This is a genomic window from Sphingobacterium siyangense (assembly GCF_023277505.1).
Classification (GTDB): Bacteria; Bacteroidota; Bacteroidia; order Sphingobacteriales; family Sphingobacteriaceae; genus Sphingobacterium; species Sphingobacterium siyangense.
In genome coordinates, this window is the sequence record NZ_CP080574.1 from 864,891 (window position 1) to 922,561 (window position 57,671).

The window sequence follows — 57,671 nt, forward strand, 5'->3', positions numbered from 1 at the left end:
GCCTGCTTCAGGGATGGTTACCTCCCAATCGATCTTCGTATCACCCGTCAGGATCGCATGCGTTGGATTTTTGCCGTTATAGCGTACAATTTTGAGTCCTTGGTTGAGGCTATTGGTTGATTTCAACGAAAAGCCACCAAAGGTTGATTCCGGGATTGTATTTTTGTCCAATTCTAGCGGGCTGTTAAAAGTCAATTTAACTTCTGAAACATAATGATCAGGTTGCGCGTCAGGTAATTGGATATGGATTAGACTGAGACTTTGATCAAATTTTAGCGCCGTAGATACACTTCCGTTCATCAGTGAAACCTGTTCTGGGGTCGATTTGATTCCTGTAATCCGAAGTGTATGATCTAAGGGCCAATTAAAGACGTGCGCATATACGACTGTTTTTTGCCCTTCTTTTTTGGTCGTGAGGTAACCCCAATCGAAATGGTTGTTTTTTAGATCAAGGCCGGTGCTGCCATAGATGCCCTCTCCATAACTGTTTAGCCAATCTCCGACTTCGTGCAGACGACTGACACTTTCGTAGGGAACTGTTCCATTGGCACGTGGCCCGATATTTAAGGTGAAGCCCCCGTTGAGACTTACATTGGAGATCAACGATTGGAAAATTTGACTGGTTGATTTCCATTCATTCTCCTGACCGTTGTAACCCCATGAATGGGCAATCGTCCCAGGGGTTTCCCATGGATGGTTAATGTAATTGCTGCCAAATTGGTTATCTCCTAATGTCTCAAAATCCACGTTCTCCGCATCCGTAGGAAGACCTAGACGTGAATTAATCAAGCAATTAGGCTGTAGTTCACGGATCAGTTTGACAACTTGCAGTAATTGTTCTTTTTTTATGATCGACTTTTGATAAGGGATCCACATGTCGAACCATATCAATGCAATGTCGCCATAGTTGGTCATCAGTTCGCGAAGTTGAGGGATAACTTTCTCCTGCCAATATTGATTGTATTGGGCATCGGTAACATGTCCCGACAGCTCCTGTTGATGATTCCAGCCGTATGGATGTTCCCAGTCAATCCAATGGGAATAGTAAAAACCTAATTTCATACCGTGCTTTCTACAGGCCTCTGCGATATCTTTGATGACATCCCGATTGGAACCACTCAATTTTGGGAGGCTATAATCACCAACTTTTGTGTCCCAAAGGGCAACACCATCATGATGTTTGGCGGTGATGATGATATATTTCATCCCAGCCTCTTTTGCTAGAAGAACCCATTGCTCAGGATCTATTTTACTCCAGTCGAAACGTTTTGCCAAAGTACCGTACTCTTCTTTGGAAACGCGGTTGCGATATCTTAACCACTCGGCATAGTTATTCATATAACGTAAAGGTTCACCCTTCCACATGCCTTCAGCCGCACTGTATAGTCCCCAATGAATGAACATGCCAAAGCGGGCATCTTTAAACCAAGAGGCTTTTTCAGAAGTTTGTGCAAATAGTTGGGCCGAAATACTGAATAGCAATAATGACAAAATCAGTAGTCGCTTGATTGATGGTATCATAAAGGTTGTTCTGTTTTTTTGACTTACAAGATAGGCAAAAAATCGAACATCAATCCTGAAATTGGATTTTGGAGTGGTTGTAAACTATGGAATGTAGTCGGTGAAAAAGTGAAAACCCCTCGTATTTAAACTAAGGGGTTTCATGTTGTATGAAAACTTTAAAGCGATTATTTCAAGTTATAGGCTTGGATAATCTTTTTAAAAACGGCTGTATTGTTGTAAATGCCAATAAAATTTTGCGCACCTGGTCCGTAAGCAAAGACAGGTACCATAATATTGGTATGGTCATCGCTACTGAAATTGCCTCTAACAGTTCCCTTTTTATAATTGGCATCCAATAGGGAAAGTCCACCAGTTTCGTGATCTGCAGTGACAATGACTAGTGTTTCACCATCTTGGTCCGCAAATTTTAGGGCTTCCCCGACAAGCTGATCAAAGTCATGTTGCTCGGTAACAACATAGGGAAGATCGTTGGCATGGGCTCCATAGTCGATTTGTGCACCCTCGGCCATGATAAAGAAGCCATTTTTATTTTTAGACAAAAGCTGAATCGTTTTTGAGAGGGAATTTTTTAACATTTCTCCTCGTCCATCGAGGATTCTTCTTGTCGCAGAATCAGCTAGGAGCACCAACTGTTTGCCCGATGTCGCTTTTTCAAAGTCGTCTAAATTTTGCTGAAGCTGATATCCTTTTTCGGTCAGTTGCTTCATCAGCGTGTTATCCTTGTTGTTGAGGAAGCTTTCGCGACGGGATCCAACTAAGATATCCACATGGCTATTTTTGAAATCTGCCGCAATTTCCTGTGACATTGTTCGATCGATCTGATGTGCGTAAAATGCAGCTGGAGTGGCATCTGTAATATCTCCCGCACTGATGATACCACTTTTGATCCCGTGTTGAGCAAGTGTGTCGGGAATAGCGCTCAACAATTTACCGTCAGCATCCATGCCAATGTAACGGTTATTGGTTTTATGTCCAGTAGCCAAAGCTGTCCCGCCCGCAGCGGAGTCGGTAAAATCCGAATTGGATGCCTCGGTGCGTGAAAGACCAATATGTTTCATATTGATGATATTGGACTGACCAAAATTGGCACTTAAACCCGCTTGTATTTGAGCCAAGCCCATTCCATCACCAATAAGTAAAATAACGTTCTTAACCTTGCTCGTTGCACCATCATTTTTATAGGTTGGCTGATAGGGAACGTAGGCCTTTGGATTTGCGTATTCGACTTTAGCGTTGTTTAAATAGAAATTCTTAAGCGCAGTAGGATGGTCTGTATTGATCCAGTCTACCCCCATGTGACCAAGTTCTTTCCAACTATTGGGACTGTCTTTGGTTGCCCAGAAACGAAAAGGTTTACCCAATTTATGCGCTTTGTCTATCACAGATTTCATCTTTTCAAGGTCGGGTGGAGTAGGCGTCCCTTTGCCATTCCAGACAGAATACTGCTTAATATCCTGACTGATCATCCCAATATGTTTGAGCTGTGCCGGCGTATAATCTTTTTCCGGCCGGCCATCAAAATAAATCATCGATGGATAATTGTCGAACTTTTCCGGCGGCGGGATTTCACCGCTGACGACAATTTTAATGGCGGAAGGATTTTTCTGCTGGTCGAATATAGATTCGTTGCCCTTCAAATCGGCCAACAATTTAGACAATACCTGTTCGTAATTTTCTTTGATATCAATCACGAGCTGTAAGGTCTGCTCAGGTTTGGCATAAGGTTTATTGCCGTTCTCCTTAAAGAAAGCAATTAAAGGGTCGATGTAAAGTTTTTTTAACGTCTTCCCTGGTTTGATTTCGCTGCTTTCATGGGCGACGTAAAGCTCTCCATTGCGATAGAAGACGTCCGCTTCGATAGAGCCCATTCCAGCATAGTAAGCCTCCAACAGCGGGATTTGCTGTTTGTAATCATTGTGGCTGTGACCTGCATTGGCAGTCAGTTTCTGTTGTGCAGAAACTGACTGAATGCTTAGGCTGGCAAAGAGCAGCCACATTAATTTATTGTTTTTTACCATCCTGCATTCTGTTTAATGACGCCGGAACTGTTGTCGATCTCGCGTTGTGGAACTGCCCAAACATCATGTACTTGCGGATTGAAATTTCTAGCCGGCCAAATTACAGCACCATCGAAATCGTGTAAAGGTTTGGCATAGGTAGCTTGCGCATCGCCCCATCTGACCAAATCACGGTGACGGTCTGCCCATTCGCCAGCAAGCTCATTGCGGCGCTCGCGTTTTAGGTCTACAAGAGTCATTCCGCTTTTTGCTATTAAACCAGCTCTCTTCCTAATTTTATTTAATTCAGTATCACCGGCTCCAGCCCCATTTAAATTAATGGCGGCCTCAGCTTTAATCAATAATACTTCGGCATAACGCATCAATGGTACATTGAGGTCTGTTGTTCCGTTGTCGCCATTTGGATTAACGTGTGTTGGAATAGGGTTGGCGTATGAAAATGGTTCCATGTACTTTTTGAACTGGTAGTTCGAAGTCGCACCACCGTCTTTTGTAAATGTACGTTCTTCGCCAAAAAACTGGAACTTATCCCCTGGTTTCAAGATTGTTGCTTCACGACGCAAGTCACCTGTTTCAAAAGAATCGTAAAGTTCTTTTGTCGGTAGATAGTAGCCCCAGCCGTTGTAGATTCCCCAAGCTTTATTGGTCAGCATAACACCCGGAAGTTTGCTGCCCCAGCCAGTACCGCCACCATTTGGCGTACAGACCACCGACCAAATATATTCTTTGGACCAGTTGTTAGCCGCCTTAAACACATCCACAAAATTGGTCAATAAATCATGTTTGCCCGAACTGATCACCATATCCGCGTACTTCGCAGCATTGGTATAATCTTTTTTGTACAGATATACTTTTGATAAATAGGCCCACGCAGCTGTTTTGTGCGCTTTACCATAATCGGTATCCTTCATTTCAGAAAAATAAGGAAGGTTGTCGGCCGCTTTTAATAGTAGTGAAATGATGTAATCGTAGTTTTCGTTAACGTTGTTGGCTCTAGCTACAGGAACAGAAGCATCTGTTTCAGGCGTAACAATAGGCACACCCGCCTTGTCGTTACCATAGTTTGCCGCCAATTGAAAATAAACCAAACCTGCATTGAAATAGGCATCGCCAATGATCTGTTTTTTTCGCGCTTCATCCATGCTTATATTGGGAACATTGATAATAATATCGTTGGCCCTTTTTATAATCGCATAACGCATGCTCCATTGAGATTCGGTATAACCACCACCGATGTAATTGCGGTTGAAGTTTTTAATATTGTCGGCTTCGGGCTTGTTACGTCCTGTCACCATGTCGTCACTGGCATTAATAAACCAAAACATCCCACGACCGTAATAATCCTCTTCATTGTACTTTTCGTACATTCCGGCTTCTGCTTTGATCGCATCTTGTTCCGTTTTCCAGAAATTCTGTGCGGAGGGAGAACCCTCTGGTGTTATATCTAACTGTTTATTGCACGATGCAAAAAGTGCGACTGCTGCTATTGCAAGGTATTTTATATTCGTTTTCATCGTTTTATTTTTTTAATGGCTGATGAGTATAAATCATCGGCTTTTTTTAGATTAAAAATTGACATTTAAACCAACAATAAAGCTTCGGGCTTGTGGGTAACGTCCCACGTCGAGACCATTGTTATCCATTCCAATTTCTGGGTCAAAACCTGTATATTTCGTAATGGTAAATAGGTTGTTGGCCGTTGCATAAACACGTACGTTGCCCATCTTAAATTTGTTTGCAATTGATTTTGGTAAGGTATAGCCTAATGTAACATTACGAATGCGGAGGTAGGAACCATTTTCGATGTAAAAATCTGACGCATTGAAATTGCCATTTGCATCTGAAGTGGAGATGATCGGCACTTTACCATTTGGATTTTCTGGAGACCAGGCGTCCAAAATGCCCGTTAACTTATTGTAAGAAGGTCCACTCGCACTATACGTTGTTCTTTTGATAGCGTTGAAAAGCTTGTTGCCTTGAACGCCCTGAGCAAAAATATTAAAATCAAAATCCTTATAATTCGCATTAAAGCTCAATCCATAGGAGAAATCTGGATATGCACTGCCCGCAAAATAACGATCTTCAGGTCCGATTGAACCATTGCCATCGATATCTACAAATTTGAAATCTCCCGCTTTTGCATTAGGCTGAATTTTTTGTCCATTGGCATTTTTGTAATTATCAGCTTCGGCCTGGCTCTGAAAGATACCATCTGTTTTTAGTACATAGTAGCTGTAAAGCGGTTGACCGACGGTAATAGAGAGTGGGGCTAACTCATTTCTGAAATTAGTACCCACAGCAATGGTGTTCAAGCCCGGTGCTAATTCTTCAACCTTGTTATTTAATTTGGTTAAGGTTGCGTTGATGGAATAAGTAAAGTCGGAATTTTTTGAACTATTGTACGTTAATCCCAGCTCAATTCCTCTGTCTTTGACTAAACCCGCGTTGATCGTTTGACTATTTAAACCTGCTGTACCTGGTAGTGATCTGGTCAGGATCATTTTATTTGTTTCCTTAATAAAGTAATCGGCGACTAAGTTAAAATGGTTGAAAATTCCCAAATCTACACCTATATTGGTCTGCTTACTTTCTGCCCAAGTGAGGTTCTTGTTGGCCAAAATCGTTTGTACGTATCCTTTTTGTAAGGTCGGTGTTTGGCCGAAATAACTTTGTGTCGATGCTAGTAGCGGGTTAACAGCTGCAGCTGACAAACTACCGAGATTACCTAAAATACCATAGCTACCGCGTAATTTTAATTGATCTAACCAGGTTGCTGATTTTAAAAACTCTTCTTTACTGATTACCCATCCTGCTGAAGCAGAAGCGTAGTTTTTAAATCTATTTTCTTTTGTCAACATGGATGAACCATCTCGTCTACCAATTAACGATAGTAAATACTTGTCGTTATAACTGTAGTTTGCTCTTAAGAATAGCGATGATATTGCTGTTGAAGCATAGCCACTTTCCGAAGGTTGAATGGTATTCGCATTTGTTAAATAACGGTATTGTTTGGACTCATCGTCAAAACCTGCTCCGGAAGTATATAGATAGGTGTTCTTTGTTTTTTGAAAGGTATAACCACCAGTTAGGTCAAGTTGATGCTTGTCGAAAGAAGTTTTGTAATTTAAAACTTGTTCTGCAAGGATATCATTTGCATCATCAGCTCGTTCAACTAGACTATTGCTCAAAACCGGTTTACCTATTTCAGGACGTCTTGGTGTAAAGCTTTTAAATCGAGCATTCGATTTAGTAATACTTAAATTAGATCTGAATGTTAAGCCTTTTGCCAATTGGATGCTAGCATAAGGATTGACAACAAGGACATTGACCGGATTGTTGATGTCGATGCGCATCAGTTCGGCAACGGGGTTAATGATATCACCGTAATCGCCAGGGAATGGACCCGGTAGACCAGCAAAACTTCCATCTGCATTGTAAGGGGTCCCATTGGTTGGATAATAAATGGCGGAAAGTAAGGCTCCTGTATAGTCACTGCTGGTATTGGCACCATTCCCATTGGTACTGCTATAGGATAAGTTTTCACCAACTTTCAACCAAGGGGTAAGTTGATGTTCTGAATTTATACGGAAATTATAGCGCTGGGTTTTGGTATTCAATACAATACCCTCGGCGTTGCGGTAATTAAAACTCAGGTAAAAGTTAGACTTTTCGCTACCACCATTAATTGCAGCATTGTAATCCTGTAGTGTCGCGTTTCTAAAAACTTCATCCATCCAGTTTGTTTTGGTGACTAAACCTTCAGGGTATTTGGTCGGATCAAAAGCAGGTAGGATAGTTGTTCCACCATTTTGAGCGGCTGTTGCAGCTACTTGTGCACGTTGTTCGGCATTTAAAGGCTGTAATTTTCGCCATGCACTTTGTTGACCTAACTTGGCATCAACGCTAATTTGCATCTGTCCTTTTTTTCCTTTTTTAGTGGTGATCAATACCACACCTCCGGAGGCTCTCGCTCCATAGATCGCTGCCGATGCGTCTTTAAGGACCGAAATGGATTCGATATCGTTTGGATTGAGCTGTGGGGTGCCTAGGAAAATTGAACCGTCAATAACGTAGAGTACACTTTCGCCATTGATACCACCGGCGCCTCTGATATTGATACGTGGCGTTGCAGTTGGGTCACCACCTTCATTCGTAACAATAACACCTGGTGATTTACCGGCCAATACTTCGCCAACACTGTTGACAGATCTAGACGATAATTTGTCAAGTGATACCAAGCTGACAGCACCTGTTAATGTTTCTTTTTTCTGGGTTCCATATCCCACTACAACAACTTCTGATAAGGTCGAACGCTCTTCGCTTAGCGTTACATTTATAACTTCATTTTCACCAACAGAAACATCTTTAGAATGGAATCCGACCATCGAAAAGGAAAGTACGGCTTGCGGTCCTGCTTCGATACGGAATGCACCTTTTATATCTGTTGTGGTCCCAACCTGCGTACCTACTACTTTTACAGAAACACCCGCAATTGCAGCCCCTGTTGTATCTCTTACAAAACCGGTAAGGATTCGGTCTGCCTTGATGTTTGCTTGCGTGTTCAGGATCACATAGTCCTCTTTTTCCACTGCATTGATTCCAAGCTTATTCAAGAGGGAGCGAACGGGTTCAGTTTTAAAGCTGCCGCTTAAGACTGTGTTCCGTTCTTGCAATAGATCGGGATTGTAAACAAAATGAAGGCCCGAAAGACTTTCGATTTTGTGGAGAATCACATCGAGTTTTTCGCCCTTGCTTATTTTGATGTTTACGCTGCTTTTGTCCAAACGTTGGGCCATGCTTGGGGAGGCCATCAATGAACTGCAGAATACTGAAGTAATCGAAAATGCGATGCAGGGATACTTCATGATCCGGTAAAAAGAGAATTCTCTCTTGAATGCAGGTGTTTTCATTTTTTTGTAATAATTAGGTAATGAATTACGCATGGTGACTAAGATGTTTTAGGTAAATTTTTAGACATTATTTGTGGATTTTAAATACTTTATCCTTTTCAATCGTACTGTACTTAAGGTGATGCAGGCTGCAGATAATATCCAGTATTTCTGCTGGATTTTGTGTGCTATTGAATGTGGCTGTTGTTTTTAGAGATCTAAGCGATGTATCCTTTAAGATAATTTCAATGTTGTAGATATATTCCAGTTTTTTTGCGACCTCTTGGAGGTTTGTTCCATCAAATGCTATGGCGACAGCTGTATTTTTTTCTACTACGCTACGCGAAGATTGTGCGGTCTCCTTGCTGTAACGTAGACTTTGGTTTTTGGTTAATATACCCAAGATTTTATCTTGTTGCTGTACCGCAACCTTACCGGTAGCAACGGTGACTTCGACTTGGTCGGAAGCCTGATAGGCTTTTATCCGAAAGGAGGTACCCAATACTTTAACCGCTAGCTTGGATGCAAGCTGTACCTGAAATGGGTGTTGCTCGTCGTGGGCAATATCAAAGAAAGCTTCCCCTTCAGTAAGTGCTATTTCGCGGATATTTCCCCTGAATTTACTTGGATAGCTGATTTTTGAAGATGGTTCCATGATAATTTCCGAACCATCTGCCAATACAATCTTTTTATGTTCACCTGCAAGGGTTGTTGTGACGATCTGCGCAGATGGTGCGATAGGTTGATTATTTACTTTCCAATAAAGAAGTCCTATGGAAGCAATCACTAAAATAGCGGCCGCTATTTTGAATACAGGAGAATACAGCAGGGAAGGTCGTTTACTTTCCTTTTCTGAAATACCGGACTGGATATTGGCCAATAATTGTTCGCGCAAGGCAGCTTTGCGTTCCTGCGGAATTTTTTTTGATGCGTTATCCAGTTGGGCGTACCAATCTTCGACTTGTTTAATCTCGGCGGCGCTGGCCTCTCCATTTAAATATTTTTGCAGTAGCTGCTTTGCTTTTTCTTCCATCATTTGAATACATGTCACTTCAAATGGGAATTGGTACTAGTCGAAAATATTAGGAGTATATTAATTTATTGTTAACACTCAAAAAAATGTAGGAACTGCCTAAGAGAGGCTTTTTTTGAGCAGTTTCATGGCCGAGGTAATTTGATTCTTGACGGTTTGTACCGATACATTCAGCTCGCTCGCAATTTCCTTGATTGATTTTTCTTGCTTGCGGCTCATTGTGACGACCAGTCGCATACGTTCGGGAAGCTGCATCAACGCTTCTTCAACTTTTTGCTGCGCATCTTTTAGGATCAGCAGGTCGTCCGCTGAATCCGCATATTGTTGGTTCATTAAAGTCGCTAGTTCGGCTTTGTGTCCATCTTTAACTGTCGTATTCCGAAAATGGTTGATTACTTTGAATTTTACAGCCCCATGTAGATAGGCTGCAAGGCCACCAGATATGATGACCTGTTCACGGTTTTCCCACAGCGAAATGAAGATTTCCTGGGTAATGTCCTGAGCCACATTTTCGTCACCTATTTTCTTAAAAGCTGCATCAAATATGGCTTCCCAATACAGATTAAAAATCTGTTCCATGGCAAAGTGGTCACCTCGCTTTAATGATGCTATCAATAATTCGCTCACAAGATCAGTTTTAATTGGACAAAGCTAATAACTCAGTATTCCTTTAAAGTTAATAAATCTTAAAGAGTATATTTTGTCTGTTATAAATTAATCTTGGCAATTTGAGCTGAAATTGAGCGGTATATTTTTATTCTTTATACTCCTCGCCCGTAGCAATGTCAATAAAATAGCCCTCGTGCCGATTCTGCTCATTTCTAGGTTGTACCCAACCGTTGGGATTGATGGTCATGTAGCTTTTGTTGCCGATTCGTTGTTTTGTCTTATTGTTGTATAAAGTATAGCGGCCATCTTTATACTCCTGTAATGCGAAGATTTGTCGTTTACCATCTAAGGTTTCAATATGTTCGAAATCGGGGTTTATATCCCAAGTCTTTGCACTTGAATTCCATAGTCCTTTTGTAGGTTCCAGATCACCTCGTTTTACATCAATTAAATAAAGATCTTCTGATGAATCGACGTATTTTATTTTTCCGGTTTTCCAATTCTTTTCCATGGCATTCGAGGTGAGTAACATGTGTTTGTCTGGCCAGACCAAATTACCCACCTGATCCAGGATATAGAAATTCGGGGCTTTGATGGTGTCCAATAAGTTGCCATCTTTATCTATATATAACCAATCATAAGCCCAGATCGCATGATCGTAGTTAAATCTGCCCAGAATAAAATAGGGCGAATTAGTCACCGAATAAACTAAGGATATTTCTTTTAGAAAGGCAATCTGTGTCGCATTGGCTTGTCTAATTTGTTTTGGAAAAGCTTTGTCGTATTGTGGAAAGGCATATATACTCCCTGTATTATTGTCCTTTAGTAGTTTTGGGATTGTTGGGCTGTAGCGCTCCTGATTGATGGAATCGAGCTGTATGGTCTCATTTTTCCAAAGAAGGTCTATTTTGTCAATGCCCGTCAAAGCGGATAAAACCGGTTTTTTGCTTTTGATATCAAGGATAGCAAAACTGTTTGTTGATGCTGGAATATAACGTCCGTTTTCCAAGGGCATTTCAATGTGTTCTTCTATTTGCTTAAGTTTTTGATCTTTTAGCAGATATAGGTTCCCGTTGAGAATCATATGCTTGTTGTCTAAGGGGTAAGTTGCAAGGTTATACTCGTTCTCATCGTAAGGAATATCTTTTTTCAGCAAGACCTGATTACTTTCCAATACCCGTATTTCAAGCTTAACATAAGTAGCTGTTTTCTTGATATAACTGCTTAGGATATTCCAGTCCCATTTCCAGAAGGGCAATTTCTTTTCATATTCCTGACGTTTCATTACGAGAGTCAGCTGTTCGAGGTCTAAGAGCTGTAAATCTACGTCGGAATAATGTTCGATAAATTCACCTTTGCTGTTAATGATCCCCGTTTGATCCTTTTCATTGGCTACCAGTGCGTATCCTGTGGACGTGAAAGGCTGAGCCCAATGGAACTCTTGGGATAGCTTCTTATGGAATGCGCTGTCGACATAGACAAACTGCTTGTTTTTGGTTTGATAGGGAATCCACTTAACCCGGTCATTTTTTGTGATTATGGCGGATTCCTGTGCACATGCTGTGATACATAGCATAGCTGTTATACTTAGCAATAATGATTTGATCATTCTTTTTTTTCTATAAATTGGACCTACTTGTTTGCAGCTCGCATGTTATTGCAATTGCTCTCGTTGATCGAGCCCGAATGCGAATCGTACACGCGCTGAAACGCGTTGGTTTCGAAGCTAAAGTAGTGGAAAACAAGCTTTAGAAAAATAGCCGATTTCAGTGATTATCGTGGCGGCAATCAGGGGTGATTTAGTGTAATGAAAGTGAAATGGAATACCGTATATTGTAAGTTATAGCCTGTTGGCGTGTAATATTGACCGCTGATTGGACAGATGATATCGGGAAGGAGCAGCGCTAATTTTGGGGTTGAGCCGATTAGTGTGATCACTTTTTAGTAACCGGCACCAAAATAACCTCCCCTTTGTTGGTTTGGTACCAGTATTTGTTGCCCCGGTCATCTTCGAAATCATGGTTTACTCGCGACTTGTCAACCTTTCTGAAGCTTTTTACATCAGGGCCATTGAATATTTTATTTCCAATGAAAATGTGGTTCGCGTCTTTTGCTACAGCGAACTTGAGAACCTCGAAGGTTTTCGGATCTGCTTCGGCAAATAATTGTTGCTCGTAATAGACATGATTTTTGTCGCGCGACCAAAGGACTTTTCCATTTGCCCCTTCCAATAGCTCGAAACTTTCGGCATCGACCGCTGCATATTCAAATTGCTTACCCGAGATAATCACCAATTGGTCAATGATTACTGTCTTATCATTAAGGAATTTTATGTTGTTTGATGAAGGAAGTTCGATCTCCAGTATACCGATGTTTTGATAAGGCTCGTAGTAGAGCAGTATTCGGTCATTCAGTAGTAGATAGGCTATATTGAGAGCCTTAACGTTCTCTGTTTTATAGTGGAGCGGAAGAATCGCTTTGTCTGTTACTACGAAAAGCTGATTTTTATCTTTTACAAAATTACTGTTAACTACGTTGAATGAAGCATAGTCGACGTTCAGCGGTTGATACCTATAAAAGTAATGTGCTTTATCTTTAGCTAGTGCTGGAAGTTGATGATATAATGTTGTATAAGTTGCAGGATCTGCTCTTTCGATAATGGTGAGCTGATTTTGGCTACACGTTGAAGTTGCCGAAGCAAAACCTTCAAACTTGAATACATGCTCCTGATCGATTGGAATGTTGTTTTTCAGTTGAAATGTCTTTACATCGACCAGCTCTTGCGGGCATCCCATAAAATAGACGTGATCTTTATCGCGGGCATAGACCTCTTTGATCACAGCAAAACTTGCCAGATCGGCAACCATCTTTCTCGAACCTCGTTCAAAGCCGTTTCCGCCCGGTATAAAATAAATCGCACCGCTCTTTTTGTAGTAATCTTCAGACAAAGGACTCACTTGCTCTTTGCAGGAAAAGAGCAGACCTATCAAAGCACTTATTATTCCCATTTTTAAGATATTTTTCATACTCGCCAACGTTATACTTTATCGCAATTATTGCTTATTCATTGATGTAACGCACCGCAAAATCGATCCAGTCTGTAATAGATTCATCCAGATAGATATCGGGCTGTATACCTATATTGTCAATCGGATATTGCGGTAAACGGGTAGATCGGTAGGTTGGCAAAAGGAGCTGGTAGTTGTCGCAACCAAATTTGAACTCACGTATAGAGCCATAGTCAAGGGCGCCCATACTCGGGGTTCCCATGATTTTTACTTTTTTGCTCTGGCGGGAACTGAATAAAAAATTCTCCGCTGAACTGGCTACATTTCTATTGGCTAGGATAATGACCTGTTGCGGACTTTTTTTATTAAGGACAATCGTATCTATGATCACCTTCTCGTCACCATACAGTACAAATTTTCCGATATTCTCCCTGTATTCCCGCAGATCTTCGTCAATTCTTTTTACTTCATTCAGAGAATCCTGCTTGATATTCTTGATGGCATAATCACGCAACCCATTGACTAAGGTCTGTGTCGCAAAAAACTCAACACTCATAATCCGGATCGGGTTAGTTAAGATATAGGGCAATAGGGGCTGGTATACATCGTCCGTTCCACCGCCGTTGTTTCGTACATCTATAATAAGTCCTTTACTGCTTTCGATCTTTTCTTTGTTTTTTTCGATCAGCTCTTTGAAAGGGGCTATGTTTTCGTACCCGAAGCTTGAGATCTTAATATAAAATATATCGGGACTGATCGATTTTGAACTTATTTCCTCTTCTGGTTCTGCCTTTGGGGTTTCGGTACTTGTCTGTGGAGCATTTTTCTTTTTGGAAAGATCAGCTAAGACAATGTGTTCATCCTGGAAGAAGTCAAGATATTCCTGCAAAAGTCGCATACAGCTCCCATTTGAAACCAGCAAGCTTTTCTTCGTCAATATATTTTTTTTAGCTTGATACAGGTCCTTATTCTGCTTGGTTTTTTCTGGAAAACCAGGGTACTCGCTCTCTATTTTTACAATTAATTGCTTAAGTGCCTGTGAGCAGTTGCAGGTGGTTTGACCATATATTGGTCGAACAAAGAAAACAAGACAAAAGATGAGGAATAATTTGGTATTGGTCATGGATATGGTTGTTAAAATTAATGCAATTTAAGAAATAGCGTATTTTCTGATGCTTAAAAATTGAATAGCCTAAAAATAGTAGAAATATATAATTGATTCGTGAGTTGTTTACAATTCGTAGCATATATTTATAATTTGTAAAAGCCGGAAATAAATGGTCGTGTGTCTATGTACAGGCCCGTATCCTTTATTTAAAACTTTAATGATAAATAATATTTTGATTTGGTTTTGTTTATTTATATATTTGTATATATAAACTATATTTATGTATTCTATTTTGTTTTTCTTTTAATGGGAAAACAAAGTGTTTTCTCTGTCTATATTGCCAGCGACGGGGAAACACTTTTTCGCTAAATGAATGATTTGAATACATGTTGATTTAAATGCTGGTATTTCCTGAAAAGCCAAGGGGCGAACGTCTATATGTAGTAATGTGTTACCCCCTCTTTAGTCTCCTTGGTTGTAATACTGTTTTTTTTACAATAAAGTATTGATTATTTGCAATAATGATCTGTAACAGTCTGATCTGTTGGAGTAATTTATTGTGCCAAATTTTTAATCTTAAATCATTTAGTATGGAAATTAATAGCCAATTAATTATCGATCGGCTTTCTCAGCGTATGGATCTCGATCGTGCCTATCTTTTTAAATATCAGTTTCTCGGTCAGGAGCATTATCATTTGCTTCTCGCACTCAAGCATGTGAGCGGGCTTTCACCGAAGGTATTAAAGCCTATCGTGGAGTTATGTTTAATGGATCAGAAGAATATTTCCTTTGAGCTGGTGCCAATTGCTGAAATGCTCAGTAAAGTCAAAGTGGGCAGCCTGTATTATTCCTATGCCTCCCTACCTGAAAATACCGTTCATCAGGCTGGTAACAAAAAGAACCCACCCCTTCAAGCGAAAGAGCTAAAAAGTGTTCTAGAAATAGCTGATGAATATTACCAGAAGCTCTTGCCTATTTCAGCGGGATTCCTACAGGGGGCTGAAACATTTGGTCAGCAGGGGAACTATCAAAGGGCTGTATTTATGTTACATCAAAGTATGGAAAACCATTTGCGTTTTTTACAGCTAATGATTGACGGAAAAGCCAATAATGTACATCATGTTAGCAACAGAATTAAAAGCCTCAATGAACATTTTTCCATGTTAAGGGAGTCCCTTGTCGGAAAGGATGAGGAAGAAAAGAAACGTTTTAGATTATTGGACAGTGCCTTTGATGCGGTGAAACAAAATAAGGACCTCGAAATTTCCGCCTTTGATGCCTCCTGGCTTTATGAGCATTGCAAGTTTGTTCTTCATACGATTGAACAGCTGTACTTGAGTTTTATGGAAGGCCTTAAAACCGGCTATGAAAAATTGTTGGCAATAGTGGAACAAAAAGTCGCAAATAAAAACGTCGAAGTTGCAGTAGGTAATCTGGCGGCGAAGGAGACTACATTATCGAATGCCGCGGCCTCGCAGTTTCATGCATTTCCTTGGCCGGATCGGTATGAGGCAGATATACTTCATGTGCTGGCTCAGATTCGTCAGGAGAATAATCCCGAACAAATGATGCTGCTCAATTATTACGTCAGCGATGCGCATGGAAAAGGACTTTTTCATTTTCCTGCAGTGGAAAATGAAAAGGCAGAAATCTACCTTGTCGTAATAAAAAAGAAAATAGGTCACTGTCACTTTCGAAAAATCGTTTATGGTCGAGTTACTGCAGTTGTAGCTTTTATGAGCACAGATTTCCTGGCAACAAAACTGGATCTGGGCAGCCGTTTCTCCCATACTATCTGGAATGAATCTGTTGTTGTTTACCGTCGTCCGAGTTATAAACCAACATATCCCGTTTCTCCGATCAATTGGCATGATACATTGTTTAAGACATCCATTTCATGGACACGCAATTCAAAACTCATGCAGGATCTGCTAGGTGTATTTGCTTTTGAAGGACTTGCTAGTTCACAATTGGCTGTATTATTTTTAAATCAATTGACTTCAATTGGACTATACAGTTATCTCTACCTACGAATTGGGTATGCCCCGATGAATGTGACTATAGCCGATCTGGTGGACTGGACCTGTATCTGTGATAAAAAGGTGAAGGAATTTTTTACAGCCAGAGGGGATGTGGAAGAAATATTGAATGCAGAGTTATTAAAACAGATGAAAGGGCGGATCTATGAGCTTCCTTCACAATTAGCTCAGCTTGATATGGATTACTTTAGGTCAAAAGCAAAAGAAATTACAGATTTCTTTGTCGATCTCTGTGATCAGAGCATACGGTATATGGAGCTGAAATCGGAGGCTAAATTAAACGAAGTGATATGATAGGAATTGGCTTTAACTGCATTACGACGGATGCTAAGATCCATTCAGTCGAAAAAATACTTCCAAAAAGAAATTCTAGTGAACCTCTTGTAATTCCTTGGGAAGATGGATTTATAGGGAGAATGACTCCGCGCTACCTGAGCAAATATTATGCTGATGATGAGATTCCATTTATGGAACGAGAGAATATTGTTATTCAGGTCCGACCGTATCCACCGAAATATGAACTTAAGTTAAAAAAGTTCTCGGGTACTACGGTTAAAGTCGAGCTGACTACGGAACACCTCAGCATTAATTGTTCTTGTAGCGACGATGTAGCAGGGCTTTGCGTACACGAAGCAACCCTGTTATCGAATAAATTACTGGATAGTTGCCCAAATTATTTAAAGGGCCTATATCGGGCTGAAATCAACAATTTGCCACCATGGAAGAAAAAGATCGTGCCATTTAAGGTCTGTGAGAACTATTCTTATGCGGAGTTAACTGTAGAAATGAATAATGAATATGGACGATTTTATCGTTTAGCTACTAATGATTATGAGAATGGACTTCGTCTGCCTGCACGTAACTTGGAAGGATATCTCGATTTAAAGCGAAACGATGAAGTATGTTTTTTTGTTACAATAAATTTTTCCGCTTTTGGTCTGCCTGTTTTTTTTCCTTTTCATTATAAATTTAAACGCTCTCGTTCCTTTTCGCACTCTTATCTATTGGACGAAAGTAACTTGAAGATGTCTTTAAATTCTTATGATCAGTATCTGGAATTGTTCAGTCGTCGATTTGCCGCCCTCCTTTATGAAGATAAAATACTTCGGGAAGAGAAGAAGGATCTAATCAGTGAAGATATCAACTACTTCGAGCGGAAACAATGGGAAATTATACAGATATGGCGTGATTTACTGGAGGATCCTCCGTTTCCAATTAAATTACGTTTTGCCCAAACATTTAAACGCTATCGATTTGCACATCAGATTAATTTGAAAAATTCGAGCGTGCTGGGTGCCGCTACATTAACTAAAGCACGGGGGAATTTGCAGCTCAAAGTCGAAATTGATGATCAGGATCAATATCTGAAAATGCGAATTTGTCTCTATTACAGAAACCAGCTAATAGATTGTCCTGAGTTTTTGGGGGATGAAAATTGTTTCTTTCTGAAAATATCTAACGAGGAAATTTTATTTATTGATAATCTGACCCAGGCTGGAGTATTGCAAAAGTTTAGACAATGGAAATATAGATTGACTGTCTTTAAAGAGAATTATCATACCTTCTTGAACGATTATCTGATACCCCTATCAAAAATAGCGGAGCTTGTCATCTTAAATAGGCTAGGGGAAAATATGACAATTCCTCAAGTCTTTAAGCCGTTTAAAAAAATAGCTACTATTTCTGTAATTGACCAATTCCTTTGTATAGCGGCTTTTGTCGAATATGAGAAAGAGGGTAGATTTTTGTTGAACTCCAGTAGCAACTTGATTTTAGAGGAGAGACTGAATCAATTGGCGTATTTTGAAAGGAATAAGCTCGAAGAAAAGGTTTTTCAGGAATTTGTTAAAACACAACATCCGATTCTTAAGGAGACAACATTAGAAAATAACTGGTTGATTCCTTTGAAAGAAATTGAAAATACCACTTGGCTATTTGATTTCATGGACAGCTGCTCTCTCAATGAAATTTCGTTAGAAATTGACCATCTTCAGCAAGGTAGCGCATACTATCCTTTCCCTCTAAATTGTATTGTCCGTAACATCCGTCTGGAAAATAATTTATGTTCAATTCTACTGGGGCCGAAATTTGGAAGACAAACAATTTCAATGGATGAATTCGAGGATTTGATTATGGGAACAGATAAAGTTTTTACTCTTACTGATGGGACTTTTGGCATTATACGCCGCGCTGACCGAGAAATCTTTAGGCCACTGTTTTTAGGAGGAAGAAGAGAAGAAGATTGTTTTGTTTTAAATACAATTCAACTTGTGTCTATGCAGAAGGTTTTGGATAAAATAGATAAAAAAATTATTCAGGACAGTATTCGGGAACGTCGTGAAAAACTCGCAGCTTTGGATGAAATCCCTCTTTTGGAAATCCCTAGAAGCTTAAAAGCGCAATTACGACCTTATCAGCAGGTAGGTTTTAGCTGGCTCACTTTTTTGAATGAATTTCAGTGGGGCGGCCTTTTGGCTGATGATATGGGTTTAGGGAAAACATTGCAGATTATAACAGTGCTGGAATACTTTTATCAACAGCATTCTACAGGAAAATCTGCTTTAGTGGTTGTCCCGAACTCTCTTTTGTTCAATTGGGAAAATGAATATAAAAAGTTCGCCCCCTATCGAAAAATAGAAATCTATCATGGGAAACACCGGGAAGCATTTATTTTTGAAGAGGAAGGCACTGTAGTTCTTACGACATATGGAACGATGTTGACTGATGCGGCGTATTTAACCAGTTTAGACTTTAGCTATCTGATTATGGACGAATCCCAAGCCGTCAAGAACCGTAATTCGAAGCGTTTTGAGGTGCTGTCAATGGTTAAGGCCGATTACCGTGTAGCGATGACAGGAACGCCAGTTGAAAACGGTATACAAGATATTTATGCGCAAATGTCTTTAGTTAATCCTGGTTTCTTTGGAGATTATCGAAATTTTAACAAGGCATATAAGGGTGTCAAAGAGGTAGATATGGTTCAAGAGACGACTTCTAGCCTCCAAAAGATGATCCAACCTTTTATTCTTCGGCGTACAAAAAAACAGGTTGCTTTGGACCTTCCTGAAAAGACCGAAACAATTCTCTATATGGATATGCTTCCAGAGCAAAGGAAAATATACGATAAGGTCAGAAAAATATTCAAGGGAGAGATTGAAAATAATCTGAATAGCGCTGATTCCACGAAATCCAAATTTTTAGCGATCGAGGCGCTGCAAAAACTACGGCAGCTTTGCAACTCCCCCATTCTGATGAAAGATGGCGGCTTCGGTCATGAATCTATTAAATTGGATTTTATTGATGAGATCATGGATGAAGTAGCTCCAAATCATAAGATTCTTCTCTTTTCGGCGTATACTTCCATGCTTAAGCTGGTGGCTCAACGAATCGAAAATAAGGGAATAGCTTATGTCTACCTTGATGGTAAGATGAATCAAGATCAGCGGCAAAATGCGGTCGAAAGATTTCAGAACGAGGACGAATGCCGTGTGTTTCTCATTAGCCTTAAAGCGGGAGGAACCGGCTTAAATCTAACGGCTGCCGACTATGTCTATATTTTGGATCCCTGGTGGAATCCTGCTGCCGAAGCACAGGCGATAGATCGTTGTTATCGAATAGGGCAAGAAAAGCATGTGATGGCTTATAAGATTGTTTGTCGGGATTCCGTTGAGGAGCACATCTTAGCCCTTCAAGAAAGTAAAAAACGAATATCCGAAGGACTGATTTTAGATGAGGCTAATCTAATGAAATCGATCAGTAAAGATGAGCTGCTTAAACTATTTGAATAACCAATTGTACACTATAATGATCAAAAAAGTATCTCCACAAAAAGCATCCTATAGGGGAATGATGTTTTCGCACGATTTTCAACTATGGTACACCTATCTAAAACGGAGAATAGAAAAGGGCTGGAGACCTGAAGAACTGTCGTTCTTGGTTGGTAGACCTGATCATGCATATTTAGACTTTGAAAAAATGTATCAGGTACGAAGTTTTTTGACCCAGGAATCGATCTTGCTGGATCGAATATACATGAGCTCATGCATTGAACCGATGGAATTCCATCGCGAAAGATATGAAGTTACCGAAGAACGTCTCGTCCGTCTTCATATTGAAGAGGACGAGGTCAGGTGGCATTATTCTATCGAAATTCCTTGGCAGTTTGTCTCGCAAAAAAAGTCTTCAATTGCATTGCAATTTGAGGAATGGAAAGCTGAAAAAGATGTCCAGCTTGAATCGGATGCGATGTTACATGTGCGCCAAAAGATTGAAGGGCTATTGGATCTGGAATTCTTTGGGCATGGTGCAGCTCCTTGGCAACTGTTTCGGAAAGTTAAGGAAACGGGACAGGTTCATCTCCAGATTTATCCAAGGCATTTGAAAAATGTGCTGTATGGACTCATTCAGCAAAACAGGTTGGTCGTCAGAAATGTAGAAGGAAGGTATTCTTTTTATCCGGTTGATAGAAAGGAGGAGCATGCAAAATTTAATTAATGATATTGGCAGAGAGAGATTTCGCGCAGAATTTTCCATGTACTATGCGGGTATTATTTATCTCCTGATATTAAATCGGATCAGCTGCGGTTTTACCCGTGAAGAAATGGCTTTCTTAATGGGACAAGAGCAAACCTATGTTAAGGAAATGGAAGAACTTAAAATTCCGGCCGGAAATCTTGAAGTTATGGTGCATCTCAGTTGGGTATTTAATCGTAGGGGTATAGATATCAGTAGATTTGACAATAAATCTAGCTATCAGTTTGAGTTGACGATTTGGGAAGAAAAGGCTATTCGATACTATCAAATGGAATATTTTATCAATTCCGTTGAAACCATGACTTTTTTTCAATTAATGGAGGAAATCAGGGTAGAAGATTCAGCCCAAGCTGAACAGTTCGCATGCGATTGCATGGTAGTGGAAATCGTTTTGGGTAAGCTTATCGAGATGGATTATTTTAAGAAATATAGAACACCGCTTGAACTATGGCGTTATGCGGAAAAGTATCTGGGAGAAAAAATTTGCATAAAAAGCTTGATGCATGAAATTGGCGTGTTCGTAGGAAAGAAAGGGAGTGCACCGCTGCGGAAAACTAAAGCCAAGAGTTTTGGCTTCCGCTATATCGCACATAAATAAAAAATATTAAAAAATATGGAAGATATAATTGGAGTACCTTTAAAGGTACCACGAAATTTTCGGTTAATATGTGAGCTTTTTGGTATCGCTGTACCAGCTTTTATCCAATTGTTTTTGGATCATTACTCTTTTATAGATCAAAATTTTAAAGATAATTCAAGCTATAATATTGTGACTAGGGCTATACGTTTTATCAACGATAAAATTCCTAAAGACCATAATCGTTTGAAGATCGAATTCAAAGATAATGACAGGGATGTTGGGATAAAATTATTGCGACGTCAGGTAAAATTAGCAGTCAATAGAAATTATAGTACCGGCGAACGCAGAAATAGAGGGCGTATTATTACTGCGCAGCTTTATGATCTTTTTGCTAAAAAGGTAATGCTTAAAGATCGAATTTATTTAGATGAAAACATATACTTTAAATTGAGTAAGGATTTTCTGCTGACTTGCATTATGAATTCCGTTCATCCATCGCATTATATCAATACCATGATGCTGCAGGCATCAACACCTGATTTTTTAGCAGCAATGCACCTCGATAAAGCGACTTATAATCCAGTTTTGGGATTTATTCATCGTGTCCTTGACGGTTATGGCGGCCTTATTGATTGGGAATATCGTAATACATCTTTTTTTAAACGATTTATAATGGATTTGCAGGAACTCAATAAACGATATTTTTTCTATCGGGATCTTGATCAAAGAGTTGCACTTTATCACGTCTGGCTAGATAATCTTTTGGAAACTAAGGAGGACTAATTTGAGTTATAAACAACCTTTGGAAAGTTTGGGAAACAACCTGTCTTTTGATGAAGATGGCGTAATCTTACAGCGGTTAAATAGAGGTAACTAGGATAAAAAAAATGATGACTTCTTAAATTAAATAAATAATGGAAACATTCGAAAATATTAAATTGACAACAGCATTTAAACAGTTCTGCGATCTGTTCAATTTCACACCGGAAGAAGTTGTACAGGAATTTATTGATAAAATTGACATTGCAGAGTATATGTGTGATCCAATACAACCCAATCGCTGGGCTAATCTATTTGCGATGGAATATTTGATCCAATATACACAGTCCGAAAACAGTATTGTTGAATATAGGGAATTTGCAGAAGAGTGGGTGAAAATGATGGAGACTGGTGGAGATGATCTGATCGGAAATACAAGACTACTGTTGGATGCCTGGCACAAAAAAGTTTTAGAGGATCGTATTCATAGTATTATGAAAGAAGATGAAGGGGACGATATAGCGTAACTTTATGTTAAGTTTGATCAACCTTGTAAAATACGACGATCAAAATGTTTAAACCTAACTCGTCATTAATTGGCTAACGATAGTGATTATAACATGCAATCAAAATGAATTGCTATATTTAATCATGCATGCAAAACCTGAACAACGAAAAACATCATTAGTACCAGTATTATGTAAAGTTTTTATTGGTACTATTGGTGTTTTTGCTATTTTGACAGCTTGTTTCTATCATAATCAACTTGACGTTGACGGCAACTTGACAATAGGATTTCCCTGGACATTTTATAGGGAAGGAAGCGGCTATAGCCCAGATCTTAATGAGCAGGTTGGATACCATGAATTTGAACCTCTAAAATTGATCGGCAATATTCTTTTTTCTGCTACTTTATATCTTCTGATTTTATTGATTTATAGCTTTGTTAGCAGGAATCTTAGGAAATAAATCTTAGGTATATTGTTATCCTTTTGTTAAGCTTTCATGACATGCTAACTCGGTTTAGTTAAAAACTGTTAATGTTTTATTGACCCTGCCTTCATATAGCATTTGTAATCTTGTAACCATAAATCAAATGCGCTACTTATGAAATTTAAAGCCAACAATGTCTTTTGGTTGTTATGTGCCATTGCAGCGAGCTCACCCGCTGTTCAAGCCAAATCGTTCACACTAACCACGTCCCAATTTACGCATGTACAGGGGATGGTCAAAGGCCGTGTCGTCGACGCCCAAGGAAATGCTGTCGCCGGAGCAACTGTTCAAAATTTGAAAAGTAAAAAATCTGTTCAGTCTGACGAAAAAGGAAATTTTCAGATCGAAGCCGAAATGGGCGATAACCTGAGTATTTCCTTTATTGGGTATAGCAGACTTGTGCAAGCTGTTACCCAATCCAATGGGCAGATATTTTCCCTACAGACTGATGAGAACACACTGGAAGAGGTGACCATCTCTATCGGATATCAGCGGATCAGAAAGTCGGATGTCACTGGAGCTATTGCCAGTGTTAAGGCCGAGGAACTCAATTTGAGCGCACCAAAATTATCCCAGGCGTTGGTTGGTAAAGTAGCAGGTGTACAGGTGATGCAAACAAGTGGTGCTCCATACGATGGGACCAAAATGCGTGTTCGCGGAATGGGATCGATCAATGCTGGTTCGGATCCATTGTACGTTATTGATGGTTATCCAGCAGGGAACAATCTCAATATTAACCCCAATGATATTGAGTCTATCGATGTTTTAAAGGATGCCGCTTCTGCTGCGATCTATGGGTCCCGTGGTGCTGGTGGTGTTGTATTGATTACAACCAAGCGTGGCAAGGAAGGTAAAAGTAATGTGGACTACGAAGTATTGGGGGGCTTTGGTCAGCTTTCCAAGAAAATCGATGTTTTAAATTCGGAACAGTTTATTGATCTCTTGATTGATGGCCGTAACAATTCCTATAAAGACCTTCTGGCTACGAAAGGGATCGCTTGGAGCGATAGTAGACGCTTTGATGATAATACAACGCGTATCGCCAATGTCGGAAATGCCGGTTCAGTAAGTATTCCTGAAGACTACTATGACTTTGCGTCCGGTACAGCAAAAAAAGCGAAATATGATACGGATTGGCAGGATGCCTTATACCGTAATGCTCCTTTCCAACGTCATAATCTCTCTACGTATGGCGGTAACGAAAAAAATCGCTATTTCCTAAGTGGATCTTATCAGAATCAACAAGGGATCATGCTGGGGACGGATCAAAAAGTCTTTAATTTTCGTGCCAATATCGATAGCAAAGTAAGCAAGAGGTTGACCGTTGGCGCAAATGTTTCGTTTACATATAACGACAATAACGAGGTGACGACAGGCCGTTACGACAGAAGTCCGTCTATGGCGGCTTTAATCTATCTGCCGACACTGCCGGTTTATAATGAAGATGGAACCTATGCCAAATACCTGATGGCCGATCTTTCGGCGAATAATTACGGTATCCAGAACCCTGAAAATCCACTGGCTTATGTTACTGAGATTAAAAACAACCGTCGCGGAAAAAGAGGAGTATACAACGCCTTTGCAGATTTTTCCATTATGGATGGCCTAAATCTAAAAGTAAACGGTGGACTGTCTACTTATGACGAAAAGTATGATTATTTCCGTCCGACAAGTATATCCGATGGAAACAACAAACCGTTTTCACCGCAGGCAATTTCTGCTGCCTATGCAGATGCCAAGACAAAAAATGAATTGGACAAATTGCTGGAAACAACGCTAAACTATAACAAGACCTTTGGTGGTAAACATCAGGTATCTGCGTTATTGGGCTATTCGGCTCAACGAACAGATTATGATTATCAAGGTGTGAGAGCCAACGGTTTTAATAATAATGCAATTGGAGAAATTACAGATAAAGGAGCCGATCCTTCTAATTTCCAATTGCTAAAAGACGATACGTTCAAACGTACGACAACGCTCCAGTCTTATTTCAGCCGCGTAAATTACAGCTTCGATTCGAAATATTTCCTTTCGGCATCCATTCGTACTGACGGTTCGTCACGCTTTGGACCGAACAGTAAATGGGGAACTTTCCCATCGGTTTCAGCCGGCTGGACCCTCTCCAAGGAAGAGTTTTATACGGATTGGTTAGGGCAACAATCGACAGTCAAACTAAGAGCGAGCTGGGGACGTAGTGGAAATAATAATATTGGTGATTACAATGCGATATCCGTGATCAACTCACCAGCGGGTGTGATCCTTGGGGATAAAGTAGAGACCTCTTATACAGCAGGCAATCTACTCGATCCAAAATTGAGCTGGGAAACAACTTCGCAATATAACGCTGGTCTTGATCTCGGTTTGTTGAAAGGCCGCCTCAACATTATGACCAACTTTTACCTGAGCCGTTCCTTCAATTTATTATTCAACCAGCCACTCTCCGCTGTATCTGGATCAACAACGATCTTGACCAATCTGCCAAATTCGAAGGTGCAGAATAAAGGTTTTGATCTACAGATTGATGCAACACTGATTCGCAAAAATGAATTTGAATTAGGATTCAGTGGGAATATCAATGTCAACAGAAATAAAGTGCTCGATCTTGGTGGGGCTTCTACCATCCTGACGAATGGTGCTGAACGCTCCTACTTAACGCATATTACACAAGAAGGAAGTCCAATTGGTATGTTCTATGGTTTTAAAGTTCTGGGTGTTGCAACAGAGGAAAACTATAAAACTGTCGCACCTTCAGCGGCTTCAACAACCCCGCTACAACCTGGAGACCTTTATTTTGAAGATGTAGATGGCAATGGTATCGTCAATGATGCCGATAAACGTGTGATCGGCAATCCGCATCCTAATTTCACTTATGGCTTTGCCGTCAACGCACGCTATAAGGCATTTGATCTACGGGCATCATTTAATGGCTCCCAAGGGAATAAAGTGCTGGATGGCTATGATTATTACCTCTACAATATGGAAGGTTCCGGTAACCAATATGCGGATGTCGCACAACGCTACCGTTCGGCTCAAAATCCGGGAAATGGTAAAGTCTACCGTGCATCACGTGGCGGTACGCAAAGTAACAGTACACGTCTTTCCGATTTTTATCTGCAGGACGGTTCATTCTTGCGTATGACAAATATTGCCTTGGGTTATAATCTTCCCAAAAGTCTAGCGGAAAAACTAACACTTTCTGGGGTAAGGGTCTACGCGACCGTGGACAATCCATTTACGATTTCTAAATACAAAGGCTACAATCCGGAACCGGATTATAATCAACGCGGCAACCTGACTCCAGGTGTGGATTATGGGCTTTATCCATTGGTGAGATCATATAACCTTGGTGTGAAAGTAACGTTCTAATAGCAGGATCGAGGAGCTGTTGTGCGTAGGAATATCAAGGAAAGTCCCGTGTTAATAGCTCCAGTATTGTAAAAATAGTCCTACAGACTGCTCTTTGCAGTTCCGTGGGCTGATGAAAAATAAAAAAATAACAGGATGAAAAAAAGATATATATTACCCTTTGTTTTGTTGGCATTGTCTTCATGTACCAAAGATTTTTTAAATCAGAAAAATCCCAACGCCGTTACGATCGATGATTACTTCAAGTCGGAAAATGATGTGCTCTTGGCGGTTAACGGTCTTTACCAGTCCCTTCGTTCGGGAAGTACGATCGGAGAATCCAGTACATTGTATAATGAGGAACGTTCGGATAATAGTGGACGTAATGATAACCAATCCAACGCCGGGGAGCCATTCCAATTCAATGACTTTTCGTTGCTGCCAAGTAATACCTATCTAAAGACGCATTGGTCGGCTATGTATGCGGCAATCAGCCGCTGTAATGTGGTTCTGTCACATGTCGACGATGTAACCTTTACAAGTGCAGAATTAAAAGGACGTTATATTGCGGAAGCGAAATTCGTTCGTGCATTATTATATTTCCATATGGTGCGTAAATTCGGAGATATTCCATTATCTACGGTACAGGTGACCAGTAAAGAGCAAGCAAATGAATTAGCTTTTCGGCAAAAAGAGTCGGTTGTGTACGAACAGATCATTAAGGATTTGACAGAGGCATTGTCCAGCAATCTTCCCAATACGCAGAAAGATTACGTCATTGGCAGAGCATCTAAATCGGCTATTAATGCAATTTTGGGACAAGTATACTTAACGTTGGGAGCAACGCAGACGTCGGGGAGTGCAGAAAATTTTGCGAAGGCAGAACAGTACCTTAATGCGGCCTACCAAATGCGAACTTTTGGTAAACTGAACGAAATCCCCTATGCGGATGTTTTCGATGTGACCAAGAAAAATAGCTGTAAAGAACTTGTTTTTCAGATTCAGTACAAACAAGGTGACCAAAACTATAGCTCGAGTATTGCCCGTAATTACCAGGCGAGAGGGGAGACCATCAACTCACGCTATAACTCTACAGGTGCTGGCGAAGTTGCGAAACTAGATTTGATTAAAGATTACGAGCAAGACGATATCCGAAAAGGCTTCTCGGTAAAGTTTGCCGCCAATACGCAAGTTAACGATTGGTTTGTAACCAAATTTAGAGATAACAGTGACGCTGCCGGTACCAATGGTTGGGGTGGAAATGACTGGATCTTGATCCGTTACGCAGATGTGATGCTGTTGTTGGCAGAAGCAAAATATCACTTGGGTAAAGATGCGGAAGCTATCGCGCTTTTGGATCAGGTACGTGAACGTGCTGGATTGCCTTCGTATGCTACTTCAATGCTAAATACTACCTATCGCAGTAAATATCCAACCTTAAAGGAGGCCATATTGCATGAACGCCGTGTAGAACTGGCATTTGAAAACCAACGTTGGTTTGATTTGATCCGTAATTATAATGCACAAGAACTGGTGACTTATTTCAAAACGAAGAGCCAGGCTGATTATGGAAATGCTAAAATCTCCAATATCTCGACAAAAGATCGATATTATCCAATTCCTTTTGATGAATATAAGCTGGATCCGACACGTATGTATCAAAACCCTGGTTATTAATCTGCAATGGAATAGCTATGATAAAAAATATCAGAAAGATCTTATTACTTGTCTTTGGAATATGCTGCCTGCATATTTCCAAAGGTCAAGTAAACAATATGCCTGTTGGTCCACAGGATTGGCTGATCAAGAAGAATTATTATGCATCCTATTTGCTCTTAAAAGATCCTGTCCTTATACAGGAGCTCGTGGGCTCCAAGCCGATAGTACAGGTATTGGAAAAACGGTTCGAACGTTTTAACAACAGCGTCAGTTGTACCGATCTCATGTGCTATTTGAATGCCTTCAAATGGCAGGATAACGAAATTGACCTGTTGGCAGAGCAATTGGCGGAGCAAATTGGTCATAACAAGAAATTGGACCAGCTTGTTCAGGCTAATCTTATTCCATCAATGACCTATGGTGTGTTGCATCATGAAACGGCAAAGGCCTATTTTACGAAAGCCTTGAAACAGGATTTAAAGGCAATGAATTATGTGGTGGACGTCTATGGGGGAGGTAAAAGTCCCAATTACCCCAAGATAGATTCAATCTCTTTCGATGTAAAACGTGCGGCCTACCTTCATCTTTTGGACGATGTTCGCCAAGACGTCCGCAAAGATATTCCAACACATAAAACAGCATTTTTTTTGACCATGATGACTGCGGTACGCTTGTTGGAAATTAATGAGCGATGGGACGCGGCACAACTAGAACCGCTGATTGAACTCGAAAACAAGAAAGCTTACGAAGCGGTCAAAAATACCGACTTCGCAAGCTATCCCTATAGTCTGTTGCTGACCTTAGGTGCAGGCCCCGAGGTGTATGGACAGCCTATTAGTCCTGGTGGAATGCTACGTGCGCGAATGGCAGCCCGAAGCTACTTTGAAAAATTGGCCCCTTTTATTGTGTTGTCTGGCGGTAAAGTACATCCCTATAAGACTCGCTTTATTGAGGCAATAGAAATGAAAAATTATCTGATCGAGATTATGGGAGTACCTGAAGCTGCAATATTGATTGATCCACATGCGAGACATACGACCACAAATTTGCGTAATACAGCACGTATCCTGTTGAATTATGGTTTTCCGAAAGATAAATACGCCATCGTTAACAGTAGTAAAGTGCACATTGATGCGGTGGAAAAAATGGGCGATCGTTGTATACGTGAATTGGGGTATATTCCTTATACATTGGGTAAACGAATTTCAGATGTGATCATCGAGTTCAAGGCAAAAGAAGAGGCCTATACGATCGATCCTGATGAACCATTAGACCCCTAGCCGACTAAGTAGGCCAATTGCTAATCCATTAACTGAGCGGATCGGCTTTGTCTATGGCTTATGGGAAGGCATGAAAAAGGTCCGTAGCATTGCAAGCTACGGACCTTTTTTATTTTAAAATAATGGACTTTCCTTCTTTAGCCGAGCGTTTTGCCGCTTCCAGGATTTCGACCACAGTGACATTATTATTGATCGATCCGAGATCATTTTCTGGAGCCATAGCATCTTTCAGAACCTGTTCGAGATAGGCAATATGGTTCTCAAAATACGGGATCGCAGTCGATACATGTGTAGGTGGATCATTCTGTTGTTTGTATTTTAGAAGTTCTTTGTCATTTTTGGCGTAGAGCTGAGCTTTTGTGCCAAACACCTGCAGATCTTTAACACTGTATGGCCAAGCCCAGGAAGCTTGAATAATACCCGTGCTGCCATCACGGTAGCTTAGTATGATGGTAGCGTTGTCATCGACTTTTGGATAAACCTCAGGCTTGAGCTGTTGTGTAAAGGCTGTCACTGAAATTGGCCTTTCTCCATTTTTGAGCCAGGTCATCAGATTGGCGCCATAACAGCCAAAATCCATCACTGCACCGCCACCATTTTTTTTCGGATCAGTAAGCCAGTCGAGGAAGTAATTGCTACAGCCAATTTCTTTAGGTCCTTCGTGCCCGTCTTTTACAAGTATACGTGTGATTTTTCCAATTTCACCCTTGTCGACCAGCTGCTTCAACTGTTGATTACTTTTATACCAGGTTGTTTCGTAATTTACCAAAAAGGGTGTTTCGAACTGTTTGGACAAAAATGCAATACGTTTTGCGTCAGAAAGAGTCGTAGCAAGAGGCTTCTCTACCATTACAGGGATCTTAAGCGGGAGACAGGTCTCTGCGACGCGGATATGCTCATCGGTTGGATTGTAGGCCAGCACCGCGTCTGGCTTGACATGTTTCAATAAACTGGGTAAGTCATGGTAGAAGATTGCGTCAGGTAAATTATACTGCGTTCGTATTTTGTTTGATAAGGTTTGATTCGGTTCGGCAATACCGATAATATCGACTTTTTTATCCTTATATAAATTTAAAAGCAAGAATACGTGGTCATGGTTGAGCCCCGCAACAGCAACTTTAAGTCGCTCACTGGCCTGTGCAACTTGTTGGAAGAATAGGAGCAGGAAAACTAGGCGGATAAGATGCTTCATATGTTAAGTTTAGTTATTATAAATATACCGATTTGTGCTGAGGATACCCGTTGTAAATCCAGGTTACTTTGCGGTGCGATTGGATGATATCGGCAACAATGTCAAAATAGGTTTCTCCACGACCAGCTTTTAGCTCATCTAGTTTCTTTTGAAAATGCGTTTGATTGAATGGTGATTCTGCTCCAAGTTTCCCTCTATAATAGGCCAAAGTTGTTTCAACGCCCAATGATGCCCTGCTGTGTGCAATATCCTTCCAAACAATGCAATGTGAAACAGCATCTTTAAAGGTACCAAATCCACCGTAAAGCAAATCGTCAAAGCCATCTAGGCTTCCTATCTTCCAGCTTTCGCTGGACATGTAGACGGCATTGATTTCTTCGTAAAAACTTGCAATATCGTTGATGCTACAGCCATCAATCACAGCCACGCCGAGATCGGGATTGCTCCCCACAAGTTGCTTAAAATCTGTCCAGAGGTCCTCCCCGGGAAATACTGTTCCAGCTGCTTTGTTTTGCCATTTGTTCAACAATTGAACGAGTTCGGTTCTAATGGTACTGGGGTGATAGGTCAATGAATACAAAAATGAGCTTAATGCAGTGCCATCCGAATCACTGACCAAAAAATGAGCAAGTGTACCGACCAATTTTTTTTCATCTGTTTTCATCTCTGACCTTTATTTTTAATCGTCTAAAAATAGCCTAACGAAATCGTTTGCGGTTTTTTAACAAAAAATCCTATACATTTAACGATACATTTAGGGATAAATCTAATGTTATGATCTACCGATTTACTTGCTATAGTATATTAATTCTTGTGAATATACTCTTTAGGTTTGGGATTTCTGTATTCGGACAGCAACATCCTAACGTTATTGTCATCCTGAGCGACGATGGAGGTTATGATGATTTTGGTTGTTACGGTGGTAGTGAGGTCTACACCCCAAATATTGATGCGCTTGCGAAAAATGGCGTGCGTTTTCAGTCGGCCTATGCCTCTGCTTCAGTATGCGCTCCTTCTCGGGCGGGCTTACTTTCTGGCCGCTACCAGCAGCGCTTTGGTTTTGAACATAATATTTCGAAACGTCCCACTGCGGGTGTCGCACCTGAAGATATCGGAATGGATACGCAGGTAGCCACCATTGCTGACTTCATGAAGTATAACGGCTATAAAACTGTAGCGATTGGCAAATGGCATCAGGGGGATGGTCCACAATTTAATCCATTGAAACGTGGGTTTGACCATTTCTATGGTTTTATCGGTGGTGACCGGCCTTACTTCCCAATCCATGGTGCCGTGAAGCCAACGCAGCTGCTTTATGACGATCGACGTATAGTCCCCGAAGACTCAATTCATTATTTGACTGAAACATTGACCAATAAAGCAATTGCGTATATTCAACAGTATCGAAGCCAGCCCTTTTTTATGTATTTAGCTTTCAATGCAGTGCATACACCTGTCGAAGCGCCCCTGAAGACTATTGATAAGTATAAAAATGTAGCTGATCCATTGCGACGTGCTTACTTGGCTATGCTGGATAATATGGATGAAAATATTGGACGTCTGGTTGAACATTTAAAGCAAGAAGGACTTTATGAAAACACCTTAATCATTTTTATGAATGATAATGGAGCGGCAACAAATAATGGCGCAGACAATGGACAATTGCGTGGTTTAAAGGGATCGAAATGGGAAGGTGGAATCCGGGTTCCCCTTATCATGCAATGGCCAGCCAAGCTACCGAAAGGGATAACATCAGATGCCATGGTATCGGGAATGGATATCTTACCCACCAGCATCGAGGCAATAAAAGGGAAGAACATCCAGGGGCAGCAAATCGATGGCATCAGTTTGCTATCTTCCTATAAGGATGTGAAAAATGGACACGACTATTTATTCTGGCGTCGAGGGATTGCACGTGCTGTGCGACACAAAGAATGGAAACTGATTGTGGTTAAAGATGATCCGATATTATTGTTCAATCTTAGGGATGACCTTCGGGAACAGCATAATCTAGCCACGAAGTATCCTGAGCGTGTAAAGGAGATGCTGAATAAACTGAAGGAATGGGAAAAGGGACTGGAGAATCCAAAATGGCTAAGCTCTGTATTGGACAATGATCAAAATCAACTGATGAAACACCGGATGGAAGTCGTCGGACGAGCCGCAGAACGACAATATCCTTAAGTAATGAATACTAAAAACAGATGAAAGGACTAATCCTATTTTTATTGTCCTTTGCCTTGGTTATGGCAAAGGCGCAGAACAGCGATACGTTTGTGCGTATTAAAAAGCATGTATACGATGATGAGTTAAGTGGCCCATTGCCAAATGCAGATAAAACGTTAAGCCTATGTAATCAACTGCGTGCCGACGGTACTTGGGCAGATATCGATTACAGCAGTAAGTCAATATCGCTTTGGCCTCCGGGAGAGCACTTGGATCGGTTAAGGACACTTATTGTTGCCTATGTGTCTCCACAAAGTGCATCTTATCAGGAAAAATCACTTTACGATAAAATCCTGCTTGCCGCACAATATTGGGCAAATAATCGTTTTGAGTCTTCAAATTGGTGGCATAACGAGATCGCTTCGCCAAAAGCCATCGGTGTCTGTCTTATCCTGATGAAATTTGGAAAGGAAAAAATTCCTACTACACTAGAGACTCCACTTGTTGAGCTGATGAAGCGTGGCGATCCTTACACAAAAACAGGGGCGAATAAAAGTGATATTGCCATGCACTATTTTTATCGTGCATTGATCTTGGAAGATGAAAATCTTTTAGCTGCTGCGATGGAGCAGCTGCTTTTTCCGATACAGCTCGTGAATGGCAAGGAAGGACTGCAATATGATTTCTCTTACTTACAACATGGCCCTCAATTATACATTGCAGGCTATGGGGAGGAATTTCTGAAGGGGATCTCAAAAGTTATGGCCTATGTGCGGGAGACACCTTATGCTGTAGACATGAAGAGGCTCGGCCTTTTTGAACAATTTCTTACTGAAACCTACCTGCCAATTATTCGTTCGCGCTATATCGATTTTAATGTACATGGTCGCGGGATCTCACGCCCCAATATCTTGGAAAAAACACAGGAGACCGCCATATTACAACAAATGAAGTTGATTGATCCCGCCAAAAATACCATTTGGAACAAAGCGCTAGCAAAACTAGATAGCGTCCAGCCTTATGACGCTGAGCATATCGAGGTCCACCGCCATTACTGGAAAGGAGACTACACGACTCATCTGCGTAAGCAATTCCACTTTAATGTTCGATTGGCCAGTAGCCGTACCAATAAATCGGAGTCTGGAAATGGAGAAAACGTTCTTGGGCGCAATATGTCAGATGGTGTGACCAATATTCAGGTATTTGGACCCGAATATTATAATATTATGCCCGTATGGGAATGGGATAAAATTCCTGGAACGACAACACGAGATTATCCGGGCGACCTGGAATTGAAAGAACAATGGGGAGCACTTGCTGCAAATAACTTTGCAGGCGGCGTAAGCAACGATAAGACAGGAGCCTCAGCTATGTCGGTCCAGTACGACGGGGTCAAGGCTCAAAAAGCCTGGTTCTTTTTCGATCGGGAAATCGTTTGTTTGGGGGCTGGGATTCACTGTGCTGCGCCAGAAGCTGTGGTAACAACCTTAAACCAAACCTGGCTGAATGGACCCGTTGTCTGGAATGGAAAGGAAATGTCTGCACTCGATTCAGTACAGAGATCTGTCAAAGTAGGCGATTTTATAACCCATAACAATGTTCTGTATTATTTTCCAGCAGCTATGAATGTTGGATTGACAACCAAAGATCAGGTTGGTTCCTGGTACCGGATCAACCGTTCCCGTTCCAAAGATGTTGTACATGGAAAGGTCTTCAAGCTTTGGTTTGATCATGCTGTTGCTCCAAACAATGCGAGCTATGCTTATATTGTTGTGCCTGGTACCAAAACTGTTGATACAAAAGCAATGCAGCAGCTAAAAATTTGGCAGAATACATCGGATATACAGGCGGTGGAGCATAAAGGGAGCCGGATTCTACAAATTGTTTGTTATCAAGCAGGAACGTACCAAGTTGGCAATTGGTCTATAAAGCTCGATCAACCTGCTATCATACAATTGAGTATGCGCGAAACAACTAGCATGCAGCTTGATGTTGCAGATCCACTCCAAAGAGCCAAAACAGTGAAGGTTCAACTCGTCAATAAACAGCTTCGTGTAAATCAATCGCTGGAGGTTTCGCTTCCACAGGGCGAATACGCAGGGAGTACTGTAAGTAACCAAATCGCGATCGGGAAGAAATAATCCAGATTCAATTGGAAAGCTTATAAAAATACAAAGGGGAGATATTAAATATCTCCCCTTTGTATTTTTATTTTTTGAGCTGCTCCAACCGTGTCAAACCTTCCAGATAATAATAATCTGCATAGGTCAGCGGAACATCGATTTCCGAATGATGGGGTAAGCTACCCACACTATGCTGCAATAAGAAACCGCCATTGCTTGCATATTTAGCAAAATAGGTGGCTCCTGATAGTGTTTGCAGGCTTTCCTGAGCAAATGTCAAGTAGGATTTGCTTTCGGTGCCAGTGGTCATTGTTGAGAGTTCAATCAGTGCAGAAGCAACAATGGCTGCAGCTGAGGCATCGCGCGGCACAAAATTTAATTTCAAGGAAGAAAAATCAGCATCCGATTTATAACCCGGCTTTCCGGCATTAAAATCCCAATACGGAATTTTATCTTTTGGAAGATTCGGATGGGTCATGTAAAACTTTGCCGCCGCTTTTGCCGTTTTAAGAAATTCTGGTTTTTTGGTCTCCCGGTACATCATGGTAAATCCATAAATAGCCCATCCTTGACCGCGTGCCCAGGTTGAATTGTCGGCATAGCCTTGGTTTGTTTGTTGGTGGATAGCATGGCCATTACCATCGTAATCGACAACATGGTAAGTACTGTAGTCTTTACGAAAATGGTTTTTCATGGTTTGGGTGGCATGACTGATGGCCACATCCTTATATTTGGTATCTCCAGTCAAGTCGGACACATAACACAGCATTTCCAGGTTCATCATGTTGTCGATAATGACTGGATATTTCCATAGGGTCTTGCCGTCCCAGGACTTCTTCTCGTTCCATGATTTGATGACGCCCACCTGCGGATTATAACGTTTAAGCGCAGTATTGGCCGAGTGGATGAGGATATCCTTGTAAGCGGCAACCTTTTTGGGATCTTTAAGGTATTTAATGGCATTGCCATAGGAACAATACATCACAAAACCAATATCATGATGTTGATCAAGGTCTTTGGCTTTTTCAAGCGCCTCTGTCCATTTGATCGCCGCAGCTTCGGTCTCTTTATTATGGGTATGGTTGTAGATATACCACAGTGACCCTGGAAAGAAACCACCGGTCCAATCCCATTCGTCTGTCCCTACCAGTTTTCCTGCAGGACTCAATGTGCGTGGAAATTTGTGCTGCTTTTCTGCTGCTTGTTCTAAAAATTGATATTGTTTTTCTGCTGCTTTAAAACTTGTGTCAATAAAGCTTGGTTTTTGATCTGTAAAGCTCAGTGCAATCAGACTGGATGTGATCACGAAAAGTGCTTTTAGACCAGGTTTTCTTTTTTTCATAACGGCTTATATTCTTAGTAAATTACATAATAATCTCGATTCTTTTTATTTTATAGCCTCTTGGCGAATCGTAAAGGTGTATTTTCCAGCGGATTTGATGCTTTTAGCGGTGAGCTTGACACGATAGAGTTCCTTACCCCATACCTGACTCAAACGCGGGTCATCCTGAGGAATGACATCGTAGCTCGCCGTGAATTGTCCAGCATCAAAGTGCAAGGTTGCGTGCCCATTATTGAGGCGGACTTCCCCTTTGCCAATTTTTGGTTCCTGAGCAACCAGAAAATGGATGATATTGGCCTGCTTAGGAGCTGTGATTTTAAACTCATCCTGAATGTCCAGCCCATTTTGTACGAGGGTGTAACTTCTATTCCAGTGTTCAACATTCGCCGACTTCGGATATGCTTTTCCAATATCAAGTTGGAATCTATTTTGTGCAGGCAGAAATGCTACATTTTCAGCTTTATATTCCTTTCCAAAAGATTGGTCGGCTCCATTGATCACTGGAACATTATGGTAAGCACTCTGCATCGTCCAGATACTGTATCTGTCATCGCTAAAGGTCTTTTTGGTATAGGTGCCGACACCGGCATCAATGAACAAGGGTTGTTGATCCTCGTATAAGATAAAACTCCCGACATCGTTATGGTTGTGACTTTCATTATTGAAACCACCTTTGGCGGCAAAGAAAAACGGACCCGTTTTTAGATATATAAATTGTGTTTCCGGATACCACTTCACATTATTTTGAGGGAGCGCAGCGGTAACACGCTCTAGTTGTGGGTAGCATCTCAGGTCCTCGAAGGCACGAAAAATATCCCTTGAAGGTTTGAAATGTGCAGTTTTGTCGCCGGTATTTTCCATATATCGGGCAAATTGCATCATCTCGCTACTATTGACATCCTGTCCATAACGGTAGATCAATAGTGGATCGCCGCCACCTTTTGCCGAAGCATCGGCAAAATTAACTACCCATTTATCTCCGCCAATATAGGATTGTGCAATGTACTCACCCATATCGCGAATTACAGGTTTATCAAAAATATTGATCTTGCCCTGAGTGGCCAGCGAAAGTATTTTTAAATAATCGTACAGTTTGCCCGCAGCATGTCCCCAATAGGAGGGTCCCTCTTCGCAGGCACCGTCTGTTTTGACATAGTTGATAAAGCGATCCACAGAAGACATTGTCTTATAAATTCCCGCCAGTTGTATATCGGGATTGTCCTCAACCAAAAGCAAGGCCGTAAGAACATTAAAGTTACACCATGGATTCCAGTTATTGACCAACTGTCCTTCCTTGAGTTCAAATGCCTGCCACCACATGTCGTTACGATCCAGATAGGGCTGTATAATGCGTTGTTGGATCTGTTGTTTTAGACGGGTACTGATTTCGGGGTTTATTGTATTGAATGTATCGCGGAAGAAATAATGAACCCAGGAGAGAAGCGAGCCTACATCACCGGCCATCAGATCGACCACTTGTGTGCGCTCTTGCGGCAATGATCGCTTACTGGACTGAAAGGCCCCAAGGTGTGCCGAGAGAGACCATGTTGCCATTTCCGTCAATTGCCAACTGCCGTTTAGGATTTGGTCAACAAAGCGCCCCTGTCCTTCTGCAAGTTCCGCCAACAGTAGGTTGGTCAGCGCAGTACAATTTTCGTTCATTGGCTTTTCCATTATACTGCGGTTGCCTGAACGCTCATATTCAAGGTAGTCGGTTGCTTTGACGACCTGCCATTGGTAGCTAAGGGCTTCGTTTCCCTTTTTTATAATACGCTCTTTAAAGGGAGCCATCAGCTTATCCCAGGCTAAACGGTCGGAATAAGCCGGGTAGGGAACCCACGATTTGTCATTGCCTAGGCTGGCTTTCAGGTTCTCTTGTTTAAATGCTCCTGTTAGCAGGTTCAGATCTTTCCCTAGCAGTCTTTGGAAAGAAAAACTGCTAAGGAAAAATAGTAGGATTAAGTAAATTCTCATAATTACCAATCTTGATTTTGTGGTAGTAATGCCGGGTTCATTTCAATCTCTTGCCCTGGTATTGGCCAAAGCTTATGACGGCTTTGGTAACCACGCGTAACGAGATTGTCTCCGGTAATACTTTTTTCGATGTAGTCTTTGGAGACGCTTTCTAAGAGGTTCCAGCGCTTAAGATCAAAATAACGCCATCCTTCACCTGCTAGTTCTACGGCCCTTTCGTGCTGGATACGTTTGCTCATATCTGCTTTGCTACCGACAACCAAAAATGAGCTGCCACTATTTAGTGCTGGCATTTTAGAGCGTGTACGTACTTTGTTAAGCTCAGTAATCGCTTTATCCAATTGATTGGACTCGTTGTACGCTTCGGAAAGCATCAAAAGTACATCGCCCAAGCGTATGATAGGGAAATTGATCGGTGTATGTGCACGATCGGTAATGGCACCTTTTAGGTTCCCTTCAGGAACAAATTTCCGCCATAGATAGGTGTACCAACCCCGATTGTTGCGGATCTGACCAAAGTTTTCGTTTACACCGGTTGCCAATATCAGCTGCATATCTCTTTCTTTGTTTGCATTCCATCCTAAGTAATGCGAATATGGGACGATCAAGGTTTGAGTCATCCGAGGATCGCGATTGGCATAGATCTGACGCAGTTTTGCTGTATCTGGTACTTTGGTAAGCGTGCCTCCAGATTGCGTAGACTCCATCGCCTGTTTTTTGACCGCATTATCCGTTGCATAGTTGGGGAAATAATCATTCCAGTTAAAGGGGCTTCCATCGCGGTTTTCGTAACGGTCTGCAAGGCGTGTGCTCGGCATACAGTTGTTCCAGTCGCTACCAAAGGTTGAACGCGTTCCCATATAGAAGGCCATGGGCATACCATAAGGGAAACCCGTACCACCCATATTCTGAATGGCAAAAATCATCTCCGGCGATTGATCACCATCCATGGTGAATAAGGCCGAGTAGCTTGTGTTTAAACTATAGCCATACGTGTTGGTCTTGTTGTAAACAATCTCTTCAAAATCCCGGATTGCTCCAGCCCAATCTTTATTGTAAAGGGCTACTTTCCCTCTCAAAGCATACGCTGCACCTTTAGTGATTCTTCCATAATACTTTGCATCATAGCTTACCGGCAATTTCTCAATTGCATAGTTCAGGTCATTGAGGATAAACTTATTGACATCTTCTACAGAAGAGCGACTATTTTTAAGATCAGCGAAATCTTTGTTCAAGTCGACAGTTTCATCGTATATCGGCAAGGCGCCATATAGATTGGTGAGCTGGAAGTACATCAGCGCACGTAAGAACTTCGCTTCCGCAATAAAGCCCTCCTGTTTGGCCTTGTCTATGGTCATAGGCTGGATATGCGCGATTGCATGATTACAACGTTGGATAAGATCGTAGCCCGCTTGCCATCTATCCACAATAATTGACGAACGGTCCGTAAAAGTACCGCTGATCACTTCGCCCAGACCCGGGGGATCATAGCCTAGACCAATATCGGTAAGACCATCGTAAGAAAATTGCAAACCAAAGGTGGCTTCTTTCTTTAAATCATTATAACAGCCCAGTACGCCAGCTAGGGCTTGGTCTTCATTCTGCCAGAATGTGCTAGCACTTACCTGACTGTAGGGGTTGGTATCAAGCTTATAACAAGATGATAAAGCAATGCATCCGGCTATGAGTAGTGAAATCTTTTTCATGAGGTTTAATTAATTATTCATGATATGTGTTATATTCAAAGGTGTTAAACCACCTCCTCAACTTTTGTCCATAATTTATCTGTTACAGGTAGGGAACATATCCCCTGTCGCACACCTTCCTTCTTAAAAGGATAAGCTAACTCCAAAAACGGCCTGTTTCATTGTTGGATAGTTGGTGCCGCTGATCTCCGGATCGAAACCTTTATATTTGGTAATGGTCCAGAAATTTTCCAGCGATGCAAAGACGCGTAGGTTTTGTACCTGTATCCGCTTGGTGATATCGTTCGGAATTGTATAGCCCAGCTGGATATTTTTTACGCGGATAAATGCCTTGTTCTGTAACCAGAAATCACTGTTTTTGGTGTTTCTTGTATCGGTATAAGGCAACAATCGCGGAAATTTTGCATCTGTTGCACCTTCAGTCCACCGGCCATCAGCAATTTCCTGATTGATTTGATAGCCCCAGCGAACAGTAGGTGTGTAATAACCATCCGTCCACACGACTTTGTTGCCTGCATTACCTTGCAAGAAGACCGAGAAATCAAATCCTTTATAATCGAACCCCATGTTAAAACCATAGGTCATCCGTGGCGCCGTACCATGTCCTACCGGAACCCGGTCATTGTCGTTGATGACGCCGTCGCCATTGGTGTCTTTATACAAGAGATCCCCTTTTTTAGGTGTACCATAGGATGCGAATGGATTTACTTTTTGATTGGTGTTTGGGTCGATTGGCGCATTATCGATCATCTGTTGCACGAGCTGCATATCAGCATCTGTCTGTAATATGCGATCTGTCAACAGGATATATTGGGTATTGATGGCATAACCTTCCTGAAGTAAATTGGAACCGCTGATAGACTTGTCATTGCCTTTAAATTTGACCACTTTATTGTCAATAAAGGTAAAGTTGCCGCCAATGTTGAATTTAAAATTATCGCCAATTTTATCGCGGTAAGTCAAATTCAGCTCGACACCATTATTACGTACTTTGGCCGCATTGGTGCGTGGTATTGTCGCATTTCCAACGACAAGCGGAGCAGGCAGATTGATTAAGATGTTGTCGGTTACTTTGTTGAAAACGTCGATCGAGCCCCCTAGTTTGTAATTGAAAAGGTCAAAATCTAAACCAGCATTCAGGATATAGGTGTTTTCCCAAGTCAAGTATGGATTACTGAGCACTGTCTGTGCAAATCCCACATAGAGCTGGTTATTTAACACATAGTTTGTCGGATTATAAAGCGCCAAATATTCATAATTGTTAATGTCGGCATTTCTGCGGAAAGACTCATCGGTTGTTCCATTGTTACCCAAGGCGCCATACGATGCACGGAATTTCAGGTTAGGCATCCATTTGATGTCATAGAAATCTTCTGAAGAAACTTTCCAGCCAAAAGACGCAGAAGGAAAAGTACCCCATCGACTTTTTCCGCTCATAAAACGTGATGAACCGTCTGTCCGTAGATTGGCTTCCAACAAATATTTGTCATCCCAGGATAGGTTGATCCGGCCAAAAAACGAACGCATAGCCCAATCGGTGATATTGCCAGAAGCGGAGGCATCCATAGTCGCCGCATTCAGAACGGTCAGGGATGGATCTACAAGGTCGAGTTTGGATGCCGCAAACCAGCCATCTTTAAAATACTCCTGACTGGCGCCTACCATGACTTCATAATTCAGTTTCTCAAAGAGCTTGTTTTTATATTTGGCAATTCCATCCATGTAATAGCGGTAGGATTTGATCGATTCGTTGGTTACCGACGAACGGCCTGTACCCGCTGAGGCAATTGTATTTGTCAAAAAGTTCCACCGGTCATTGAACACGGGTTGAGAGTAGACGAAATCATCGTCATAGGTATAGGTGTATGATCCTTCGATGGAAAGTCCCTCGATGGGTTTCAGTTTTCCGTAGAAGCGCGACACGAAACGGTTTTTGTTGATATTACCTTTTTGGGCATAGAGGCGGTGAAGTACGTTGTTGGACTGTGGGTCGTCTTCCGGATTGTTTGGTGAACCAAATCTTCCATCTGGCGCGCGCAGTACCATGCCCGGAGTACTTGCTGCAGCAAAAGTAAATACATCATTGATGATGTTGGTGCCAATATCTGTTTTGGAAACGACACCGTTGATATTGGCTCCCAACGTTAACCAGGGTTTTACATCAGCTTCTAGATTGATACGCCCGGTATGACGTTTATAGGTTGCCTGTTCGATAATTCCAGGGTTGTTGAGGAGGCCATAGGAACCGAAAAACTTGATTTTGTCACTACCTCCGGTAAAGGAAAGGTTGTGGTTTTGGCTAATTTTGTTCTGAAAAAGCTCCGAAACCCAGTCCGTGTTGGGATATTTCAATGGATCCTGTCCAGCGTCCTGGCGCCAAAGGTCGATTTTTTCCTGCGAAAATATGGGCTTAGCATTTGGATCGCCATTGCGATAGCCTTCATTGATCAGCTCCATATAGTTGGCATAGTTGGAAACCATTCCAATGGTATTGGATGGTTTTTGACTCGAGAAATAATTGTTGTAAATAACTTTAAATTGCTCCGATTTACCTTTTTTAGTTGTAATGAGGATAACGCCATTTGCCGCTCTTGAACCATAAATTGATGCCGAAGCAGCATCTTTTAAAACCGATATGCTTTCAACATCTTGCGGGTTGATCAGGTTCATGTCGCCAATAACACCGTCGATCACGACAAGTGGATTGGCATTATTGAGTGTTCCCTGTCCACGAACACGTAGTGTTCCCCCATCACTACCCGGTCTACCTGAGCCCTGATTAACATATAATCCCGGCGCCTGTCCAGCTAGACCAGCTGACAAGGAGGTTACAGGTCTGCTTTCCACAACCTCGGACATCTGGATGGAAGAGACCGAACCGGTTACATTTTCTTTTTTCTGTGTACCAAAACCGACAACAACAACCTCGTCGAGTCCCTTGGACTCATTCTCCAAGGTGATCGTAAGCGGGCTGCCAGCTTGCGCCTTCGTTTCGATACTTTTATAACCGATGCTGGTGAAAACCAATGTTGCGTCGTTCTGTTGACTCTTGATTTCGAATGAACCACTTGCATTGGTCGATGTTGCTAGATTCGTTCCTTTAATCTGAACGGTGACATTGGCGATGCCTTTGCCCTCTTTGTCTACAACCTTACCCCGAATGGTTGTCTGCAGCATGGCCAGTGAAAGCTTGCTGTTTGTTTTAACAGGTGCAAATGGAGTTGCTTGTGTTGTCAGGCTAGATACGACCAACAAGCAGGATAATGGTATTGCCGGATACATCCAACGATTCGTCGAAACGGATGTGTTCTTGATCTTGATCATAGGCTTTTAGATTTAATTGGTCTGAAAAATGAATTTTCTGTGAAGTGAATTTACAGTATTGAAAGAGAACAATAACGGCGTTTTTTCGCAATCGTTTTCGTAACAGCCTGCCTAAAAACCGACAGATTTTTGGTTAATATCTGTTTAGAAAGGTATGCCTGCTGGGAGGATTTGGATCAATAATTCAAAGGTCAGTGTAGCATCTGTAAGCGATTGTCGTTTAATAAGAAAATTATGTAAACCTATTTCTTTTCGTATGATGAATATCAAAAAAAACGCGTTATTGTTGTGTCTGTCATTTGGAGCATATGCTGGCTATGCACAGACAAAATGGAATGTAAAAGCCGGAGTCGCCTTTTCAAATGTGGATGCTAAAAATAAAGCGGGCGATAAGGCCAACACGGCCGCGGTTGGAGGCCTGTATTTGGGACTCGGTCCCATATTACGCCTCAGTGAGCATTTCTCTTTAGAACCGGCATTTGTATTTGCTAAACGGGGCTTTAAACGAAAAGATGGGAGTTTTATAGGCTGGGGTAAAGATTTTAAAGCGAATACGTCTTATATCGAAATGCCTATCGATGTTGTCTTTAATGCTACGATCGGTACAGGTAAGTTGGAGGTCGGTATAGGCCCTTATATCGGTTATGGATTGGGCGGGAAATGGAAAACTTCGGAATCTGTTTACCTAGACGATATTGCAATTGATAACAAGGGAGATATCAAGTTCAAAAATGATTCGAGTGAAGGTGAGTATGGGGATTATACACTTGGGAGACCTTTTGATTATGGCGCTCGTGCAAAAGTAAACTATCTTTTTAGGGAACATTATCTTGTCGGCATAGAATTTCAGAAAGGAATTGCCAATTTAGAATCCAAATGGGGGGATTATAAATCCGGGAATGCTATACGTAATCGCTCCTTGGGTATTTCAGTTGGCTATCGGTTTTAGTAACTTAAAAACAGTGAATAAATAAGCGTATTGTTGGAAGCATGAGCTTGTCTCATTAATCCAATCGTTTGTCTTCAGCGCCTCGTGTCTGGAGACAAACGATTGGAAATAAATCTTTCCGTTGTACTTGCTACTATTGGGCATTAGAATTCAATCCGGTAGTTAATGGTCGGAATGATACCAGTCCATTTTTGAGGTTCAATGATACGTTTGCTGAAATTGTAGTGCATACCCACAGTGTTTTCTCTATTAAGGAGATTCTGAATATCCAAAATAAACAGATGGCTTACTTTTTTGCGGTTAACCCGATAGCTCGATGAGAAATCAACACGTACGTAGGGATCGGCAGTCAGGGTATTGATGCGATCTTGATCAATAACTTCTTCGTCTAAACGAAGCGATTCTTCTTCCAGAACTGGAGAGTACTTTCTTCCTCCGGCATAAATTAATTTGGCATTAAGACCGAACAGATTATTTTTACTCTTTCCCACGGTCCATTCTTTCCCCATCAATAAATTTCCTACATAACGCGTATTGAATGTGGTATTGTATTCTTTGCCATTGCGTGCTTTGAACTTGGAATCAAAGAAGGAGGTCGTTGCCATGAAGTAATACCCCTTACTTAACGACTTCTCAAGCGTCAGCTCAATGCCGTAATTTTTGCCGGTTCCTTTATTGATAAGCTGACGGTAGTTTGATGTACCAATAGCTGCAATATCCGATACATTGAGTAAGGAGAAGTTGATGTCGGAATCTGTAGATACCGGGACATTATAAAGATGCTGATAATAGAGTTCTGTCTTAAACCGGAGTGTTCTGCTTAGGTTCTTTTCATAGCCAATAACAGCCTGAGCAGATTTTGTTGGCGAAAGTGGCTTGTTTGGCTCTAAGCTTGTGTGATCGCTACTTTTGGCAAAATAGTAGACCAAGGGCTCCAGTCGGTTATATAGACCAGTCCCAAAGGATATCGTTTGATCTGCGGCTACACGCCAGTTTAGGCCAAGCCTTGGCTCGATAGACCAGCTCTTGCTCAAGGCAAAGTAATTGGCATGTACTCCTGTATTTAGCGTTAATTTATCGTTCAAAACTGTTTTTAACTGTGCAAAAGCATCATAAGTACTTGTATTCCCAATCTCATTAATCCGCTCTTTCAATGCTGCTAGCTCGGTGTCGTAGGACAGCGCATAGAGGTCATAGTGTAATAAACTTGCATTTAAGCCCGCTCTAATCGTGTTTTTACTGTTGGCGCGATAGTTTAGCGTACCCGCATAGCGAAGAGCCGTATTCGTAAATTTGTCCTTGTGATAGAGGCTGGAAATATAGTCCCGTGTTAATGTATCGGTGCTATTGGAATTACGGCTAAGGGACATGGAAACAATATTGGTGAAATATAATCTGTCGTTTGCAATGTATTGATGTTTTAGTCCAGCGCTCCCTGCGTTGAATTTTAAATTTAGATCCTGGGCGTCTGTTCGTTCTTCCCATTTTTCGTAATTACGCTCGGCAGTTTGTTGAAGTTTCCCCAAACCACCTATACCGAATAAGGAAAAGGTTCCGGCTTTTTTTGTGGGAAATACAAAATTAAAAGAAAGGTCCTGATATTTTGGGACGCCAGTGTCTGAAACTTTTACACCTACTTTTTCCAGTAGACTCAATGAAGAATAGCGGTAACTAATTAAATAGGAAGCGTCACTTCCTTTTTTGAAAGGCCCTTCTAACGTTGCTCCTACGCCCAGAATTCCGACGTTGAATGTGTATTCGCGTTTGTCGGTATTTCCCTTACGGAACCTAAGATCAAAAACACCTGCCGTTGCATTGCTGTATTCCGCGGCAAGTCCACCGGTATAGAAATCAGATTTTCCCAATACCATGGTATTGAGCATACTGATTCCGCCTCCTGCAGCGCCTTCGGCTCCAAAATGATTGGGATTTACAATTTCGATACCTTCAAGCCGCCATTGCAGGCTTTTGGGGGAATTTCCGCGAACAATAATTTCATTGTCATCGCCGCCGGCAGCAACACCTGGAAAACTCTGTGCCATACGGGCGGGATCAAAAAAGGCGCCAGCATAGCGGTTGGTCTCTTCCGGCGAAAAAGAGCGTCCACTCGTCATTGCCATCTGGTTGAGCGGTTGTTTTCCGGCATTGGCATAGACGACAGCTTCGTTTAATGCATTTATTTGCGGCTCCATTTCCACATTGACCATATTCTCCCGTCCACTGGTGATCAGTAATTCCGTAAATTCTTCTGGTTTATATCCGGCCATGCGAACTTGAAGCTGTTGACGCCCAACTGGAACTTGCTGCAGCCGAAATATGCCCTGTGCGTCTGTACTTACAGACTTTGTTCCATCACTGGATGAAATGACAATTGTGGCACCTGTAAGCGGTAATCTGGTAGTTTTATCTATCACGGTTCCTTTGACAGTTTCGGTCACAACCTGATTTTTTTGCTTTGGCGATGCTGGTTGTTGGGCGAATGTAAACCCTGCTTGAAGCGATAATCCAATGAGTAAGATTGGCGATAGTTTCATAAAAGATTAGTTTTTATCTTTATGACAGCCGACTTTCAATTTACCCTTAGCTTTTACCTAATTTTTTGTTTTTCACGCCGCGAATATGTATGATTCAACTTAAATTCACATGTCATTGCATGAAATTTTATAGGTTTTACTGATAAGTAGTTATTAACATAAAGGTTGTTGATTACAAGTTAATTAACATTGTTGTTAACATTTTAGCTGAGCTGTTTTTGTCCTAAATGCCTAATTGTAAAAAAATAGGAAGTCCGCTATGTTTTTAACAAAAGATCTGCTCTATACTAGAAAGTTAACATGTTTATTAACAATTCCTGGGATGTTTTTTTACAAACACTAAGCGGAGTGCACTCAAATAGCGCAGTTTATTCAAATAGCGCAGTTTATTCAAATAATAGAGCGTATTCAAATAAAAGCTTCCCGAAAATTTAACATTTTGATAATCTGACGAACCTATCTTTGTTAGGTGAAAACTACCGAAGCCAATGTAGATAACCACTATGTGTTGCGTTTTAAAGAAGGTGACCCCATTGCCTTTGCCCATTTCTTTGAGCGGTATTGGGAGGATCTATACACCGTCGCTTTTCGTCATCTTCGGGAAGAGGATCAGGCTAAGGATCTTGTGCAGGAAGTATTCATCCATATCTGGGAAAAACGATCGCTCGTGAGTACTGAATACTCCGATATAAAATTCTATTTCCACAAAGCCCTCAAAAACAAAATACTGAATTACTACGCCTCGGAGCGTGTACGAAAACAGGTCTTGGAGAAATCAATGGAACGTATGGACGCTTTTTCCAATTTGGATAGCCAGGCCTTTGCCAGGTATAAGGCGCTGGAGGCTATTGTGGATGATTCGATAGACAAATTACCTAGATTGATGAAAGCAGTCTACTTAATGCGTTCTGACAATTATTCAATAACACAAATTGCCAAGGAACTCAATCTGGCTGAACAGACCGTTAAGAACTACCTGTCAGAGGCCAAAAAGATTATGCGGTACGAATTGACAAGAAGGTTTGCGGACCACGATTCTGTATTTTTATTGCTCGCAGGAAGCTATCTCCTTTATGATTATTTAATATAAAGAACATATTTAATTAAAGTACTTTGCCCGTTTTGATCTGTATTAGTATAAAAATTAATGCAGGTGAATTTAGAACGCTTTAAACTTATCATAACAGATTATCTCGGAGGAAAATTGACTGAGGAGGAAAAAGGTCATGTTGACGACTGGTACGAGTCTATTTCAAACGATGATATTAATCCCTTTAGCGATGCAAATCATCGGGAAAAAATCAAACAAGAATTATTTATTCGTGTAGGAATAGCTGAAGCACCTGCGAGGGCAAAGAAGGTGGCCAACATACCGGTCAGAAAATTCTCTTGGCTTTCAGCAGCAGCGGCTATTTTGGTCCTAGGAGGCATCAGTCTGCTATTTTTACAGCACAACCCGATGTCGCTTTCTCGGAAGCGGACAGAAGCGGTCACATTACTGACGGAAACGGTTACGAATGCGGGCGAATTGAAAGAAATTCAGTTACCTGATGGCACATCTATTTTTTTAAACGGAAATACACGTATCCGCTACGATCGTAAGAATTTTGCATCAAATAGAAAATTCTTTTTAGATCGAGGGGAAGCATTCTTTCGGGTCAGACGGGATACTTTACACCCATTTGAGATAGAAACAGGTAGCGTTTCTGTTGCAGTCCTAGGCACATCATTCAACGTCAACAATTCGATGTCTACTAAACATGTGACGGTCGAAGTTAAAACTGGGCGGGTGAGTGTTCTAAATGCAAAAAATGGAGCAAACCATATCCTTACAGCAGGTAAGGCCGTCCGGTATAGCGTAGTTAAAAATGATTTTAAAACTTTCGATAGCGATCCAGCTTACATCAGCCTTTGGACACAAGGTGGTATGCAATTGAATAACATCAGCTTCAAGGAACTGAAAGAAATAATCTATAACCGCTTCGGTGTTGTGTTGCTTACCGAAAATCTGAATACAGATCCATTCAATTATTCGCTTATGATACCACATGTACAGTCATTAGACCAGGTGCTGAATATCGTTTGCAATATTCATCAAATCAAATTTAGGAGGGAGAAAAATGAAATAATCTTATACAAATAAGCTGTAGGGGGTAGAACAGCATAATTTATCTGCCCAAGAAAAGTGCTCATCTGGCAAACCGCTAAATCGACCAGTGAGCACCTGAATATTCATGTTTAAAACATTCATACAAATATATGTATAAAATAATTAAGCTTACCGGCCTTGCGACAAAGCTTGCCATCTGCGCTATGGTCTCTTGTGCTGTAACCAATAGCCATGCTGAGGGATTGGAAAAGATCAATCGCACTTACTGGGATAATATCAATATTCATTTGTCTAGTGGTAACGCCGCGCAGGCGGTACTGCAGTTGTCAAAACAAACAGGTCAAGCGATCGGCTACGATCGGAGTATGCTCCAATTAGATCGGATTTTAATTGCCGAAAAAAAATTCCAGAATGCGAGCTTCGAGGAAGTCCTTGCCTATATCCTGAACGGGACCAACATTAAGTCAAAAAGAGTGTCAGGGGGTATTGTCCTTGTAAAAAATACGGGTAAACAAGAGTCTTATGATTTGAAATTGCAGCTTGTCGATCGTACAAAACAGCCTATTGGGGGAGCTTCTGTACATATTCCACTGACTGGACAGAGCGCCTTGTCAAATGCCAAAGGTGAAGTGATTATTCGATTAGCTGCCGGAGTATATGATGTACTGATAAGCCATGTTGGCTATGAAAAAAAAGAGTTGAACGATCTCAAGCTCGATGCCAACACAGCAGGTATACGTCAGGTGGTTTTAAACGAAGATGACAACGAATTGGATGAAGTGGTCGTGACTGCATTGGGCATCAAACGACAGGATCGTTCCCTTGGTTATGCTGTCGGTAAAATTAAGGGCGAGGATATCAATCGGGTCAATAATGATAACTTTCTGGTTGGTATGGCAGGTAGAGTACCCGGGGTTTCGATTAGTTCTACAGGACCCACCGGTTCCAGCGTGAATATGGTGATTCGGGGGGCATCATCGCTAAGTACAGACAACCAGCCGCTATTTGTCGTAGATGGAGTGCCCTTGATGAATAGTTTAAATAATGTTGGTCAGATCGGTGACGACAACAAAGTGGATTATGGTAATGCAATTGCCAATATCAATCCCGAAGATATTGAAAATATTTCCATCTTGAAGGGGCCAAGTGCAGCTGCGCTTTACGGCTCACGTGCAGGTAATGGTGTAGTGCTGATCACAACCAAAAGTGGTAAGAATGCGGAGAAGATGACCATTGCTGTGACTAGTAACACAGTATTTGATATCCCGTATAAATTTATTGAATTGCATAACAAATTTGCAAGCGGTACCTTGCCATGGCGACCAGGCGACTTGCCTGGCAATTTAGTTATTGAGGAGGAGTCTAGTGTTATGGTAGGCCCTGCACTGGATAAGGGGTATAAAGCTGTTCAATGGAATAGTCCACTTGACGAGAATGGTAAGCCCATTCCTACGGAACTAAAAGCGTACCCAAATAACATTAAAAACTTTGTCCAGACTGGGGTCACAAGTACCAATGGGATTTCCCTCAGCAACAGAAGCGAAAAATTGGACTATCGTTTCTCGTATTCCAATATGGCCAATAAGGGTATTATCCCCAATTCGGATCTGTTCAGAAACACCTTGAATATCAATTCGACCATGCGCCTTCGCAATAGTTTGACATTGGGGCTCTCGCTAGATGCCAGCAGAAATAACTCCAACAATAGACCTGCAGGAAATCGGGGAACCAATCCGATGCAAGCGGCCTATGAAGTTGCACCTCACATCAATATTCTGGACTTGCAGGATTATTGGTTGCCAGGGCAGGAGCAGATCCAACAGCGTTCACAGTCTATTGGCAACCACAATAACCCGTATTTCCTTGCTTATGGAGTGAATAATGCTTTTACAAGAGACCGCGTCTTTGGAAACCTACGGTTAGATTGGACCATCAAAAAAGATTGGACGGCCATGATACGGTACGCAACGGATATTTATTGGGAAAATAGGGAAACAAAAATCCCTTACAGTTATACGAACGAACCCAGAGGTGCTTATGGGATTGTTAATCTGATGAATATGGAACAGAATATCGACTTTCTGACGGCATATACAAAGAAGATGAGCGACTTTCAGATCACAGGATCATTGGGTGGGAATTTACGGTATAATCGTGGTAAATCCGTGCAAAATACCTCAAAGAATGGCGCTGGACTAATCACGCCGGGACTCTATACATTGGCCAATATCAGTCCATTAAATTTGGATTTCTACAGTACAATTTCTGAAAGAGCCATAAACAGTGTTTACGGACTGATCAATCTAAGCTACCGGGATATGGTTTATTTAGATGTGACTGGGCGCAATGACTGGTCCAGCACCTTACCTGTGAACAATCGATCCTATTTCTATCCTTCGGCATCCCTAAGTGTGTTGGCTAACCAGGTGTTTTCTCTGCCTAAAACGATCAATTTAGCAAAACTGAGAGCGGGTATTGCACGTGTAGGAAATGATACTTATCCCTATAATCTCTCCAATGTACTGAGTAATCCCGGTAGCTGGGGTGATGTATTGCGGCTAACACGTTCGGGGTCACTCTTGGTTCCTAATCTGAAGCCCGAAATTGCCACATCTTACGAATTTGGTCTGGATCTGGGCATGTGGAATAATCGACTGAAGTTTGAAGGAACCTATTATAAGCTGGAGAACAAAAACCAAATTATTTCAACAACACTTCCCGGATCAAGTGGTTTCAATTCTAAAAATATCAACGCCGGACTGTTAAGCAGCCGCGGTATTGAACTTGCTGTTTCCGGGCGACCTATTGCCAAGGAAAATTGGTCCTGGGACGTTGGTGTCAACTGGCATCGCAATCGTACCCGTATCGATGAGCTTTCTGATGGTGTAGAGTTCTATACCTTTTGGACCGACGGTCGGGGTGGGGCACGTACCTATGTCGGGGAAGAGATCGGGGATCTGTACGATTCCAAGTTAGTGACCGTGGAGGATCAATCGTCGCCGTATTATGGTTTTCCTATTCTCAATAAAAATGGTTCTTGGCAGGCTGTACGGATCAATAATAGTCGCAACAAAATCGGAAATTTTAATCCCGATTTCACGATGGGCCTACAGTCAAGTCTTCGCTATAAAAAATGGACAATGAATATTGCCGCAGATATGCGTTTTGGAGGGAAATTTATGTCGCAGACCTATCGCTATTTCGAATCGAACCTAACCACGCAGCGTTTTCTTGATCAGATGATCAACCCCAATGGGATGACAGGCGAAACGCTACGCAATTATTTGGTCGATAACAATCTTGTTCGCGTGCAAGGCAATAGGTATCCCATTGTTGGAGGACCAGGCGAAGAGTATGGTGGTTATCCGATCAGTGTGGGTGGTCTTGTTGGCAATTTTGGGGTGTTTAATCCAGGTGTTATCGCACAATATGATGATAAAGGTAATATCACAGGTTATACAGAGAATCTTGGTGGTGAAGGAACAAAATATATCGCTTATTCAGACAATTACCCTTGGGATTTTATGAATGCAGCGACATTTGATGCTTCTTTTATCAAGCTTCGGGAACTGTCCTTTAGCTACGATTTATCAGGAAAATGGCTGAAACGTCTCGGAATAGAGAATGGCAGTGTGGGAGTCTATACCCGTAACCTGATCTTATGGACCAAAGCGAAAGTAGGTATAGATCCGGAAATGGCCTTCCAGCCAGAAACTGGCGTTGGATTTAAACAGGGGATTGAGCGCTACAACGTTACCCCTTGGTCAATGCCTATTGGATTTAAAGTAAATGTGACATTTTAATATACGACATAAATGAAAAATCAGTTGAAGAGATTCATCATGGCTGCAGTAGGCCTTGGGATGGTATGGAATATTTCAGCTTGTAAAGATCTGACCGAACTTAATATCAATCCGAACGGTGTAAGTGAGGAAGATGCCAACCCCAATCTGTTATTGCCGACGATATTGACAGGAACAGCGAAAAAATACAACGAATTGAGTTTCTCAGATCTTGGCGGAGTTATGCAGCACACCCAATTTGATGCATGGTTCAATTCACATAATGACTACGAATGGACAGGAGGGATTCTGAGCTGGGATGCCTATTATGGTTTTCTACGTGACAATGAGCTTCTGCGTAAACGTGCGGAGAAATTGGGGCTAGATTTCCATAAGGGAGTTTCGCTGGTGATGCGCGCTTACTTATTCGGATTGGTGACTGATCTCTGGGGAGACGCTCCTTATACCGATGCCTTAAAAGCGGAACTGGGAGATGCTGTATATAATTTTCCGAAATACGATAGTCAGGAAATAATCTATAAGGGAATTATCGACGAGTTGAAACAAGCCAATGAACTTCTATCCCGCCCCGATGGTTCTTATGAGGTGCTGGCGAATGCGGATGTTTACTTTGGCGGAAAGGCTTCCAAATGGCGTCGTTTTGCCAATTCTTTGGCATTACGGTATTATATGCGCATTTCAGCAAAGTCTGCTGACTTTGCCAAACAGGGGATTGAAAGTATTGTTGCCAATCCCGATAAATTTCCAATTATTACGAGTACTACTGATGATGTATTGATGGATTTTGTTGGAAATAATGCAAATGACTCCTGGCCGTCAAATACGGTGTATGATGCCAGTGGAAGTAATTTTAGACGAATGAAAATGTGTGCAACACTGGTCGACCGGCTACAGGAACTTGGCGACCCTCGTTTGGCGGTTTGGGCAAGAAAGGTAGACATACCCATTGAGATCCGCAGTAACGAGCCCGCAGGTACAGATAAGATCGTTAATGGTGTTCGGATTGTATCGCCAGATGTCGTCAAAGGCGTTCCGGTGGATACCGATAAGGAGTATGTTGGACTGCCGCCAAGTGTATCTAAAAACCCTTCGGCCTACAACCTCAATCCAACACCGGGGCAAACCTCGATCAATCCGCATGTTTCTTACCTGAATGATAGCTATCGTTCGGCGAAGGGAAGTTTGTTAAAAGCACGCTTGCTTTCTGCTGCCGAAGTTAATTTTATTTTGGCTGAAGCAGCCTGGAAAGGATGGGGGCTGCCTGAGTCAGCCAAGACCTATTATGAGCGTGCTATACAGGAATCGTTGGCAAGCTGGGGAAAGGGCGCAGACTATTCCAACTATATCCGTCAGAAAGGTGTGGCGTTTGAAAATACGCAAGTGCAGATCATTGAACAAAAATGGATCGCCAGTTGGTCAACTGCCGCACAGTCCTGGTTTGATTATCGTCGCACAGGGTACCCCGCTTTAAAGGCCGGCCCCGCAGCCATTCGTACACAGCTTCCTGTTCGTGTACCTTATATGCAAACCGAAATGAGTGTGAATCAAAAAAATGCCGAGGAGGCCTTGAAACGTATTGAAAAGACAGCGTATTCACAGGCAGACAATGAAAATAGTGCCTGGTCAAAACCTTGGTTATTGCAAGGAACAAACAAGCCCTGGTAATTAGTAATTAAAAGTTATTAAATAGAGTTCTCAAATCGCTTATAAAATCAATATCACAATGAAAATCAAACATATTCTTCTTGCTGTAGTACTGTGCTGCACTTTATTGGAAGGGAAAAGCCAGACGGATAATAAAGACAAACAACCTGATCGTATTACGTTGACCTGGTCCGATGAGCCCAGCAGTACGCAGTCTGTTTCTTGGCGGATCAATGCGGATAGGACCAAAATAATTGGTCAGATTGCTGAAGAACAGAGCAATCCAGAACTTGAAAAAAACGCGATTACAATAAATGGAACAGCGCTACCGCTCGAGCGAGGACAACAAGAGGATGCTTATGGACAGGTAACCTTCCGTGACCTGAAACCCGGTACAGTTTATGCCTATCGCGTTGGAGATGGCAGCAATTGGAGTGCCTGGAACCAATTTAGGACTGCGGAGCGTTCAGGCGCGTTTTCATTTATCTATTTGGGTGATGCACAGAACGACTTACGTTCACGCTGGGCACGTGCCATTCGGCGTGCTTTCCAGCAGGAAGCGAATGCACGCTTTATTGTTCACGCGGGCGATCTGATCAATCGTTCGAATGCAGACGAGGAGTGGGCAGAATGGCATGAGGCCGCAGGATTTATTCATCAGATGATCCCTGCTGTTCCAACACCGGGTAATCACGAGTACCGCCGCGACTCGCTTGGGAAGCTTGTACTTGACCCGCATTGGAAAGTACAGTTCAACTTGCCAAGGAATGGCCCTGAGGGTATGCAAGATGCTGTTTACTACCTCGATTATCAGGATCTACGTATGATTTCCCTAAATTCTCAATTGATTATGCTCGACTCTACTGCAGCAGCGATACAGGAAAAGTGGTTGGAGAAAGTGTTGTCTTCATCACAAAAAAAATGGAATATTGTTGTCATGCACCATCCCGTATACTCTACGGCAAAAAATCGTGACAATACCATCTTGAGAGAACGTTTCAAACCTATTTTCGAGAAATATGGTGTCGATTTGGTCCTTCAGGGCCACGATCATACCTACGCTCGTGGCGGGCTGGGTAAAAAGCGACCTGTCTATCTCCTGTCTGTAGCGGGGCCTAAGATGTATGAATCTGATTCTGAACGCTGGATGGAAGTTGCAACGTCACAGACACAATTATATCAGGTGATCAAGCTGACCGAAAATAAACTGTATTTTTCGAGCTATAAGCTGAATGGGCAGTTGTTTGATTCATTCGAGTTGTCGAAAAAGTAGAACGACATAGACGGAAGGTAATCCATTCAAACCGGATTACTTTCCGTCAATATAATTGCGGGATTCACTCCATGACGCGATTGAGATGTAACCGCAGCGAGATCGCCGTTTTTTAAGGTATAACAAAAAGAGATTGCAAAAAAATAACTATACAGCAATGAAAAAGATTTTATTTTCTACTATTCTGTTGGGTATAATAGTAAGTTCTACGACCCACTTATATGCTCAGTCGATCGATTTAATAAAAAAGTTAGAGCAAAAAAGTTTACACATTGCCGCACACCGGGGAGCTCATCTGGAGCAACCTGAAAACTCAATTGCTGCTATCGAAGAGGCCATTCGGCAGGGGGCTTCCGTGGTAGAGGTCGATGTGCGGGCCACCAAAGATGGTGTACTTGTACTGATGCACGATAAAACAGTCAATCGGACGACAACCGGGCAAGGAGAGGTCGCCAAACAAACCTATGCCGAGCTTCAACAGCTTCACTTACGCAAAAAGGCTAATGGTGAAGGCTCGGATCATGTTATACCAACGCTATCGGAAGCTTTGCGCGTTGCAAAGGGAAAAATCCTTGTTGATCTCGATTTTAAAGAAGATCGCAAAGAGTTTATTAAGAAAACCTATGCGCTTGTTGAACAGGAGGGGATGGAAGACCAGGTACTATTTTTTCTCTATGATTATAAAGACATGCTCAAGATTTACAAACTCAATCCAGCGATCACGCTTTTTCCGAGGGCACGTAATATGAAGGATCTAGAGGCCATACTAAAGATGAAATTAACCTCAATTGTCCATCTTGATGAATCATTTACTGATACCGAAAAACTTAATGCATTGCGCCAACAGGGCATTTATTTTTGGATGAATAGTTTGGGGGAATATGACGACAAAGCAGAACAGGAGGGAAAGAAAGCTTATCGATCTTTTTTGGAGAAATATCCTTTTGTACGTCTTATTCAAACAGATCATCCTAGTTTGTGGCGCGAAGTGCTTTCTGGATCTTAGTCTATTTTTATCTGTTTAGTTAAAAATGCTTGATTTTATTGTAGCGATATTGTTAGAACGATCGTTCTCAAGATATAACTAATGGAAACCGTAATGAATAAATTATTTACAGGGAGTTTTGCAATCCTCTTTTTACTGACGAGCTGTAGTAAGGAAAATGAAATGACTGTACCTATGGATGTTCAAAAACAGCTGGAAAGTTTTGAATGGAGCCCCATCGTGTCTGCGAAAGGGACGACAAACGAGCAATTGAAGCACAAACCGAAAGATTGTGAAAAGGATAATGTGTATACATTTACATTTGCTGAGTCAGCGAATAAGTTCACTGTCAATCGTGGTAAAGAACTATGTGGGGATGATAAGTTGACATTTGAAAGTTTGATTTTTGCTGAAGGACAGCATCGCGCATTTGCCTATGATAAAGAGAAGAAAAGTATCAAGTTTGCCGACAGTAGCCCATACCAAAGTTATGAGGTACAGCTTGATGGTGATCAGCTCATATTAATTTCGCGCAATAATAATCCTCTAGCATACGCAGCTCCAATTGAATACTATTTTCAAGGTAAGCGAACGGCTGCAACAAAATAAGATAAGTAGTATATTTCCTTTAACATTCAAAATAAAGACGGCTTGCTGTCTTTATTTTTTTGTTCAATTCTGTTTTGATGAAATTGCAATTGAATCTTTCACATTAGTTTTTTCTTTGTCTAACTGTTTTGTTGTTGCCCAACGTGCTAGAATGAATTTCGTGGATATTTGCCATTTGCTCTCCTCTACTTCAATACATAAAGTAAAGCCTGTGTTAGGTTGTTTAGATGAACGCTGTTCAAACCGATGCTGCCGCCCTATGATTATTAAAAGAATTAGGAATCAAAATTTAACTTGATTATTTAGGCTAAATCGTTAATTTAGTGGTTTGGAAACCGGTTGCATAGATAATGTGAAATAATAAAACCGGATCCGATTAATGAAGAAAACTAGATAGATAATAATCCACTTATGAAAGTCCGTATATTACTTATGGCGGCAATGGCGACATTGCTCTGCCCACAACTTCAAGCCCAGCAATTGCCCTATAAGAACAGTACATTACCAATTGAAAAACGGGTAAGTGATCTATTGGGAAGGATGACTGTGGAAGAGAAAGT

37 protein-coding genes (2 of these 37 cut by a window edge) are annotated in these 57,671 nt (G+C 41.5%); 21 read left to right on the plus strand and 16 right to left on the minus strand.

The genetic code is table 11. From position 1 onward, the window contains the following. From K2F45_RS03600 to K2F45_RS03640, 9 genes are all read right to left on the minus strand, one after another. Positions 1–1,521, minus strand: the 5' portion of a protein-coding gene (locus K2F45_RS03600) for an alpha-L-fucosidase (RefSeq protein WP_237241958.1). Its footprint begins 273 nt before the window's first position; the window shows 1,521 of its 1,794 coding nt (coding positions 1–1,521); it begins with the start codon at positions 1,519–1,521; the stop codon falls past the left edge of the window. A 167-nt stretch (positions 1,522–1,688) separates the two neighbouring features. Continuing rightward, entirely contained in the window at positions 1,689–3,542 is a 1,854-nt protein-coding gene (locus K2F45_RS03605) for an alkaline phosphatase (protein WP_075990998.1), read from the minus strand. After that, on the minus strand, positions 3,536–5,056 hold the full coding sequence (locus K2F45_RS03610) for a RagB/SusD family nutrient uptake outer membrane protein (protein ID WP_075994630.1): 1,521 nt from the start codon (positions 5,054–5,056) through the stop codon (positions 3,536–3,538). Before K2F45_RS03610 ends, K2F45_RS03605 begins: the two co-directional genes overlap by 7 nt. Before the next feature lie 51 nt (positions 5,057–5,107). Then, positions 5,108–8,452 carry a SusC/RagA family TonB-linked outer membrane protein gene (locus K2F45_RS03615; RefSeq protein ID WP_237241960.1) on the minus strand — a complete coding sequence of 1,115 codons (3,345 nt, stop codon included), beginning with the start codon at positions 8,450–8,452 and terminating at the stop codon, positions 5,108–5,110. Positions 8,453–8,519: 67 nt separating this feature from the next. Beyond that, positions 8,520–9,467 (minus strand): FecR family protein, encoded by a 948-nt coding sequence (locus K2F45_RS03620; RefSeq protein WP_248933016.1) that lies wholly within the window; start codon positions 9,465–9,467, stop codon positions 8,520–8,522. Positions 9,468–9,563: 96 nt separating this feature from the next. Next, entirely contained in the window at positions 9,564–10,091 is a 528-nt protein-coding gene (locus tag K2F45_RS03625) for an RNA polymerase sigma-70 factor (protein ID WP_075991001.1), read from the minus strand. 127 nt (positions 10,092–10,218) lie between these two features. Further along, the gene (locus K2F45_RS03630; protein WP_083663481.1) at positions 10,219–11,682 is read right to left on the minus strand and encodes a hypothetical protein; all 1,464 of its coding nucleotides are present in this window, start codon (positions 11,680–11,682) and stop codon (positions 10,219–10,221) included. 325 nt (positions 11,683–12,007) lie between these two features. Further along, entirely contained in the window at positions 12,008–13,099 is a 1,092-nt protein-coding gene (locus K2F45_RS03635) for a DKNYY domain-containing protein (protein WP_075991002.1), read from the minus strand. A gap of 34 nt (positions 13,100–13,133) precedes the next feature. After that, complete coding sequence (locus K2F45_RS03640) at positions 13,134–14,204, minus strand: S41 family peptidase (RefSeq protein WP_075991003.1); 1,071 nt, start codon at positions 14,202–14,204, stop codon at positions 13,134–13,136. Positions 14,205–14,779: 575 nt separating this feature from the next. Between K2F45_RS03640 and K2F45_RS03645 the strand changes: the two genes are divergently transcribed. The 10 genes from K2F45_RS03645 to K2F45_RS03690 all read left to right on the plus strand — a co-directional run bounded on the left by K2F45_RS03645 (position 14,780) and on the right by K2F45_RS03690 (position 29,377). Further along, positions 14,780–16,522: a hypothetical protein gene (locus K2F45_RS03645; RefSeq protein WP_075991004.1), complete on the plus strand. Its 1,743-nt coding sequence runs from the start codon at positions 14,780–14,782 to the stop codon at positions 16,520–16,522. Next, positions 16,519–20,016: a DEAD/DEAH box helicase gene (locus K2F45_RS03650; protein ID WP_248933017.1), complete on the plus strand. Its 3,498-nt coding sequence runs from the start codon at positions 16,519–16,521 to the stop codon at positions 20,014–20,016. The genes K2F45_RS03645 and K2F45_RS03650 overlap by 4 nt, the downstream gene beginning before the upstream one ends. Before the next feature lie 16 nt (positions 20,017–20,032). Beyond that, positions 20,033–20,722, plus strand: coding sequence for a hypothetical protein (locus tag K2F45_RS03655; protein WP_248933018.1), 690 nt, complete (start codon positions 20,033–20,035; stop codon positions 20,720–20,722). Further along, entirely contained in the window at positions 20,706–21,359 is a 654-nt protein-coding gene (locus K2F45_RS03660; RefSeq protein ID WP_075991007.1) for a hypothetical protein, read from the plus strand. Before K2F45_RS03655 ends, K2F45_RS03660 begins: the two co-directional genes overlap by 17 nt. A gap of 15 nt (positions 21,360–21,374) precedes the next feature. Continuing rightward, complete coding sequence (locus K2F45_RS03665; protein WP_075991008.1) at positions 21,375–22,124, plus strand: hypothetical protein; 750 nt, start codon at positions 21,375–21,377, stop codon at positions 22,122–22,124. Between the two features lie 131 nt (positions 22,125–22,255). Beyond that, entirely contained in the window at positions 22,256–22,627 is a 372-nt protein-coding gene (locus K2F45_RS03670; RefSeq protein WP_075991009.1) for a hypothetical protein, read from the plus strand. Between the two features lie 124 nt (positions 22,628–22,751). After that, complete coding sequence (locus K2F45_RS03675; RefSeq protein ID WP_075991010.1) at positions 22,752–23,069, plus strand: hypothetical protein; 318 nt, start codon at positions 22,752–22,754, stop codon at positions 23,067–23,069. Between the two features lie 138 nt (positions 23,070–23,207). Further along, positions 23,208–26,459: a SusC/RagA family TonB-linked outer membrane protein gene (locus K2F45_RS03680; protein WP_075991011.1), complete on the plus strand. Its 3,252-nt coding sequence runs from the start codon at positions 23,208–23,210 to the stop codon at positions 26,457–26,459. Between the two features lie 135 nt (positions 26,460–26,594). Then, the gene (locus K2F45_RS03685; protein ID WP_075991012.1) at positions 26,595–28,115 is read left to right on the plus strand and encodes a RagB/SusD family nutrient uptake outer membrane protein; all 1,521 of its coding nucleotides are present in this window, start codon (positions 26,595–26,597) and stop codon (positions 28,113–28,115) included. A gap of 17 nt (positions 28,116–28,132) precedes the next feature. Beyond that, the gene (locus tag K2F45_RS03690) at positions 28,133–29,377 is read left to right on the plus strand and encodes a YdcF family protein (protein WP_237241962.1); all 1,245 of its coding nucleotides are present in this window, start codon (positions 28,133–28,135) and stop codon (positions 29,375–29,377) included. 109 nt (positions 29,378–29,486) lie between these two features. Here K2F45_RS03690 and K2F45_RS03695 read toward each other — a convergent pair whose 3' ends face one another. Together K2F45_RS03695 and K2F45_RS03700 are read right to left on the minus strand one after the other, a co-directional pair. Beyond that, on the minus strand, positions 29,487–30,569 hold the full coding sequence (locus tag K2F45_RS03695) for a Gfo/Idh/MocA family protein (RefSeq protein ID WP_075991013.1): 1,083 nt from the start codon (positions 30,567–30,569) through the stop codon (positions 29,487–29,489). Positions 30,570–30,585: 16 nt separating this feature from the next. Then, the gene (locus K2F45_RS03700) at positions 30,586–31,233 is read right to left on the minus strand and encodes a barstar family protein (RefSeq protein ID WP_237241964.1); all 648 of its coding nucleotides are present in this window, start codon (positions 31,231–31,233) and stop codon (positions 30,586–30,588) included. Between the two features lie 110 nt (positions 31,234–31,343). Here K2F45_RS03700 and K2F45_RS03705 point away from each other — a divergent pair, with 110 nt between their 5' ends. Then, a complete protein-coding gene (locus K2F45_RS03705) occupies positions 31,344–32,753 on the plus strand; it encodes a sulfatase-like hydrolase/transferase (protein ID WP_083663785.1) in 1,410 nt (469 codons plus the stop codon). A gap of 20 nt (positions 32,754–32,773) precedes the next feature. After that, on the plus strand, positions 32,774–34,876 hold the full coding sequence (locus K2F45_RS03710) for a polysaccharide lyase 8 family protein (RefSeq protein WP_075991014.1): 2,103 nt from the start codon (positions 32,774–32,776) through the stop codon (positions 34,874–34,876). 67 nt (positions 34,877–34,943) lie between these two features. Here K2F45_RS03710 and K2F45_RS03715 read toward each other — a convergent pair whose 3' ends face one another. The 4 genes from K2F45_RS03715 to K2F45_RS03730 all read right to left on the minus strand — a co-directional run bounded on the left by K2F45_RS03715 (position 34,944) and on the right by K2F45_RS03730 (position 43,204). Next, the gene (locus K2F45_RS03715) at positions 34,944–36,200 is read right to left on the minus strand and encodes a glycoside hydrolase family 88 protein (RefSeq protein WP_075991015.1); all 1,257 of its coding nucleotides are present in this window, start codon (positions 36,198–36,200) and stop codon (positions 34,944–34,946) included. A 45-nt stretch (positions 36,201–36,245) separates the two neighbouring features. Next, on the minus strand, positions 36,246–38,174 hold the full coding sequence (locus K2F45_RS03720; RefSeq protein ID WP_075991016.1) for a heparinase II/III domain-containing protein: 1,929 nt from the start codon (positions 38,172–38,174) through the stop codon (positions 36,246–36,248). 2 nt (positions 38,175–38,176) lie between these two features. Beyond that, on the minus strand, positions 38,177–39,880 hold the full coding sequence (locus tag K2F45_RS03725) for a RagB/SusD family nutrient uptake outer membrane protein (protein ID WP_075991017.1): 1,704 nt from the start codon (positions 39,878–39,880) through the stop codon (positions 38,177–38,179). 123 nt (positions 39,881–40,003) lie between these two features. Further along, complete coding sequence (locus K2F45_RS03730; protein WP_157625886.1) at positions 40,004–43,204, minus strand: SusC/RagA family TonB-linked outer membrane protein; 3,201 nt, start codon at positions 43,202–43,204, stop codon at positions 40,004–40,006. A gap of 256 nt (positions 43,205–43,460) precedes the next feature. Here K2F45_RS03730 and K2F45_RS03735 point away from each other — a divergent pair, with 256 nt between their 5' ends. Continuing rightward, a complete protein-coding gene (locus K2F45_RS03735; protein WP_172840645.1) occupies positions 43,461–44,153 on the plus strand; it encodes an outer membrane beta-barrel protein in 693 nt (230 codons plus the stop codon). 143 nt (positions 44,154–44,296) lie between these two features. Here the strand turns inward: K2F45_RS03735 and K2F45_RS03740 are convergent, their stop codons facing one another. Further along, on the minus strand, positions 44,297–46,687 hold the full coding sequence (locus tag K2F45_RS03740; protein ID WP_075991018.1) for a TonB-dependent receptor: 2,391 nt from the start codon (positions 46,685–46,687) through the stop codon (positions 44,297–44,299). A gap of 469 nt (positions 46,688–47,156) precedes the next feature. Here K2F45_RS03740 and K2F45_RS03745 point away from each other — a divergent pair, with 469 nt between their 5' ends. The 8 genes from K2F45_RS03745 to K2F45_RS03780 form a co-directional block, all read left to right on the plus strand. Further along, the gene (locus K2F45_RS03745) at positions 47,157–47,777 is read left to right on the plus strand and encodes an RNA polymerase sigma factor (protein ID WP_075991019.1); all 621 of its coding nucleotides are present in this window, start codon (positions 47,157–47,159) and stop codon (positions 47,775–47,777) included. A gap of 63 nt (positions 47,778–47,840) precedes the next feature. Beyond that, entirely contained in the window at positions 47,841–48,830 is a 990-nt protein-coding gene (locus K2F45_RS03750) for a FecR family protein (RefSeq protein ID WP_172840646.1), read from the plus strand. A 116-nt stretch (positions 48,831–48,946) separates the two neighbouring features. Continuing rightward, a complete protein-coding gene (locus K2F45_RS03755) occupies positions 48,947–52,600 on the plus strand; it encodes a SusC/RagA family TonB-linked outer membrane protein (RefSeq protein ID WP_075991021.1) in 3,654 nt (1,217 codons plus the stop codon). A gap of 12 nt (positions 52,601–52,612) precedes the next feature. Continuing rightward, a complete protein-coding gene (locus tag K2F45_RS03760) occupies positions 52,613–54,265 on the plus strand; it encodes a SusD/RagB family nutrient-binding outer membrane lipoprotein (RefSeq protein WP_248933019.1) in 1,653 nt (550 codons plus the stop codon). Positions 54,266–54,323: 58 nt separating this feature from the next. Continuing rightward, positions 54,324–55,517 (plus strand): purple acid phosphatase family protein, encoded by a 1,194-nt coding sequence (locus K2F45_RS03765; protein WP_075991023.1) that lies wholly within the window; start codon positions 54,324–54,326, stop codon positions 55,515–55,517. Between the two features lie 157 nt (positions 55,518–55,674). Then, on the plus strand, positions 55,675–56,523 hold the full coding sequence (locus K2F45_RS03770; protein WP_070563489.1) for a glycerophosphodiester phosphodiesterase family protein: 849 nt from the start codon (positions 55,675–55,677) through the stop codon (positions 56,521–56,523). Positions 56,524–56,616: 93 nt separating this feature from the next. Next, a complete protein-coding gene (locus K2F45_RS03775; protein WP_145328867.1) occupies positions 56,617–57,111 on the plus strand; it encodes a hypothetical protein in 495 nt (164 codons plus the stop codon). 411 nt (positions 57,112–57,522) lie between these two features. Next, positions 57,523–57,671 carry the start of a glycoside hydrolase family 3 N-terminal domain-containing protein gene (locus K2F45_RS03780; RefSeq protein WP_075991026.1) on the plus strand. Its footprint extends 2,215 nt past the window's final position, so only the first 149 of its 2,364 coding nucleotides appear in the window; it begins with the start codon at positions 57,523–57,525; its stop codon lies off the right edge, out of view.

Excerpts from the sequence above, each read along its gene's own strand:
- K2F45_RS03645 (WP_075991004.1), top strand. The coding sequence starts at position 14,780 with ATGGAAATTAATAGCCAATTAATTATCGATCGGCTTTCTCAGCGTATG.
- K2F45_RS03650 (WP_248933017.1), top strand. The coding sequence starts at position 16,519 with ATGATAGGAATTGGCTTTAACTGCATTACGACGGATGCTAAGATCCAT.
- K2F45_RS03690 (WP_237241962.1), top strand. The coding sequence starts at position 28,133 with ATGATAAAAAATATCAGAAAGATCTTATTACTTGTCTTTGGAATATGC.
- K2F45_RS03700 (WP_237241964.1), bottom strand. The coding sequence starts at position 31,233 with ATGAAAACAGATGAAAAAAAATTGGTCGGTACACTTGCTCATTTTTTG.
- K2F45_RS03620 (WP_248933016.1), bottom strand. The coding sequence starts at position 9,467 with ATGATGGAAGAAAAAGCAAAGCAGCTACTGCAAAAATATTTAAATGGA.
- K2F45_RS03705 (WP_083663785.1), top strand. The coding sequence starts at position 31,344 with ATGATCTACCGATTTACTTGCTATAGTATATTAATTCTTGTGAATATA.
- K2F45_RS03660 (WP_075991007.1), top strand. The coding sequence starts at position 20,706 with ATGCAAAATTTAATTAATGATATTGGCAGAGAGAGATTTCGCGCAGAA.
- K2F45_RS03755 (WP_075991021.1), top strand. The coding sequence starts at position 48,947 with ATGTATAAAATAATTAAGCTTACCGGCCTTGCGACAAAGCTTGCCATC.
- K2F45_RS03670 (WP_075991009.1), top strand. The coding sequence starts at position 22,256 with ATGGAAACATTCGAAAATATTAAATTGACAACAGCATTTAAACAGTTC.
- K2F45_RS03630 (WP_083663481.1), bottom strand. The coding sequence starts at position 11,682 with ATGATCAAATCATTATTGCTAAGTATAACAGCTATGCTATGTATCACA.
- K2F45_RS03720 (WP_075991016.1), bottom strand. The coding sequence starts at position 38,174 with ATGAGAATTTACTTAATCCTACTATTTTTCCTTAGCAGTTTTTCTTTC.
- K2F45_RS03675 (WP_075991010.1), top strand. The coding sequence starts at position 22,752 with ATGCATGCAAAACCTGAACAACGAAAAACATCATTAGTACCAGTATTA.
- K2F45_RS03680 (WP_075991011.1), top strand. The coding sequence starts at position 23,208 with ATGAAATTTAAAGCCAACAATGTCTTTTGGTTGTTATGTGCCATTGCA.
- K2F45_RS03610 (WP_075994630.1), bottom strand. The coding sequence starts at position 5,056 with ATGAAAACGAATATAAAATACCTTGCAATAGCAGCAGTCGCACTTTTT.
- K2F45_RS03765 (WP_075991023.1), top strand. The coding sequence starts at position 54,324 with ATGAAAATCAAACATATTCTTCTTGCTGTAGTACTGTGCTGCACTTTA.
- K2F45_RS03735 (WP_172840645.1), top strand. The coding sequence starts at position 43,461 with ATGATGAATATCAAAAAAAACGCGTTATTGTTGTGTCTGTCATTTGGA.
- K2F45_RS03605 (WP_075990998.1), bottom strand. The coding sequence starts at position 3,542 with ATGGTAAAAAACAATAAATTAATGTGGCTGCTCTTTGCCAGCCTAAGC.
- K2F45_RS03710 (WP_075991014.1), top strand. The coding sequence starts at position 32,774 with ATGAAAGGACTAATCCTATTTTTATTGTCCTTTGCCTTGGTTATGGCA.
- K2F45_RS03760 (WP_248933019.1), top strand. The coding sequence starts at position 52,613 with ATGAAAAATCAGTTGAAGAGATTCATCATGGCTGCAGTAGGCCTTGGG.
- K2F45_RS03730 (WP_157625886.1), bottom strand. The coding sequence starts at position 43,204 with ATGATCAAGATCAAGAACACATCCGTTTCGACGAATCGTTGGATGTAT.
- K2F45_RS03740 (WP_075991018.1), bottom strand. The coding sequence starts at position 46,687 with ATGAAACTATCGCCAATCTTACTCATTGGATTATCGCTTCAAGCAGGG.
- K2F45_RS03695 (WP_075991013.1), bottom strand. The coding sequence starts at position 30,569 with ATGAAGCATCTTATCCGCCTAGTTTTCCTGCTCCTATTCTTCCAACAA.
- K2F45_RS03655 (WP_248933018.1), top strand. The coding sequence starts at position 20,033 with ATGATCAAAAAAGTATCTCCACAAAAAGCATCCTATAGGGGAATGATG.
- K2F45_RS03770 (WP_070563489.1), top strand. The coding sequence starts at position 55,675 with ATGAAAAAGATTTTATTTTCTACTATTCTGTTGGGTATAATAGTAAGT.
- K2F45_RS03615 (WP_237241960.1), bottom strand. The coding sequence starts at position 8,452 with ATGAAAACACCTGCATTCAAGAGAGAATTCTCTTTTTACCGGATCATG.
- K2F45_RS03640 (WP_075991003.1), bottom strand. The coding sequence starts at position 14,204 with ATGACCAATACCAAATTATTCCTCATCTTTTGTCTTGTTTTCTTTGTT.
- K2F45_RS03685 (WP_075991012.1), top strand. The coding sequence starts at position 26,595 with ATGAAAAAAAGATATATATTACCCTTTGTTTTGTTGGCATTGTCTTCA.
- K2F45_RS03725 (WP_075991017.1), bottom strand. The coding sequence starts at position 39,880 with ATGAAAAAGATTTCACTACTCATAGCCGGATGCATTGCTTTATCATCT.
- K2F45_RS03635 (WP_075991002.1), bottom strand. The coding sequence starts at position 13,099 with ATGAAAAATATCTTAAAAATGGGAATAATAAGTGCTTTGATAGGTCTG.
- K2F45_RS03775 (WP_145328867.1), top strand. The coding sequence starts at position 56,617 with ATGAATAAATTATTTACAGGGAGTTTTGCAATCCTCTTTTTACTGACG.
- K2F45_RS03665 (WP_075991008.1), top strand. The coding sequence starts at position 21,375 with ATGGAAGATATAATTGGAGTACCTTTAAAGGTACCACGAAATTTTCGG.
- K2F45_RS03715 (WP_075991015.1), bottom strand. The coding sequence starts at position 36,200 with ATGAAAAAAAGAAAACCTGGTCTAAAAGCACTTTTCGTGATCACATCC.